Raw genomic sequence first — 56420 nt, forward strand, 5'->3', positions numbered from 1 at the left:
AAAGTGTGTTCCAGGCAAGAAATTGCGTTTGAGACATAGAGCTCGCAGAGGAAATTCTTATTTATGATTGCCCGCTAAGTGTGGGTAGGTAATTCTTATTGCATATTATTTATAGAGGAAATATACACAAATTCCTTTTTTGTGCAATTATCACATTACCAGCGAAGATTAGGCAACACGCGATGGCGTTTTTTCGTGATGGGCAATTCGCAGGCAGAAAATGTGTGAGCAAAACAACTAGTCTGACTTTTTTAAACTCTTTCGTTTTAAGGCAGTATTTTCGGCCTTTGCTCTATTGTGGGGATTTCGGCAATAGTAGACAGAGGATTCCGTTCCAAACTGTACACCCGTAGATTAGCCCGACTTTGAGCAGGACATCTTGAGAAGAGTCCCAAATATATCCATTCCTATCAGAACCACCGCAAAAGAAATTTTGTCAATGCTCTGCCTCCCATCCGCACAAAACTTCACTCCACGGCATCCCGGATATGATTATCCAGTCAATAAAGCTGTTCTGGGGAAAGATTACATCCAAAATCCGACAGACAAAAAACTTCAGCAACACTCTTTCTAAAAAAACCATTTTTAAGCACTTTAGCGCTCCGCTGAAGCTGCCTTGAGCACAAAAACAATCATTGAATCAAGTTGGCTTTAAATAAGCATTAAAACCGCTTAAAATGAGCCGAGTGGCCACTTTTAAGCGAAAACAGTGGTCATTTTGAACCGAAAAAAGTGGCCACTTTGCAGAAAAACAAGTGGCCACTTTTGGAATAATCCCCACCTTTATACTTATCTCCATTAATTCTTTTGCCCAAACAAAAAACGATAGTATTCCTCTTACAATTAACGAACAAAACACGATTTTTGTAAAGGCAGTTTTCAATGATTATGATACATTAAATCTTAATTTTGATACTGGAACAACGGAAATGGTGCTATTAAATGATGTTTTAAAAAACAAACTAAAATCTTCGCCAAAGCTATATAACACTTTTTATAATTTAAAAATTGGAAGCACAATCTATAATACCAAAGTATACGATGCGGAATTATCGGGCCACGGAACAGACGGCCGTTTTGGTTGGGATCTTTTTAAGGGTAAAATTGTAGAGCTAAATTACGACAAAGGTTTAATGATAATCCATAAAAAATTACCGGAAAATACAGTAAAAGATCAAAAGTTCACAAAGTTTAAAATGGAATTTTTTAAAGATCTTTTTTTAGTGGAAAGTAAGATCGCACAAGATGGTATCGTTAATTCAGACCTGTTTTTATTTGATACCGGTTATCAAAGAACGGCGATGCTGGGTAATGATTTATTAATGGATGGAAAATTTCCGGTTGAGAAAATGAAAGTCCTAAAAACAGCAATTATGAAAGGGGCGCAAGGAAATGAAATACCTGTTATTACTTCAAACTTACAATTATTGCAAATCGGAGAATACGAACTGAAGGATGTTCCAATACAACGATTAACTGCAAACAAACCCTTAGAAGGTAGGAATATCCATATTTTGGGTAACGAGATTTTAAAAAGATTTAATATGTTTTTAGATTTTCAGAACAATGCAATTTACCTAAAACCAAATCAATTATTTAACGATAAATATATCGACAAATAAACAGATACGCTAACCGATACATACCTGCTAACAAATAAAATTAAACTATTCTTAATGATCAAGGAATAGCAACAATAAATTTTGATAATGCCTATACCAAAAGTAATTATAGAATTGTGATTGAAGGCATGAATAAACTCGGTCAATTAATTAGGGAAACCGTTGATTATAATGTTGATAATAATCTATAAATATCTTGAACATTTGAATCTGAAAATTGCTATTCCATAAATTCCTTCATATTCCTATCTTCAACCACAAATCATTCTTACAATATGAAGCACATTAAATGGGGTATTATTGGTTGCGGCGATGTTACCGAAGTAAAAAGTGGACCAGCTTTTAATAAGGTTCCCAACTCATCGTTGGTTGCAGTAATGCGTAGAGATGCGGCAAAAGCTGCAGATTATGCTAAGCGGCATGGCGTTCCGAAATGGTACGATGATGCTACCGCTTTAATTAACGATCCGGAAGTGGATGCCATTTACATTGCCACTCCTCCCCTTCAGCATGAAGAATATGCCATTCAGGCACTCGCTACCGGTAAACCTGTTTATGTGGAAAAACCAATGGCATTGAATAGTGAAGCTGCAAAAAGAATGACTGCCGCCGCGAAACAACACAATGTAAAGTTATCCGTAGCGCATTACCGGAGAGAACAACCACTGTTTCTTAAAATCAAAGCTTTATTGGCGCAAAATGCCATTGGTGATATTCGTTTTGTCGATTTAAAAATGTTGCAGCCCAAACGTAATGATCTAATTGCTAAAGCAGAAAGCAATTGGCGCATGGATCCTGCCATAGCTGGTGGTGGTTTATTTCATGATTTAGCACCACATCAACTCGATTTAATGTTGTACTTTTTCGGACAGGTTAAAAATTTTCACGGAATCTCACTTAATCAAACTGGAGATGAACATGTAGATGATTTAGTTACTGGCCACATTTTGTTCGAAAACAAAGTGGTGTTTAATGGCATGTGGTGCTTCTCGGTTGCGCCTGGCGCACATGAAGATCGCTGTGAAATTTACGGCTCCAGGGGAAAAATAAGTTTCCCTATGTTTGGACATGAAATTGAACTTACTGTTGATGGTAAAGTGGAAAACATTGCATTTGAGCCGCTTCAACATGTAGAACAACCCATGATTGAAAAAGTGGTATCCTATTTTATTGGCGATGCTGAAAACCCATGCAGTGGCGAAGAAGCAATTAAAACGATGGAATTACTGGATGGCTTTACGCTAAAATCAATTTAACAAATCTATAACGTTATATAGCAGCGTATTTACATGAATATTTTGGATAATAACCTCACGAGTTTTAATTTAGTGGTGCTAAAATTCAGCTTTTAGCATTAAATAAATCTCCCATCTATATGAAAAAGTTATCTCTCGTTCTATTTATCTGTTTGGCTTCGTATGTGGCCAAAAGTCAGACTCTAATTTTGGCTAAAGATGCAGCACAATACGTGGGTAAAACAGTTAGCATTTGCGACTCTGTTTATAGCACAAAAGCTTTGGAAAAGTTAAGCTTAATTAATCTCGGAGGCGCTTATCCTAAAGAACTATTAACGGTTGTAGTCAATAAAGAAGATCAAGCTAAATTTACATCCGATCCTGCATCGATGTATATGGGCAACAATATTTGTGTTACCGGAGTGGTAACCGAGTTTAAAGGCAAGTATCAAATCGTGGTAATCGAACCAAAACAAATAGTAGTTAAATAATTAATCGTTTAGCGTGGGTATTACATCAATTTTGGCCGCTTCTATAAATAAAGTAACCTGATTTACGCAAAGCGTTGGTTTTTCTTTTACCTGATGCTCCCAAAATCGCATTACGGTATAGCCTTTTGAGGAAAGCAACTCATTAATTTCCTGGTCTCTTTGCATATTTCGCTCAATCTTCGGAATCCAAAACCCTGGATTGCTCTTGATGGCTAATTTCTTTTTTTCCCAATCGAAGCCATGCTAAAAATCGCCATCAACGAATATGGCCAAACGATATTTATTAATTATGAGATCTGGTTTACCAGGAAAATCTTTTGGATGAATGCGGAAGCGAATGTTTTTTGCCCAAAGCGCTTTCCGCAACTTTAATTCGGGGAAACTATTCTTCCCTGCAATTTTTGCCATGTTTTTGCTTCGCGTTGGGGTAGTATAAAAGCGTGCACTTTCCTCGAAACGGGGTACCTTCATGATTTCCTTATTGCGATATGGCTTGCTTTCCATAACTTATAAACCCTGTTTATCGCTCTATTGTTTAGTACGGCACAGGCAAACAATCTGTTAGTGGACCTGTTTATGAATAAAATCATTCCTTATGAAAAAATTCTTTTATCTATCCTTACTTTTTCTTGGAGGATTAATCACTAACGTTTTTGCACAAACAAATGCACCGGATACCGCAAAAAGATATATTAAAACAGCAACCGGATTTTTAATGGTACTGCGCCAAGGTGATGATGTATTGGCACATCTGGAAAATTTTGCAGTTAAAGAAAGTATCCCGAGCGCAAGTTATTCAGGAATGGGTTTTGTAAATGCAAAGTTTGGTTTCTTTAATTTTAAAACTAAAGAATACGAACCGGAAGAATTTAAGGATGTAGAATTGGCCAGCATGAGTGGATCTATCGCCTGGCAAAATGGCAAAGCTTCACTTCATACTCATGGCACTGTAACCGGTAAAGATTTTAAAGCCTACGGAGGGCATTTATTAGCGGCTACTGTCGGCACCGGATCGGTAGAAATCACCATTATAGTTCATCAGCAGAAACTAGAGAGAATAAAGGAAGAACCCTTAGGCGCCAATGTATTAAACTTAAGTAATTAATTTTTTGCATATAATCTCTTCTGCAATCAGCGGAAAATGATAGTTTTGAAATATTCAATTTAACCTAATGCAGTTAAAACTTAACACCGCCTTAATCATTTTATTTTTACTGATTTTGGCTTTCACCACTTTAAGTATTTTTATTGATAAACATCCAATATTGCCATTTGATATTCGGGCGTCGTTATTTGTACAACAATATCAGGCCAATTGGTTGGATCAGGTGATGTTGGCCATTAGTTTTTTTGGTGAGTTGCCTTGGTCGCTTCTTTCGGTTTTGGTGGTGGCCGCTATTTTCTATTGGCAAAAATACAAGCGTGAAGGATTGTACATTGCTTCTATTTTAGTATCCGGATTGGTCATCCTTGGAATTAAAAATATGATCAACCGTCCTCGCCCTACCGCATTTTATGTACGCTTGGTAGAGGTTAATAGATTTCAGAGTTATCCGAGCGGCCATGTACTTTCATATGTGTTATTTTTTGGTTTTCTTATTTTTTTAATGAGTAGATTAACCACCATTCCGAAAAATACCCGTAATATCGTCACCTATCTTTCTGCTTTCTTAATGATTTTTATTGCGCCATCAAGAATTTATTTAGGTGCACACTGGCTTACAGATACTTTGGGTGGTTTTCTTTTAGGGTTAATATGCCTTTTTCCATTGTGCTATTTTTATCTCCAAAAAGAAAATCAGACTATAATTCAGTCTTAAGCTGCCGATTCTAATTTTTCTTTTTTCCTGATTCTGCTTAGTGTTTCCAACCGCATACCCAAATAGGTAGCCAAAAACTTAATGGGAACACGGTTTTTTAAAGTTGGATTTCCAATTCTAAATTTATTGTATCTCACCTCTGCTGAAGGAATTCTGCATAAAATAGACCGCTCTTGCAACAAATTAAAATGCAGGGCAAGTAACTTTCTAGCCAAAATATTCATATTAGGGTATTTACGATATAGGGTATCAATAAAAGAATATCGAAGCACCAATAATTCTGAATTTTCGATGGCTTGAAATTTCTCCTCATAAATGGGTTTAGCCGTACTAGGATTACGAATTTGCCCTACAATACTATTTTCGTTTGTAATTACCGTGGTGATGTCTTTTCCATCATCGATGATAAAACCTCGAACCACACCTTTTAATATAATAAAAACGCAATCTTCGTTATTGCTATTTTTACATGAAATAAATTCGTTTTTTTTTGCAATGATCTTATAGGTTTCTTTTCTAGCCAAAGCGATAACCTTTTTACTTAAGGGATGAAGGCTGTTTAAAAATTTGATCAAGCGCTCGCCCTCATCTGTTACATGGCTCATAAAAACAAAAATTATATTTGGGATAATTATACTGCAATGTATTATTTGTAAGTAAATTTTCCAAATAAAAAATGATGAGTTAGTAATTATTTTTACACCGTATTTGTAGTATAAAATCTTATTATGAAACCGATTGCTGAATTAATTTTAATCATTAAAGTAATTTAACATAAACCTAAAATAATTCTGATATTTTTGCGGCCATGATGGATAAAAAACCAAAAGCTTTTCTTTTCGATTTAAACGGAACAATGATAAATGATATGGAATTCCATAATCATGCCTGGCACTCTATTCTGACAAAAGATTTAGGTGCAAGTATTAGTTTCGAAGCCGTTAAAAAAGAAATGTATGGTAAAAACCAAGATCTTTTAGAAAGGGTTTTTGGCGTTGGGCATTTTTCTCAAGAGCAAATTGATCAGATATCAATCGAGAAAGAACACCGTTATCAAGCCGCCTATAAAAAGCATTTAACTTTAATTGATGGACTTGATAAATTTTTAGAAAAGGCAAAAGAAGCAGGTATTTTAATGGCAATAGGCTCAGCGGCTATACCCTTCAATATCAACTTCGTGTTGGATAATTTGGATGTTCGTTCTTATTTTTCGGCCATCGTTAGTGCAGAAGATGTAAAAAATAGTAAACCAGATCCGGAAACGTTTAGCAAAGGCGCTAAATTGTTAGGCCTATCTGCTGAAGATTGTGTCGTTTTTGAAGATGCACCAAAAGGTATAGAAGCTGCACAAAACGCAGGAATGAAATGTGTTGCTTTGACCACTATGCACACCACTGATGAATTTTCTGCCTACAATAATATAATTGCCTTTATTGAAGATTATAATGATCCGGCTTTAAACAATTTATTTCAATAAAAAGAAATATGTTTACTTCTTAGCCTCACCCTATCTATGGTAGCGGTTATTGTTTAAACATTGAATCCATCTCTCTGAAGAGAAATCACACAACATCAGCCTAAACCAAAAACTTATAGGGTGAGGTAAAATTTAAACTTCAAAAATATCCACAACTCCTAATTCGAAAACTTGTAAATAGAACTGGTTTTATAAACCTGACCTGGCTTTAAAACCGTTGATGGAAAACTTGGTTGATTTGGAGAATCAGGAAAGTGCTGTGTTTCCATACAAAATGCAGTTCTGAAATCATCTTTTGATCCATTTTTAAAGGTATTTTTGCTCTGCATAAAGTTGCCGCTGTAAAATTGTAATCCAGGTTCTTGCGTGTAAACATCCATTACAATTCCCGATTTATCTCCTCTAACACTTGCTGCCTGAAACATGTTCATACCTTTAGTTTTGTTAAGCACATAGTTATGATCGTAACCCTTACCAAATGTTAACTGCTCGTTGCTTTCTTTTATTCGAGCGCCAATTTTAGTTGCCGATGTAAAATCAAATGGTGTATTTTTTACTTTTTCAATTTTTCCTGTTGGAATTAAGGTTGAATCAACTGGCGTATATTCATCGGCATATATTTTAACTTCATGATTCAACACATCGCCACTACCCTCGCCATTCAAATTGAAAAAAGCATGATTGGTTAAATTTAAAACGGTGGTTTTATCTGTTACGGCCTGATAATCCATTTTCAATTCATTATCATCAGTCAACGTATAGGTTACGGTTACTTTCAGGTTTCCAGGGAAATTTTCTTCTCCATCTTTCGATAGGTAATCGAATTGAATAGTTTGATCATTAATTTGTTTTGCATCCCATACTACATATTGATAGCCCTTTTTACCACCATGCAAGGTGTTTTGACCATTATTTGTAAATAACTGATATTGTTTCCCGTCTAAGGAAAATTTGCCTTTAGCTATTCGGTTACCAAAACGCCCAATCGTTGCGCCAAAATAAGGTTCTGTAGATTTTTCATAATCAGTTACACTTTTAAATCCAACTACCACATCGACCATTTTTTTATCTTTATCGGGAATTAATAAAGAAACCAAACGACCACCATAATTGGTAAAAACTGCTTCTGCGTTGTTTTTATTCTTTAACGTGAAGAGGTTTGTTTTCTTACCATCAATATCTCTTTGAAATGAATCGGTTACTAATTTCACCGAAGTAGCTGCATCTGCACTTTGTTCAGTTACGTTATTCGATTTTTTACTTTCAGATTGGCAGGCAACCAAACCAAGGGCAGCTAATGCGCAAAAGGTTGTGAGTGATTTAAAATTCATATATGATATTAGTTAGATTATTTTATTTATTGATTAACACAAATAAAACGATTTACAATTATAAAAAACTCAATTAGATGTATTTATTCTGATATACTAAAATGTTAAAATTAATCAAGGCTTTAAAGTGTTATTATAGCAATTAATGAATTTAAATGTAAATCAGAATCCGTTAATTTGTTCTAAACATGCATAGAAATGGAAAATAAAATATTAAATAATCGTTACGATAAAATGTTATACAACCGTTGTGGTAAAAGCGGATTGAAATTGCCAGCAATATCATTGGGCTTATGGCATAACTTCGGACATGTAAATGTATTCGAGAACAGTAAAAAACTTATTTACACTGCCTTCAATAATGGAATTACACATTTTGATTTGGCCAATAATTATGGTCCGCCTCCGGGATCGGCTGAGGAAGTTTTCGGGAAAATTCTTCATGAAGATTTTAAAGGCTTTCGTGATGAAATGGTTATTTCAACTAAGGCAGGTTATCACATGTGGAATGGACCTTATGGCGAATGGGGATCGAAAAAATATCTGGTTTCAAGTCTTGATCAAAGTTTAAAAAGAATGAATTTGGATTATGTTGATATTTTCTATCATCACCGTCCAGATCCTGAAACGCCACTACAGGAAACAATGGATACCTTAAGTTTGATGGTGCAACAAGGAAAAGCGCTTTACGTGGGTATTTCAAATTACAGTGCCGAAGAAGCTGCTGCCGCCATTAAAATTTTAAAGGAGAACGGAACACCTTGCCTTATTCATCAACCGAAATATTCGATGTTCGAACGTTGGGTAGAAAATGGACTTTTAGATGTGTTGGAAGAAAATGGTGTAGGTTGTATTCCATTTTCGCCTCTTGCGCAGGGTTTACTCACCGATAAATATCTGCATGGTATTCCTGCTGATTCCAGAGTGGCCACGAGTGGTGTATTTTTAAAGGAAAGTAACATCACGCCGGAAAAAATTGAAGTGGTTAATAAATTAAATGAAGTAGCCAAAACCCGCGGGCAAAAACTTTCGCATATGGCCCTTTCATGGATATTAAAAGACAAAAGAGTTACCGCAGTATTAATTGGCGCAAGCAAACCCGAACAAATTACCGACTCGATTAAAGCCCTGGATAATACTATTTTTAGTGAAGAAGAAATTAAATTGATTGATGAAATTTTAAAATAAGTAACAGGCAAAAAACATCAATCGGTTAATCGCAATTGAGCCGTTTGATTTTTTTAAATCTTAAAACAGACTTTTAATTTTCTCTTTTAAAACTGCAGCGGCTTTTGTATACCCACCTTCTGCCCCATCTACAAAATGGATATGGTCATCTTCTAAATCGCGAACATAGCAAGACATTACAGATTCGCCACTAACATAGATACCGTATAAAATCTCATTATTTTTTTCAAGTTGATTCAAAGCCTTTTCCAGCTTAGTTCTTTGTAATCGTGTTCCCGTAATCACCGTATTCAATCTGCCATCAATCACCAAGGTATCCGACATTTCTACCATTTGATTTAAGTATTTTTTGCCGCTTTCTGTTCGAAAGTAAATGTAGCCATAAGCGTTAATGAACCAGGTTTTAACAAGCTCAAAAAATTTGATTTTACCTATTCGATGTCGCATTTCACGACCTAAATTATTAAAGCTCGTACGGAAAATCAACTTCGGAATGGAGATGGGTTGACGCTTTTCTGGCGCACCATAAATGATATCCAATTGCGTAATGATTTTGCTTAATATTTCAGCCTGCTTTTTACAATCTTGCGCAATGGCAATTAATGTAACTACTTCTTCACTATTTTCTGGTGGTTGAATTTTATCCCATCGGCACTGCATGCCGCTTAAATCCAATTCCTCTTCCGAAGATTCATCTTTGGAAAACAAATAGTTTTCGCCCTTGATAATTTTTTCCGCATAATCCAATCCATCACCCAAAACAATTGGTATAGAGAACATTTTCGAAATACTAAATCGGCTGATATTGAGGTGATGGCCTGACTCATAAATTTCTTTTACAGAAACTATGCCCGCACGAAGATCTAAATTGAAATTTGCTAACGTATTACGTCTGTAAATTTGCAATGCGCTCATTGATTTATCAACAATCGAGGCTGGAACAACAAAAGTTGCTCCATCTCCTCCAAAAAAAAATGGGATGGAAATATTTGCTTTGAAAGCGATATTAAGTACAGTAACAATACTTCCGGTTGCTATAAGATTTACGTTTTCGTGCAAACCAGCTTGTACAGCTTGTGTAGAACTTTTAATATCAGTGATGATGATGTGCCAATCATTCGGAACTTCCTTAAATAAATCCTTTCTTAATAAAAGTTGTTGTAAAGGGATTTTGTTTACTGGAAGATTGGAGAAAAAATGATCTTGATTAGCCGACATCATAAACACCTATATAGTTAGATAATATACGCAAATGATGTGAAAGGGTTTTGAAATTTAGCAACAAAATTTGTGGCAACCTCGTCTACTTCTCTTCAGATAAAATAGCATGAGTGAGGTTGGCACAAACTTTAGCGATATAGAAAGTCAAAATGTGCTCGTAAGCGCATTTGAAGTGAAACTTTACCTGTTTCTAGTGTGCATCATAAATGATTACCTTATCAAAGAAAATCTTAAATTCATCTAAAAATGCTTTGTGTAATGGATGAACCTGGTAAACATCGTGTGCAGCTAAATCTTCAAAAAATAAAACTAAACTAAAAGTGTAAGTGGTATCAACAACTGCTCTTTGAATCGGCGCAGGCGTACCTACATGAAAAGTTTTAACAACTTCAATATTTTCTAATGTTTGTAAGCTTTTTAGAAAAGCAGCTTTTTGTTCTTCGGTGGTGTCGGTTTTTAACCAGAATAAAACGTGGTGGGATATCATCTTTTATGTAATTTTTGCCCAAATATAACAAATGATAAATAATCAATGTGGCTTAACCAAAAACGCTTTTAGCTTTGCTGATCGCTTTTTTCAAATCAATTCCTTTGCCCAATACACCTTTAAAAAGATCGCCTTCCACTTTTAAACGATCAATGGCATTGAAAATATTGAAATCTTGCATTTTGAGTCCTGGTTTAACTTCATCCCAATGCAAAGGCATGGAAACTGTTGCCCCAATTTTTGGCCGCAGAGAATATGGACCAGCAATTGTTGCTCCAGGTCTGTTTTGCAGAAAATCCAAGTACATCTTTCCTTTTCTTGCCGAAATCATACGCTCTAGTGATGTATATTCGGGTATTTGATCATGAACCAAATTGACCACAATTTTGGCAAACATTTGGCTTTGATCATAGTCATATTTTGCATTCAAGGGAATATAGATGTGCATGCCTGTTGAGCCTGATGTTTTGCAAAAACTAGGTACATCGATTGCATCCAACACTTTTTTGGTTTCCAACGCTGCCTCAACCACCTGGTCAAAAGAATGTTTATCAGGGTCTAAATCAATTACACAATAATCTGGGTGGTCTGGACTTTGAATTCTACTGAACCAGGGATTCATTTCAATACAACCTAAACTTGCCATCCAAAGTAAGGATACCTCATCTGTGCCAACTAAATATTCTTTTTTCTCACCTTCACTATTTTCGTAAGGGAAAGTTTTTGCCCAATCCGGAGCTTTTCCTTTAACATCTTTCTGGTAAAAGCTTTTGCCATGAATGCCACCAGGAAAACGGTTTAAAGACTGTGGGCGATCTTTAAGATATGGCAAAATATACTCGGCAGCCTGATAATAATAATTAAACATATCCCTTTTAGTTACCTTATCTTCAGGCCAATAAACTTTGCTTAAGTTGGTAAACTTTAGCTCATGATTTTTTACTTTCCGTACCTGGGTTTCATCTTTAGGATTTAATAATGTCTTCCTATCTTTCGTTTTGGGTGGATTTATGGCTTCGGCATGTTTTTCCTTTTCATCCGGCAATTCATCCACAATTTTCTTTGTGGGTAATTCTGTTTCCCTAACTACATCCTTTGCCTTTTTATCTTCACGCATTCCTTGAAAAGATGGATGACGAAAAACACCATCATCAGTAATTTCGGTAAATGCAACTTCACATACCAACTCTGGCTTTAACCATGTGGCTTTCGCTTTTGGAGGATTTGGACGGAATCTTGATGGCTTGTTAACATCTGGCAATTCATCAAATGGGCTTTTATCTACAACCAATTCTTCAAATTGCTTCATCATATCTTTTTGCAATTTATCAGAAAAACCAGTACCTACTTTCCCTACATATTTAAGTTTTTTATCTTCATAAACACCTAACAATAAAGAACTGAAAGATTTAGAAGTATCTTCATTTTTAGTGTATCCAGCAATTACAACTTCTTGACGTTTGTGCACTTTAATTTTCAACCATTCTTTCGATCGGCGATCTGTAGCGTAAGTGCTGTTAATTTTTTTTGCAATGATGCCCTCCAACCCCATCTTCTCTGCTGCAGCAAAAAAATCTATTCCACTTGCTTTAAAAACCTTACCCAATCTGATGCGATCGTCGTCAGTTGGCAGAATATCATTTAATATTGCCTGTCGCTTATATAGTGGAAGCTCCATTAGATTTTTACCTTCATACCAAAGTAAATCGAATACGTAAAATACAAGTTCACCGTCTGCTTCACTACGCCAATTTTGTAATGATCCGAAATTAGAAATGCCTTTTTCGTTCAACACCAATATTTCACCATCCAAAACAGCGTTGATCTTCCATTTTTGAAGTAAATCAAAAATGGGATAAAATTTTTCGTTAAATGATTTATTGTTGCGGGATAGTAGATCGACTTTATTTTTATTGATGAATGCCAAAGCTCTATAACCATCCCATTTCACCTCATATTGCCAATCTTCATCATCAAATGGTTCATCAACCAAGGTAGCCAGCATGGGCTTTATGTTTTTAGGGATGGCACTTTTAGGTGCATTTTTTAAGATATTTTTGGGTTCAATATCTATTTCTTCGCCCACTTCTGTGGTACCGGTTTGGTTAGCTTTCTTTGAACTTTTTTTTTCTGGTTTTAGCTTCTGCTCTTCACCATCTTTCCAAACTTTTTCAGAAGATTTTTCCATTCCGGCAATGGTTTTACCTGATAATACGGATTTATCTTGCTTGGTGATATCTTTTGCCGAAGCAAAATCATCCTTATGTTTGATCAGTAGCCAACCATTTTCGCCCATTCCGTTGGTTTTAACTAAGGCAAATTCACCGTTTAGCTTCTCACCGTGTAATTTTATTTTAACTGAACCATCTTTAAGTTGCTTTAACAAGTGTTTTTCTTGCGCTTTTTTCCCTTTAATGTTTTCAATGGGTTCATACGTACCTTCATCCCAAACAATTACAGTACCGCCACCATATTCTCCTTCAGGAATAATGCCTTCAAAATTTCTATAATCAAAAGGATGATCTTCAACCATCATAGCCAAACGTTTATTTTTTGGATCTGTAGATGGACCTTTGGGAACTGCCCAACTTTTTAAAACACCATCCATTTCGAGTCTAAAATCGTAATGCAAACGCGATGCATCATGCTTTTGGATTACAAACATCAATTTTGTTTTGCTTAAACTTCTACCAGCTTTCGGTTCAGAAGTTTTAGAAAAATCCCGTTTGGAATTGTATTTTTCTAAACTCATTAGTCGCTACTTATTTCTTTAAAAATTCTTCTACAGCATCTCCTGAATCGCCAACAATTTGAACTGCTGCTTTCAACTTATCTTTACTTACGCCAAATTTATTGGACCAATAATCTACTTCATAGCTTTCGTTGATGTTGATACGACTGCGATCAGCACCAGTAGTTTTTGTTTCATTATCCATGTTATCATCTGATTCAGAATAAATTAAACATCCATTAAACACAAAAGGTTTTACTTGATTGTTAGCATCAAAGCGTATTCCATGCAAGTCAAAAGTCGACTAGTTGAGAGGCAGAAAATATCTAGTATTTTTTTCAAAAAAAAGTTAAAAGTCCAAAACCAAATTAATGTTAATGATGTTAATTTATTTTAACCAATTTATAAACTTTATAACCGATGAATTACATTAACATTTCAACAACGGAAAGAAAAGAGCTAATTGACATTGCAGACGAGCAAGACCGCAATTATTGGGCAACCCGATTGGGAGTAAGCAGCGAAAGATTAAAATCTGCTGTTAAAGCTGTACAAAGTATGGAATTTTCAATTCTGAAGGATTATTTGAGTATGGAAAAAATCAAATCATCTAGCACATATCAACGTTTTGCCAGCTAAGATCATTTAAATCAATAGGATATATTTCGAAAATCGAATTTCTTAAATATCTATTTAATAAAGTTTTGATACAATAAATTTATAGCAGCCCGACTAAAATCAGGAAAGTCATCTGTATATGTCGGGTTTATTCCGTTTGTGATAATCACAAAACCAAATTTCTCTTTTGGATTAAAAAACATGGTACTATAAAGTCCATAAGCCGATCCGGTATGACCTTTTAATTTAACATTGGGAATAAAATTATCAGCGCTTCTTATGGCTAAACCGTAACCCTCATCACTTGTTATCGCGGTTTGCATTAACCTGGAACTTTTTTCAGAGATAATTTTTACCCCATTCGATTTGCCGTAGTTCATGTGCATCATCATGTATTTAGCCAAATCATTTGCCGAAATCTTCATTCCACCTGTTGGAGAAAAAATTGGCGTCGAATAACCCATTACATATTTTTTAATTTCATTTCTACGCGGTGCATAGGCGGCAGTTGCGTTGGTATATTCCTTTGAGTTTGAATTGTATTCGTAAAGCTTAACAAACCGTGTACTATCAAGAGAATCTACACAATATCCACCGTAAAGTCCCAATGGTTTTAATACATGATTTCTAACATAATTATCAAAACGTTCACCAGACTTCTTTTCAATAATTGCTCCGATAATATTAAAATTTAAATTACAATAATTGAATTTGCTTCCTGGCGCATAATCGTTGTAACATTTAGCCCAATCAGGGTTTTTTTCAGGATTAATTAAATCTAAATTTAAATATCCTTGCGAATCGTTAAGGCTTGAAGTGTGGGAAAGGGCCATTTTCAGCGTAATTTTCTGATCGGGATATTTTGGATTTCTAATCTTAAATCCAACCAGATCTCCAAAATCATCATCTAGAGAAAGTTTTCCAGCCTCTACCAATTGCATAATGGAAGTGGCCGAGAACGATTTTGAAATAGAAGCAATGCGAAATATATCCTGATCAGTTAATTCAATCTTTTTTTCTAAATCCTTTAATCCAAATGAATGGGTATAAATTATTTTTCCCTTTTTTACCACTGCAACCGATGCTCCTACTGCATTAAACTTTTGCATAACATCCTTAAAATCAGTTTCTATTTTCTCATTTTGAGCATAAACAGTTGTGCTGATTAATAAGAGTGTGAGCAGTAATTTTATAGAAGTTTTAATCATTGTAGTTACAAATTAATAGGGATAGATAAGTACTTATTTGGCATCATTTACTTCCAACCAATGCCCATCAGGATCTTTAAAATAAATTTGTTTCACGCCATCTGGTCTTAAATTTATGGCTCCAACTTTACCTGCCCAATCTTCAAAAGGAATCTTCTTTTGATTTAAAGATTGAATAAATTCCTCAATTGATGCAACGCTGAAACATAAGTGATCATTTCTATCGAAAGTTTGATTGCTTTTTTGCCCTTCAATTAAATGCAAAGCACCAGCATTTCCTAAGGAAAACCAAGTGTGTTTGCCATCTTTAAATGGCTCGGGAATCATTTTAAGATTAAATATACTTTGATAAAAAGTTGTAGATGTAGTTAAATTATTAACGTAAACCGCAATGTGATTGATTACAGCTGGTGTTTGGGCCATGGTTCTTGGTAAAATGCTAACAATAAATAAGAATGTAATTAATGCTATTCTCTTCATATCTAAATATCAATATATTAGTTTAAGAACAGCAAAATTTTCGATATTTATTTTGCAACAATATCATTGAAGAATTGATATTTACAATCTATATTTATCGACAAATGCTTTTTTAGGAATTAACTGTAAATAATTGTAGTTGGCAGAAATTTGATGACGTTTTCTCAACCGGTATAAAAAATGACCGCCTAAATCGATAAAAATCGGACAGGAAGCACCTAACCATGCTTTGTGTGCATGCTTCCAACTAAAGGAATAAAATTCAGAACCAGCTGGAATATTCTTTAATTCTTTGTGGTAAAAAGTAAGCACTTCTGGCTGGGGATTTTCGGCTAGAGCATCAAACTTGCGTATCATAGATAAATGTTCTGAGACACAGAATTCATAATCGCTCAATAAAGGATTTAGCGGATTTGGGATGGATTTCAAAATTTTGAAGCCTTTAAACTTTAAGCCATTTACTATCCAGATTAATTTTGGATAAAAACATTCTCTGGATTGAAGTTCTTCGTAATTGATGGGCGAATTTTGGAGTTCGATAGTGAGGCCTGTATTAGTATGTATATCAGCCCGATGAAACTCCTGTAATGCATCATCATAAAAACTTACTTCTCTAAATTCAGGCGCAAAAACTTCCTTCCATTGCCGATGCCACAATGTTTCGCTTTCCCACCACGATTCGCAATGGCATAGGGAAACATGTGCCCAATGGTGAATTTTTACAGAACCACATTTTGCAATTACTTTCTCTCCACAACCCAAGCACACCGCACTTACGCCTTTTGAGGCTTCAGTTCGATTCCCGTTTACTAATGCAAATGCATGTAAGAAGAAGCTATGTGTTACCTTTAAAAATATTCATTACTGCAGTTTTCCACTGAATGTAGCCCAAATCTCCGCAGGTTTTGGCAACAAAGCCCTCCACTTCATCAGGGACATCATTCACAATCCGCCAGCGAATTTTGTATTTTGGATTATAACTGATATAAACTACTACATCATCAGTGCGTTGTCCAACAGATTCTAGCGCCTGCAAATGAATATCTCTTAAATCGTCTGCCGCAACTTTCAATCTTTCATTCATTATTTTCCCTAAAGAAAGGTCTGGTTTAAAATCTGTTTCTAATATTGCCAAAACTGTAACAGTCATATCACTCCTCTTCGTTTGAAAGCCTTATAAACAGCTTTCTTCCTTAATTGTTTATTAAATCGCTAACCGCGAACAAAACAAATTTATACTAAAATATTTAGCAAACAAAAATATGAATGGTTATTTTTGATACTCAATGTGCTATCACTATAAACCGATTGATTTACAGATAAATAAAATTGATTATTTGTGTCAAAATTATATAACAAAATAAAGGGAGATTAATTTTTACATTATTCACTTCAATCTACATCGTTCCGTTGCTTGATTCTAGCATCACAATCAACATAGATTTCAGGATAAAAAATACCTACACTTGGATGTTTTTTTACTGCATTCATAAGTATAAAAGGAAGACCTGATGTATTACTAATAGACTATTAAAAAAAAGGATATTTCTATTTAGAAATAACAATGTGAATAAATCGAGATCACATAAGGCACAGGTTTTATCACATTCTACGCATCTTTGCACAACTCATTTGATAAATTTTAAGAAGGATACCCGGATAAGATGAATGCTAATAATATTACTGATCAATCAGCTCATGAAAATCAACTTATTCTCGATTTTATCCAGTTCACTAATCAACCTATTTTTTTAACCGGAAAAGCAGGTACCGGAAAAACCACTTTACTAAGGAAAATTAAAGAATCTACAAAGAAAAATTTTGCAGTGGTTGCCCCTACTGCCGTTGCAGCAATAAATGCTGGAGGCGTTACCATTCATTCTTTTTTTCAAATGCCATTTGGACCAATAATTCCGGTTGCAAACGATCAATTTAAAGAGGTAAAATATAACGAAGAAAAAATAAAGCTTTTAAAATGTTTGGAGCTTCTGATTATTGATGAAATTAGTATGGTCCGGGCCGATATGGTCGATTTTATTGATCAATCATTAAAGAAAGTTAAAGGTTCAAACATGCCTTTTGGTGGTGTGCAGATTTTAATGATTGGCGATTTATATCAGCTTTCGCCAATTGCACATGATGCCTGGCATATTTTAAAAGAATATTATTTAAGTCCTTACTTTTTTGATAGCCAGATTCTTAAATCCATTTCCTTAACCAGCTTCGAACTTAAAAAAGTTTACCGCCAATCTGATCCGCTATTTATCGAAATTTTGAACAGAATCAGGGAAAATGATTTAACACCAGCATTATTAGATCAGCTAAATTCCCATTTCGACCCAAGCTTAAACGATGTTTGGAAAGATGAATACATTACCTTAACAACCCACAATAACCTGGTAACTCAAATTAATAAAGATTGCCTTGAAAAACTTGATGGTGATTTACACAGTTTTAGTGCAAAAATAACGGGCGATTTCCCTAAAGATGCCTACCCTGTTGATGAAGTTTTGCAGCTTAAAGTCGGTGCACAGGTCATGTTTATTAAAAATGATTCTTCAGGAAAAAAACAATATTATAATGGAAAGGCGGCAAAAATTGTATCCATTGCGAAGGATAGAATTAGTGTTCAGTTTTTAGATGATTCGGCTCATTTTGAAGTGGAGCGTGAAGAATGGCAAAATTTAAAATACAATCTCGATCAGGAGGAAAATAAAATTGAAGAAGTTAATACCGGGGTTTTTTCTCAATATCCATTTAAATTGGCATGGGCAATTACCATCCACAAAAGCCAAGGATTAACTTTTGAAAAAGCCATTGTAGATATTAGCGCTTCTTTTACCCACGGACAGGCATATGTAGCATTAAGTAGGTGTAAAAGTTTGGCTGGTTTAATTTTAAAATCTCCCGTTAAGATGGAAAATATCATTACCGATAAACGGATAATAGGTTTTACTAAAAACGCTGTAAGCCAAATACCAACAGATCAAAGCCTGGCACTTTATATTAAAAAATATACATGGGATTTGGTTGATGATTTATTTGATTTTTCTTCACTAAAAGAAAATTGGGAAAGCATTAAAGATGTTAAGTTTAGTGCCTTTGATGAAAATGCTGCATTTAAAGCTATGACAACCAATATTTCGGATGTTTTGAATGCTGGACTTATCAGCGTTGGGGCGAAATTCAGAAGTCAGGAAATTGCAAAAATTTCAAAAGAAACTAATCTTGCTGATGAGGAGTTATTTCTTAATCGATTAGAGAAAGCGGCCAATTACTTTGTGCCAAAGATCAATCAGGTGATTTCAGAAATAACAAAATTTACATCCTTGAAATTATTGGCTGATGAGAAATCGGAGAAAACTTTAAGTGTACTTATTTCCTCATTAAATACATTAAATGTTAAACTGTCTTTGTTCAGTTATACCTGGAACGATTTTAACAGAGAAAACTACACTAAAATATTTCTGGCAGCAAGTAATAAGTATGACTTGACTCCAAAGAAAACTTTCGTAAGTAAAATAGAAATCCCTAAAGAAATTACCAATCAAAAACTTTATAAAAGCTTAATAGATTGGCGCAATGAGTTAAGTAAAAAAAGAAATGTTCCTGAGCACACCATCCTTTCAGATGTAGCATTGATTAATATTGCTTCAAAACCACCAAAAACAACTGATCAATTGGCATCAATCAGAGGAGTTGGTATTGGAAACGCTGTAGATTTGGGTGGAGATATTATGAAAATTGTAAATAGTTTTATGGGCGCCAGTACTTTATTTTAATAATTGCTTATTGCTCAAATAGCACAAAATAGCAAACTGTAAGTAAAATCCCCAGAACCATAAAACCGATGCGGGCGAGCCACTTATTTAAAATGCTTTGCCCTTGTTGCGTAATGTTTCTTTCGAGGTTTTTTAGAAGAATTTCTTGCTTATCTACCTTTTCTTTTAGATCAAGATTTTCATTTTTAAGGTCAAAAATGCTTTTTCCGGTGTCTTCTTCTAATTTATTTAAAGCATAACGTCTTTTAAAACCACCTTCGCTAAGAAACATATCTACACCAGCTTGCTTGCCAACCATGGCTGGAAGTGGAACGCCATCTACGCGACCAACTAAAATTACAAGATTCATTTGAACCAGAAGATCCAGATAATCAGAGGCTAACGTTCCGTTTCCCCGAAATATTTTAAGTACTCTGTCGGATTTGATGTAAACTTCTTCCTCGAATTCGTTAAGGATATTATCCAAAAGCTCACATTTAGCTGGAGTTAAACTTATGGCAAGATTTTTCATTTAGGTGAACGTGGATTATTCAGCAAGAAAGCAAAAAAAAATTTAAACAGAAAGTTTTATTACAAAATAAGCCAGAATAGCACATTTGGGAGAGCGAAAAATGTATTTTTTTAATTTGATTTTAATTTTTAAGCAAAACTTAGTGATTGAAAGCGATGTTTATAATTTAAAAAACATGCTATGGAAAATCAAGATCAACAACCAATAAAAAATGATGAGAATTCGCATCATGAGCAGCATCCGGTAAACCAATCAAAAGACAATGTTACGGATCCTTCAGGAAAAGAAAATGAAGATGAAAAGTATACAGAAGATGAAATACCATTTGCAGATGGAGAAGGAACTCAATTAAACGAAGCTATAGATAAGCAAGAAGATAGTGATGAGGATAACGATTAAATAAAAATAGAGCGTTCGATTAATTGAACGCTCTTTTTTTATTAATCTAAATCGCCTCGTTGATTTAATTCTAACCGATCAAACTTGTATTTTTTTTGTTATACAATTTATAAATAATGAAGTATAAATTAACTGTATCATAATCTACTTCTCTATAATTGACAATAACCTGTAAATCAATAAATTAAATAACTCCAATTGTATTTATTTTATTCTAATTTAACACTATTAAAGCTTTTTAATTTGTCTTATTAATTCCCTAAAAAACGATTAAATCCCCCACTACAGCATAAATTATTTTTCATTTTTTTCTTACAGCAATTGCAATTACAAAAATTAAATGCAACTTTGTGGCGTAAATGAATATAAGGGAATTAAATGGCAAACATGGATTAGTTAAAGCGATAAGTGCTTTACTGATCTTTACTTTTTCCTTTATTTCTTTTGTCCAGATTACACATGCCCATAGCAATAATGATATTGAGCATGTTGGCGATCAAAAAGAAAACGTTTCTTTTACCGAGAAATGTTCTATTTGCGATTATTTAGTCCATAAACATGGAAAAGATATATTGCTGCCTCCTCCCTTTTCAATTTCTTATGTGCTGCCTGATATCAATACTCAATTTACTGGGGTATTTGTTGGCAATTATAAATTTACACTTCAAGGCTTTACCAATAAAGGTCCGCCCATATTAGCCTAAAATATGCCATTGGGCATTCTCATTTACAATATTTCTTAATTTTTAATATGATTAAATAGCTATTCATACGCTTTTTTAATCATTTATCTATTGGCTCCGGCCTTTTGCAATGCATAAATTTTTTATTACAGTTATTTTCCTACTAGGAATCGGAAGGGCGCATGCTCAACAATTTGAGTTAAAAGGAAAAGTTTCGAGTAACCTTAATCCTGTACCTCAAGCTACAGTTTATCTACTTCACTCTTCATTTTCAACCATTACCAATGATCGAGGTGAATTTGCATTTGCTGCGTTACCAAAAGGGAAATATAACTTGGTGGCTGCTGCTGAAGGTTTTGCCAAGAAAGTAATTGTTGTCGAAATCGATGATCAACCGGTATTTAAAAATATAATTCTTCAAAAAGAAATAAAGCAGTTAAACGATGTAACCATAAAAGATAAACATGTTGAAGATCGCCAAAGTTCCGAGTCAATGAATATTGAAGTGGTTAATCAGGATTTCATTCAACGTAATTTGGGAGGAAGCCTGATGAAAAGCCTTGAACGGCTTCCCGGAATTAAAACTATTGGTATTGGTTCAGGACAATCAAAACCACTAATTAGAGGTTTGGGCTTTAACAGGGTTGTTGTTGTAGATAAAGGAATTAAACACGAAGGCCAACAGTGGGGAGCCGATCACGGACTAGAAATTGATCAATTTGCCATAGGAGAAATTGAATTAATTAAGGGATCGGCATCTTTTATTTATGGCTCTGATGCCATTGGTGGGGTAATTGATATTCTCCCTGTGGATATTCCAGCGCCTAATACCATTGGTGGTTCAATCGATCTTATTGCAAAAAGCAATAACAATCTGTACGGAACATCTGCAAATTTTTACGGCAGAAACCAAAAGTGGTTTTTCGATTCACGTTTTACCTATCAAAATTACGGCGATTATCGTGTACCAACAGATCAGGTTTATGTGTACGATTATGCAGTAAATTTATACAAAAACCACTTAAGAAATACTGCCGGAAGGGAAACGGGTGTCCATTTCAATGCAGGTTATGTTGGAAATAAGTTCAGATCAATTTTTTATTTAAGCAACACCTACACCAAAAGCGGCTTTTTTGCGAACGCACATGGACTTGAACCTAGGCGTGTAAATGAACAGCTTCATGATGGCTCAAACCGGGATATTTTACATCCATACCAATCAGTTAACCATTTTAAAATTATAAATAGGTCGAGCTATCAATTTTTAAATCACAAAATCGAAGTAGAGCTAGGTTACCAGAAAAACTTCAGACAAGAATTCAGTCAGTATGTAAATCATGGTTTCATGCCTTCAATCTATCCTACATCATTATTAATTCCAAACGACTTGGAAAGGGAGTTTAACAAAACGGTTTATTCCGCCAACCTGAAAGATAAAATTACAATTGATGCACATGAGTTAACTGTTGGAATAAATGCAGAGGCGCAAAACAATAATATAAATGGATGGAGCTTTTTAGTCCCTGCATTTAACCAAAAAACCCTTGGTGCTTTTGCATATGATAAATATAAAATTTCTGAAAATGTATTGCTACATGGAGCCTTAAGGTTCGATAGAGGGCAAATCGACATGTCTCAATATTACGACTGGTTTCCTTCCGATATCAATATTGATGGTATAGCAACATCACAAAACCTACAACGTGCTGCCAATTTAAACCGAATCTTTAACAGTTTTGTATGGTCTGCCGGATTAAACTACAATCTGGAAAAATTTAGTTTGAAGGCAAATTTTGGCAAAAGTTTTAGAATGCCAATTGCCAAAGAACTTGGTGCCAATGGCGTTAATTATCACTATTTCAGTTATGAGAAAGGTAATCCAGATCTTGGTGCTGAAAAATCATATCAGGCAGATTTAACTCTGGCTTGGAACGCCGATAGATGGTCAATTCAATTGAGTCCGTTTTACAATTATTTTCCAAACTACATTTATCTAAACCCCACTTCTCGGCATGATTACGCCTATGGTGCAGGTAATCAAATATTCGAATATCAACAAAGTAGAGTACAACGCTATGGTGGAGAACTTCAATTCAAATATGAAATTTCTAAAAGTTTAAGTGCTCAATTTTTAGGAGAAATATTACAGGCTAGGCAATTATCAGGTGATAAAAAAGGGTTTACATTGCCATTTTCACCTCCAGCTTCAACATTGATAAACCTCACCTATTCTCCTTATTTAGGCAATATATGGCGTAATACTTATTTCTCATTCGATTATCGTTTAACCAGTAAACAGAATAACATTGTCCCTCCGGAAAAGAAAACGCCGGGTTATCAGGTAATCAATATCCAGGCTGGAACTAAGTTATCATTATATGGTAATCCATTACAATTAAGCTTCCAGGTTCAAAATTTATTGGATACGAAATATCTCAACCATACCAGTTTTTATCGTCTTACCGAACTTCCTGAAGCGGGTAGAAACCTTGTGCTTTCTGTAAAAATTCCTTTCTGAAATAAAATCAATCAATTATACACATCCAAAAAAAACATCCATTATGAACAAGATTACAAAACCATTTTTAGGTTTATTAATTATTACATCGATTTTTACCGCATGTAAAAAAGATGAAGTTACAACGGATCCGCCGACCCTTACGAATTTGGAAGTCGGCACGAATAACAACAAAACGGCTTATCCAGGAACAGATATTCATTTTGAAGCCGATCTTTTTTCCGTAAGTAATTTAGCCAGTGTTCAACTCACTATCAAACCTAAATCAGGTTCGGGTTGGAACTTTACTCAAACCTACACTGAAGGTTTTGCCAACTTAAAAAATGCAAGTTTTCATAAACATATTGATGTACCCGCTACTGCAGTGTTAGGCAATTACACTGTAACGATAAAGGTGATCGATCAGTTAGGGAAGTCAACAGAAGTAAGCAGTGATTTAGAAATTAAATATGATCCAACGCTCCCTAACGCTTCAGCTTTCAAGGTTGGATTAAATACTGCAGGAAACGATTTGCATGTAGAAGCTGCGATTGCAGCCATAAATAAGGTTGCTCGGGTTGAAGTAGAAGTTCATGGTTCGGCCTGGGAAAAGGATTTTTTATTTACCGATGCAGCTATGGTTGGAGTAACCAATTACAATTTCCACAAACACCTCGATGTTACCGCTGCACCTAAAGGCCATTATCACGTTCATTTAAAAATTGTAGATCAGCTAGGAAAAGAAAATGAATTTGAGGAACATTTTGATAAATAAAAATTTATAACGATGAAAAATAAATTCAATTTAAAAGCCAAAGCTTATCTGATTCTATCTGTTTTAACAATTTTCTTATTGAGCAATTGCAAGAAGGAAACTGAAGAAATTGATACCACCTACCCCGAAATTATTGCCAGTTCAACGGCTTTTCCGCAACAGTGCAGCACAATTAAACGTGGCGAATCTTTCACCTTTAAAACACGGGTAAGTGATAATGTAGAACTGGGTTCTATGAGTATTGATATACACCACAATTTCGATCACCACTCTCACAGTACAGAGGTAAACAGCTGCAATATGGAGGCAGTTAAATCTCCTGTAAAGCCATATTTATTAATTAGGGAAATTAGTATTCCAGCAGGACAAAAAAATTATGAGGCCACTGCTTCAATCAATGTTCCAGCTGATATAGACCCCGGCGATTACCACTTTTTAATCAGGATTACTGATAAAGCTGGCTGGCAAACCATTAAAGGAATTAGTATAAAAATAAATTAATCAATAAATCAAACCTTATGTTATCTAAAAACAATTTTAAAAAGGCAGCAATGTTAGTTGCTGTAGCAGCAGCATTTGCAGCATGTAAAAAAGACAATGAGCAGCCTATTGAAGAGCCCTCGGCAACAGCCAAAGAATTTAAATATGTTAGATTTTTAACAGCTGATGAAACTTCGAACAAACTGACTTTGGTTGACCCATCTACAGCAACTATTACATCTTTCGATGCAAAATTCCCATTGGCTAACCTTTATGCAACATCTTCAGGTAGATACGCCTCAGTACTTTATGGAGCACAAAACCTGGTAGAAGTGTTTGACAGTGGGTTAAGTTCTCATGTAGATCATATAGATGTATTAAATAATCCAAAATGGGCCAGCATAACCGCTACAGGCATTAAGCCAACGCATTTTAAATCAAAATCCAATGAAAGTTTGATTTTTAATGATGGTGACGGAACTTTAAGCAGTGCTATGGAAAGCGATTTTAATACCGCTGGCGCAAAATTTTCTATCGTAAATGCAGGTCTGTTACCGCACCATGGCGCAATGGCTCAATTTACCAACGGAACGTATGCAGTTACTTCTACAGCTACCGCGGGAACTTCTCCAAACCGTGTTTTAGTAATTGATAAAGATGGTAAAACTATATATGCTTCAACATTGGAAATTGGCGCCATTCATGGTAATGCCAGCGATGGAACAAATGCTGTTTTTGGTGGCTTTACTGATTCTACAGCCAATGCAGGTGGCATTTTAGTTGTAAAATCAACAGGTGAACAAAAATTAATTCCAAATCCTGATGGATTTGGGGCATTTAGATTAGCCAGTATTTATTATGCAGAATCAGCTAAAAAATTTATTGGCTATGTGGCTACAAAAGGTGCTTACTCAATAGATATCGCTAACAATAAAATTGCACCAATTTATAGCGGAGCCGATGCATTTCAATGCAAAGTAGATTTTGCAGGCAAAAATTTATTGGTTTTAACTTTAGATGGTAAATTAAGAATATATGATTTAGCTACTGGTGCACTGAAAAAGGAAGGCTCCGTAATATCGGCAACTTCAAGTACCGATACCTATAAACCAGTGCTCGAAGCCACAACGAAATATGCATACATTGCAGTACCAACTTTAGGTGAGGTTCATCAAATTGATTTGTCGACTTTTAATTTAACGGCAAAACATAAAGTATCTTCCAAACCAGTACGTTTAGCTATTTTCGGTTTTGAAAGTAATGCTTCTCACAATTAGAATTAAAATGAAAAGACTATTTCGAAAGTAGAAATTGGAATAAGCAACTAAATTTATTTCCTTTTCCCGTCATTCCCGCCAAGGTAGGATCTTAAAACGCTAAAAAAGCCATTTTAAAATCTCTAACTAAATTGGGAATGACGGTCCTTTGAAATATAATTTACATAATTGAGTAGAACCTATATTTTTAACCTTTAACCATTGCAGTAACCTGCGATAGGTGCGCTTTAAATTTCGTAAGGTATTTTTTTGAGAATGCTTTCACCTCTTTGTCAGCTGATTTTGATCCCGCCTCAAAAAGTGCTACAATATTTTGGTAATCCTGAATGCTCGATGCAAGGTAAGCGTTATCAAAATTTTCTCCCTTAACTGCTTTTAATTTGCTAATTGATTCCTGAATGTCAGCATCGCGGAGCATTTTAAAACCCTGAATCATTACATCCTTAGCTTGACCAGTATTTCCAGCTTCTCCCTGATTTTGATTTCGGGAAGTATCTTGCAATGTAGTTGGGGCAGAATCGACTCTCCCATCTGGCCTTTGACCATCATCAGGTTTGCTGGCTGTTAAGGTAATATTCTTAATTTTAGCCAATGCGATAAGTTCTTTATTCGCGGCAGTATGAAGATCCAATGCCGATTTAGCAACTCTTTTAATTTTCTCATTGCCTGCATTTTGTGCCGCAATGCCGCTTTTTTGTACTTCTTTTAAACCGTAAAGCAAAGCCTGATTCATGAATGCTTCAGTAGGAAAAACATCCTGAATAAAAGATTTTTCTATCTGACCTGTTAACTTTCGACTTGGAGCTTCAGTTGCATACAAACTATTTCCAAGGGAGAACGACAATAGAAGTGCGAAAGCTGTTTTTATGTTTTTCATGGCTGATGTAAATGGTATATAGAAACAACCTAAAAACACTTAAAATAGTTTGTAATAATGATAGTTTGTTAAAGGGTATAATTACAATAGTTAATAACTTATACTTTGTGAACAACTAACTTAAACAACTGGTAATGATAGTCGTTAAGCATATATACTTAACATAAAGCTTATGAGAAAGTGCATATATGTTGTAGAAGATAATCCGAATATTAGAGAGATTATCGAATTCTTACTTACCGAAGAGCTATATGATGTTAAAGCTTGCCGTAACACAACAGATTTCTGGATACAGATGCAAGAGAGCATTCCGGATATGGTTATTTTAGATATTATGTTGCCGGATGGAAATGGAATAGACATTTGCAGCCAACTCAAAACCAACATTAAAACGCACAAGATTCCTGTAATGATGATGTCGGCAAATAATCATTTAAATGCCGTTAAAGCAAAATGTACAGCCGAAGATTTCATTAATAAACCCTTCGATTTAAATGATTTTGCCAGTCGCGTAGAACGGTATTTACCGAATTAATTACTTAAATAATGATGAGCCGCAATGCTTGCAGAAAAGCGCATCAGTATCATGACCTTCCAAACTACAACTTGGACAAGATTCGGGCATTTCTTTTTTTGATTTAGCGGCAATGGCTATATCGTGTGTAATAATTCCTGTTGGAACGGCAATAATGGCATAACCAATAAGCATAACTACAGATGCAACAAATTTTCCCATCGGTGTAATTGGTGATATATCTCCATAACCTACCGTTGTTATGGTTACAATTGCCCAATAAATACTTTCCGGAATGTTGGAAAAGCCGTTTTCTCTTTTTTCAACCAAGTACATAATAGAGCCCAAAATCACAGTAATGGTTAATACCGTTAATAAGAAAATACTAATTTTTCGAAAACTGTTTCTTAAAGCCTGTGTAAGAAAGTTAATCTCACTTAAAAATTCTCCGAGTTTAAAAATTCTAAAAACCCTTAACAACCTCAACGCCCTGAAAGCCAATAGCGACTGTGCCCCAAGAAAAAATATGCTTAAATAGGATGGCAATAATGAAATAAGGTCGATTATTCCTAACAAACTGAAAACATACCTTATCGGTTTTTTTATGCTGATTAATCTTAAAATATATTCTATTGTGAATAAGGCAGTAAAAACCCACTCTACGTAATAAAATAAATTACCATATTTATTGTGGATACTTATAACACTATCGAGCATTACCACAATAATGCTGGTAAAAATAGCGATGAGTAAACCTACATCAAAAGCTTTGCCTGCAGGTGAGTTCGATTCGTAAATAACCTCGTGCAAACGAAAGCGCCAATGCCCAGATGTTTTTGGTTTCATTTTATAAAATTAATCATTTGCTAAATATGTGTTGCGATTATTATTATACTTTCATTTCTTGAATTGTTTTTTCATTCTATTGTTTTAAACATAGTAGATCATAATCTGTTAAATTGAATATGAAGAAATTTTTACTCCTAATATTTTTTACATCCATATTTATTCATGCATCAGCCCAATATAGCGATAGTACCAACTATCATATTATGCTATCTTCTACCGGCTCAATTAATAGAACCAATGATCAACGTGCATATTTATTAAACAACGGTTTAAATTTTGGGATGAAAAAAGAAACTTTCGTGCTAAATTCTACTACCAGCTGGCTTTATGGGAAACAAAACAAGAGCTTAAGCAACAATGATTTTTCGAGTACACTTAACTTTAATTTATTCAAAGGTCCGGCACATTTTTATTATTGGGGTTTATTAAATTACAATACCAGCTATTCGTTAAAGCTAAAAAACCAATTACTTGCTGGTGGTGGTATTGCATATAGTTTTCTTGATGAACCAAATTCATATATCAATTTGAGCAATGGTATTTTATTCGATCAGAGTAGTTTGGTTATTGGCAAGAGCTATAACACATTACGAAATTCGTTAAGGTTACAATTTCATTTTCAGGTTAAAGAAATTCTTACCATCGATGGAAGCCATTTTCTACAAAATTCCTTTTCGCGTGGCGGCGATTATATCATTCGCTCATCCACAACAATTGGCTTAAGGCTTCGAAAATGGATTAGTTTAACAACCTCACTAAATTATAACAGGTTAAATATAACCAGTAGAGAGAACTTAAATTTCACATATGGTTTAAGTTTGGATAAATATTTCTAACCGTAATTGCTTATCCATGTATTTGTATCTGGCAAAAAATATCTATCACCAAATGTTAATAATTTTTTAAGCATTGTATATCACTGATAAACAGATTAAAAGTTGCAATATTTCAATTTATAAGATTTCGCTTACATCAATTTCATATTCAAATCATAATTTTGTGTATGGCAAATACAAACGTTAGAAAATCAATTCAAAGCAAGATAGAATCATTAGGTAGGGAAATAGAAAGCCTTCAGCAAGAACTTTTAAAATGGGAAAAAATAGCCGCTGATTACGAAACGAACTCGGAAAGTATTGATCTCATCTTGTCTATTCAAGTTCCAGAAAAAACGGAAGGCAAACCTAAAAGAGTAAAAGCTTAGGCTTTTTTCGAAAATATCATCGCCTAAACTTAATAGTCTACTCATTTATTTATTGATCAATCAATTGCATCTTCAAAACAGAACAATAATGATCAAATTGTGTTACTTAAACATTAACCAATTTAAAAGTTATGAGTTTAACATTAGAAATAGTAGAAAAGTTATCTGCGGCGGCAAAAGCTAAAGCAAGCGAAATAGGTGTTCCAATGAATATTGCTGTTGTTGACGAAGGTGCAAACCTAAAAGCATTTCATAGAATGGATAATGCCTGGCTAGGATCGATTGATATCTCCATTAAAAAAGCTAAAACAGCACGTTTTTTTGATATGGATTCGGGAGAAATCGGGAAATTATCACAACCAGGTCAACCACTTTATAATATCGAACATTCCAATGGCGGCTTAATCAGCTTCCCTGGCGGCGTAGTGTTAAAAGATGAATCTGGAAAAGTAATCGGTGCCATTGGGGTATCTGGTGGAAGTGTAGAGCAAGATCATGAAGTTGCAAGCGCTGGTGCAGCAGCATTAAAATCATAAAAATCCAAAATGTTAGATGCATTTAAGCATCTAACATTTTTTATCGAAAGATAAATACCTAAATCTTTAAAATTCCAAATCGTTTTCAATTAAAAGTTGTTATTGAGCTACAACTTATCAATATGATCTTAAACATCGACTGGAAAAGTTTCTTTATAGGTGAAGAAAACTGGGAATTTCTCTTTGAAATAGCACTCCGAACTTTCATTATGTACTTTATTATCCTGATTGGCTTAAGGCTTTTAGGAAAACGGGGCGTTAGGCAACTTTCAGTTTTTGAGTTGGTAGTAATTATCAGTTTAGGATCTGCTGCCGGAGACCCCATGTTTTATAAAGAGATTGGTTTGCTAATACCAGTAATCATTTTTTTTATCATTGTTGGAGCATACAGGCTAACTACCTATTTAACCGCAAAGAGTGAGAAATTAGATGATCTAATCGAAGGAAAATGTGTTTATCTGATTAAGCAAAGTAAATTTAATATTGAAGAATTTAAAAAAGAAGTGCTTGCCCAAGACGAATTTTTTGCTGAATTACGGCAACAAAGCATATCTCATTTAGGACAAGTAGAAAACGTAATACTCGAAACTTCAGGAACACTAAGCGTATATTTTTATCCTGATGAAAAAGTTCAATTTGGTCTACCCATCTTACCAGAATTATTTGCGAAGAAAACAAAAATACTGAATACGAACATGCATTACGCTTGTTCTTTTTGTGGCAATGTCGATCAAGTAACTACAAGAACAGAACATATTTGTCCAAATTGTAACCACAACGAATGGGTAATTGCTATTAACAATTGCAGGATAAAGTAGTTATAATCCTTACTCAAAAATACCGGCAAACAGTTTATTGGAATATAGCTTCGCTTGATGATCATAAATATGAGAGGTACTCATAACTTCATTAACCCCAAATTTTGATACAAAAGCAGCTAAATTTAGTTTTATAGTATCTTTGCTCCCGATAAAAGAATAGTATAACATTTGTTCAACAGCTTCTTTTTCCAGCTGATCCCAATGTGCGTTGATATTCTCTACAGGCGGTTTAAGGCGTTCTCTTTTTCCTGTTATTACCCCTAAAAACATTTTTTTAACGGAGCTCGATAAAAATTCTGCTTCATCGTCAGTATCAGCAGCTACAACATTAACACAGGCAATCACATATGGTTCAGCAAGATATGCTGATGGTTTGAAATTGTTTTTATAGATGGCAACAGCCTGTTCGAACAGAGCCGGAGCAAAATGACTTGCAAAAGCGTAAGGTAAGCCTTTTTCGGCGGCCAATCTTGCACTATCCGTACTCGAACCCAATACCCAAATCGGAATATCAAGACCTTCGCCAGGGATGGCACGAACTTTTGAATTGAAGTTATCGGCAGAAAACAGTTGCTGCAAGCGTTCGATATCTTTAGGAAAATTATGTGCAGCATGCATATTTTCTCCCCTTATGGCCATAGCAGTAATCTGGTCAGTTCCTGGCGCTCTGCCCAAGCCCAAATCTATCCGGTTTGGGTAAAGAGAAGCCAAAGTTCCAAACTGCTCTGCAACAATTAGCGGCGAATGATTTGGCAACATGATGCCGCCAGAACCCACGCGAATTGTTTTTGTGCCACCGGCAATAAAACCTATCAACACCGCAGTGGCCGAACTTGCTACGCCAGCCATATTATGATGTTCGGCAAACCAATAACGGGTATAACCTAATGCTTCTGACTGTTATGCAATTTCTAAACTTGTTTTAAAAGTATCTGCAGCGGTATAACCGTCTAAAACGGTTGCTAAATCAAGAACGGAATAAGGAATATGTTTTAAGGAAGTAATATTCATGTTGCGGTGATGTGTAATTTTAAAGCGTAAAAATATCAGTAAAATAGATGGCTTGTATCGCAACAATGTTTATATGACCTTCAATATACAAAGGTATACCATAATATACCGTCGCAATTTTTATTGCAGATATCATTTAAATCATTCTACAAATAGGTCAATATTCCACAAACTGTTTTCATTTAGGTCAAAATATTATTAAAATAAACCAGCTGTCAATTGTAACATATTAACCGTGTTTTCCTCCATCTAAAACGTTATACTACCCTAAAACAGTCTCTCAAGTATTGTTATGGAAGCTGACAGAAAATTCACGAGGAATAACTCAACAGTAATTATACGCGAATAAATAACGTTGAATATTATCGGTATGAATTTTGCCAAATTATAAACGAATCACCTTAAACATTATCCCATGAACAAAACAGAATTTAGCAGCATTGTTAACAGCAATGCAAGCTCCCTGCGCTCTCACGCTCTGCAGTTTACTAAGGACCTTGATGATGCCAATGATCTTGTACAGGATACTTTGATGAAGGCGATCCGGTTTTTTCATAAATTTGAAGAAGGATCAAATTTAAAAGGATGGCTTTTTGTAATTATGCGCAATACTTTTATAAACGATTATCGTAAAACTGCAAAGAAAAATGCGCTTATTACTACTGAAGAAGAAATCACCTATGCAAATTTAAGTCATAGCGCAACTAGAAATGTAGCAGAGAATAAGTTTATGATGAACGATATTCAAGGTGCATTGGATAGATTACCAAAAGCATATCGCGATCCATTTGTACGCTATTTTGAAGGTTACAAATACCATGAAATTGCTGAAGAATTGGGTTTACCAATAGGAACTGTTAAAACACATATACACCAGGCTAGAATTGAGTTAAAAAAGAATCTCAAGAACTACAAAACTGATGCTTATTACAGACCATAATAAAAGCCCCGATTAGAATCGGGGCTTTTATTTTATTTTGATTTTTTATCTTCATCAGCATCTGCACCATTCTGATCAACGTGGTTTTCTCCGAGTTGTTTAAACTCACCATTTTCATCGTATGCTTTATCAGCATCACTTCCGTCTAAGTCATTGTTAGGAATAACTCCGGTCTTTACCTGATCTTTGTTCTCTTGTACTGTTCCTTCGTCTTCTTCAGAATTATTGATATTTTCCATAGTCTTTATTAATTACAACCGCTTAAATTGCCTTAGAGTTTTATTTATCTCTTCATTTACTTTTTTCTATAGATATATTTTAAAATCAGCATCAAGATATCCATAGAAAAAGAGAATGCATTGGTGATAATAATTGGCCAATCCATAATTAAAAAACCATAATACAACCACAACCCATTTCCTGAAAGCAATACCAAAAACATGAAAGGTGATATATTTTCAGATTTTTTGGTTCGCAATGTTTTTATAATTTGGGGTATTACTGCCGTTGCAGTTAAAATCCCAGCACAAATACCAATTATGAGTTTTAATTCCATCCTAGCTTCATCAATCACAGAACTGAGCAATTGTTTTTCATTAACTACAAATACCTAAAATACAGGTATAAGAACCATCAGCCATAAGTATTTAGCGCAAAATTTTAAGAAGAATATCTGTATTTCTACGGGACATTTCTATTGCCAAAACCAATTCCATTTTAATAGAGTTGTACAAATAATAAACCTTAAAATAATATTATGGCAACCACAGTAAAATCAAAAAAAACTCCAAAAAAACCTACGGGTAATACTGGAAAGATGGAAGATTCGGAATTTCATAAATTTTTTGTCGATGAATTAAAAGACATTTATTGGGCAGAGAAACATTTGGCAAAGGCACTTCCCAAAATGAAAAAAGCAGCAACTAGTCCAGAACTTGTTCAGGCATTTGAAAAACACACTCAAGAAACCGAGCAACACATTGTTACTTTAGAAGAAGTTTTTTCTCTTTTAGATGAGAAAGCAGCCGCAAAAAAATGCGAGGCTATGGCTGGCTTACTTGAAGAAGCTAATGGCATTATCGAGGAAACTGAAAAAGGGACTATGATTCGCGATGCCGGACTAATTTTGGCGGCACAAAAAGTGGAGCATTATGAAATCGCAACGTATGGCACGCTTAAAGTATTTGCCGAAAACATGGGGCACGATGATGTTGCCGCATTACTTTCACAAACGCTAGAAAACGAAAAAGCTACTGATGTTGCACTTACAGAGATTGCCGAAAGCACAATAAATGCACAGGCAGCAACAGAATAATTACATAAATTAATCCATTGGAAAGCCCATTCACAGAAATGGGCTTTTTTATGTCAATGATATTTTCAAGCATGATTTTAAATTTTTCAAAACTTTAAAATACTAATGGTGTTGGTTTTTTAAAGACTTGATATGAAACATACTTATTTTACATTAACAGCGCTATCCTTTACGTTTTTATTTAGCTGTACCAATTCAGATAATAATAGTGAGAAATTTAATAATACCAGTCAAACAATTTCAGATACCTTATCCAAAACTACATCTACCAGTTTAAACAATGAAGCAGCTAATTTTTTAGTAAATGCTGAAATAAGTAAGCTCACTTTAGTAGAGCTTAGTGATAAACTGATGCAAGCTGGCACGAGCCAAGAACTTACAGCTTTTGTAAAAAAATTAATTGAAGATCAAAAAGCGAATCATAAACTTTTAGAAAATTTAGCCGTAAAAAAAGATGTGAAATTGCCTCAAAATTTGCCCTTATCTAAAACACAACTTGTTAAACAATTAGAAAATACAAAGAAAGAAGGTAAGAATGAATTTTATTTAAAGGCTATAATTAACGATTACCAGAAGACAATAGATTTATTTACTCAAGCTACAAAATTAAAGGATGCAGATGTAGCAGCTTTCGCCGAGATTACAAAGCCAACTTTAGAAAACCATTATCAGGAAATTATAAAAATGGAAAAGAAGATTATGGAGGCAAAAGCAGGACAAGGAAATGATCCCTTATAAAATTTTATAAGTGAATTATTTCGAGGTAATGCTTTTAAAAATCATTGCCATCTGCCCTAACTCCTGATTAAAGAATGGCTGTACAAATGAAAAAATTACAGCTAATATAAAAGCTGCTATTATACAATAAAAACTAGCTTTAGCGCTATATTCCATTTGATCAGGTCGTCTGCCTTGTTCCATTCCAGAATTAATTATTAGGGATATTGAATGAAAGACAAAAGATATCACAATTTGTTTGCTCAACTGAAAAATATTCTAACACTATTTTAATATTATTAAAAATTATGGCAAAAAACACTACAAATAAACCGTATAACCTCTTAATTGAAGGACTTAGCGCAGCAGGAATGGGTTTAGGAATTTATTTAACAAAACCTACCATAGAAAAAAGATTAGCCAAAAGTGTAAATCTTGCCGATTCCAGCTTAAGTAAAACTTTATCTCATAAACCAGAAAACAGGTTTTTAAAACCCCTGACATTTGAATTAGCAGGTTTGGGCGGAATTGCAGCCTATCGTTTTTACAAAGGATTAAGAAAAAATAAGAAAGCTAATATTGTAGAAGGAATATTTTTAACATCAGTTTTGGCAGCGGCAATAATTTATAGAGCCAGCATACCTAAAAATCGCATAGTAAGATAAAAAACTACAGGGGACATTTAAACGTTAAATGTCCCTAAATTTAAGCTTTTTCGATAGTGGAATACCAGTTGAGTGGATGAGACCTTAAACTCATTCCATCGCGTTCTACATGATATAAAATAATTGGGATGGTAAAATCAATCATCCGTTCTACCTTTTTTGATAACCTACCTAAAAAATCAATACTGGAAATACCTTCTTTAAGGTGAACGTAAATCACCGTTGGTGTTTTAAATTCGAAACGATCAATCATTCCTGGCCATTCGTTCCTAATTCGATTGAGGAAATTAGGAATTTTAACGTACTCTAAATTTCTTTCCATAATTAAGAATTTGATTGTCTTAAAATAACAAATCCATTTTATTATAACTAGGAAAATCAATAACTCAACAACTTTTTTACAATGGCAAATATGATATTAAATTAGCATTAGAGCGTAGTTAACGTAATTTATAACGTATTTATACACTCGCTTAAACAGGGCAAATGGATTAACTTTATCCCCTAAACCAACCAAGCACTAATGCCTAAACGAATCTTAATATTGGATGATGACCGTTCTAACGGAGAGGCGCTGGGCATGATTTTGGAACAAGAAGATTTTCTTATTCGTTGCATCTTTTCTTCTATTGATCTATATGAATCATTAAATAATTTCGATCCACATATTTTATTTTTAGATATCTTATTGGGTGAAGAGGATGGGAGAATACTATGTAATGAAATTAAAGATAGGTTAGAAACAAATAATTTACCAATTATCCTGATATCAGCAATGTTGCCCAATCAAATAGAAATGGTTCCATCAAAAGCCGACGGTATTATTTGTAAGCCTTTTGATATTAATGAAGTAATTGCTATGACTAAAAAGTTTCTATTGAAATAAAAATTGTCGATAGATAAACTCATTTATCATTACAAATTTTGAATAATCAGTAATATTCTATTGAAGCAAATGAGCTATACATTACCGTTAAAAGTATTAATACGCAATAAAATACTGAATTTAAAAAAGTCCAATTTTCTGACTCGAAAATTGGACTTTAACTAGATGGCGTAGCCGTTTAATATAGAAAAACGAACCAATGCCGCTGTATTTTTGCAACCTGTTCTATCAATAAGTGCTTGCCTTAAACCTTCAACAGTTCTTCTGCTTAAAAAGAGTTTATCGGCCATTTCCTGATTGGTCATCCCCTCACCTATTAACTTTAAAACACTTAACTCTCTCTCAGAAAACTGTAGGCGATGATTTTGCTCTGGCGAAAGCATAACAAGCTGTTTATTAAATCTTTCCAAGATGGAAATACATAAACTTGATGAGATATATTTATGTCCTTTCATTACATGCTGAAGGCAAAACATTAATTCATCGGCATCTACACTCTTTAATAAATATCCATTTGCACCCGCCAAAAAAGCGTTAGATGGATATTTTTCATCCTCCAATACACTAAGCAATACAACTTTGAGGCTTTTAGATTTCTTTTTGATCAATGGAATCATTTCAATACCATCTATCTCGGGCATCATTATATCCGATAAAATGATATCAGCCTGAATACCAGCATCTATTAAATTGAGTAATTCTCTTCCATTAGCAACATCGGCCACAACTTCAACCGACTCGTATTTATTCATAAGTGCGGTAAGCGACTCACGCATTAAGTGATGGTCATCTACCAGGATTATTTTGATCATAAACCAAATATAATTGAAGGAAATTGATTCAGAAAATAGTGTGTTTTCGGAATGCCTTAATCTGCCATGGAATGCCTCAATTAAAGTATTTATTTGGGTAATTCTACATAAAATGTAGTTCCCTTTCCAGTTTCTGTTTCAAACCAGATTCGGCCATCGTGAGACTTAACTATGTTATGTATAATGCCCAAACCTAAGCCACCAGAATCGCGTCCAACTAAGCCCGCTCTAAAACCCTGCTCTGCCCTTTCAAATAACGTCGATCTCATTTCTTCTGGTATTCCTCTACCATTATCATGAACAGAAATAATTACCGAATCACCTAAATCATTCGCTGTAATGCCAATGGTGCCATTTTCATCAGTAAACTTTATTGAATTAGAAATCAGATTATTGATTACCTGCAAGAATTTCATCCCATCGAGGGGTAAATAAATTTTATCTTTATTGCTACTGAATTTAAAATTACGAACCTGGCTTAATCTTGATCTCCGGTAGTAACGAAGGGCATCTTTCAATTCCCAAACAAGCTCCAGTCGATCTTTCTTGAGCTCCACCACATTACTTTTAATAAATTCATGATTAATTACACTTCTAATCAATCGCGTATTCCTATCGCACATATCTGCGATGAAATTTAAAGAACGTTGCAAACTTTTATCACCAGTTTTTGCGATTTCTTTCTCCATTGATGAAGCCGTTAACTTCATCATTCCCAAAGGCTCCTTTAAATCGTGTGATAAAACTTCGAGTGTAATATTCTTACGGTAATTAATTTGCTCGATATGCAGTTTATTATGACGCTCGACAGTAATATCTTCAGCTATTCCACAAATTATTGTACTCTCGTTATTAAATGGATACAAACTAACTTTAACATATTTCTCTCTGGAATTTTCAAAGCCTAATCGAAATTCATACTTTTTAGGCTCCATATCTTCTAAACATTCTTCGTAGCACGATACAACATGTTCTACATCATCCTTATAAATTTTATCTAAAAACAAATGCGGTTTGTGGAAAAGGGCTTCCTTTTCTATTTCCCAAATATTGGCCAAACCAAAATTTATGTAGGTAAAATTTTCAGTTTGCAAATTGTAGATGAAGTAACCATCATTAGCACTTTCCCCAATTTTACAGAATAAATCATTACTTATCTCTTTCATTTGGCTGTGTATTAATTTGGCATTAGAGCAAAACTTGAACATGAATTATCCAAAATGGTTTTATTAATTTTAAAAAAAATAAATGATTTTTATCATTCCCATTTAAAATTTATTCAAAAATAAACTACGTGATGAGTTTTAGCTAAACAATTAAATTTATACTTATTGTAAAACCATTTAGTTTTCATTTGTAGCTTTGCAACATGACGATGCAAGAACTCCAGGAGCTAGAAGATTTTTTTACCAAAGCAGGAAAACAACCTGTACCTATTTTTTTAAACCAAGCTACTGAAATTACAGATTATGATCATTTTTTGCAAAGTCATTTCCAACCTTTAAAAGCCAATCTTACTTCAAAAGTAAATCAGCCACTTATCTATCGATTGAAAACACTTAAGTTAATCATTGAATCGAATGCCTAAGTTATTTGCGATCGGTATGCCCTAAATCCATACCAGGACTTATATGATCGCGAACCAGTTTTTTTAATTCTTTAATTTCTGGAAAACGCTCCATCGCTTTGCGATCAAAAACCAATTGATCATCAATAGAGATAAAAAATGCGCCACTAACTTCACTTGGAATTAATAAAACACCTTTAATTTCACCAGTAAAGGTATTTAAAAGTTCTTGCGCCATATATGCCGAACGCAACATCCATCCACATTTGGGGCAATATTCTATCGAGATTGTAGGTTTCATAGCACCAATATAGAAATATCTTTTTGATGGGCATTTTTAGCATAAAATTATATCCATAAACACACCAGCTAATTTTTTAATATAGATTTAAAAAATTTCCAACTATATTGGCAACAGTTGGTTATTGTAATCAGTATTATCCATTTTTTATGACGAAAAATATCTTTATAGCATCTGCAGAGCCCTATACCGGAAAATCAGTAATCGCATTTGGCATGATTAATATGCTCTTGGCTAAAACCCAAAAGGTAGGATATTTCAAGCCCATAATTGCACAAGAGGATCCAAATCAAAAGGATGAACATGTAGAAGCAATGCTTGATTATTTCTCATTACCCATTCGTTATGAAGATGCTTTTGCTTTTACCCGGCAGGATATGCTTCACCAGGCAGAAGATAGTGGAACAATTATTAACACCATCATCAGTAAATATAAAAAGCTAGAAGACAACTACGATTTCACGGTAATTGAAGGCAGCGATTTCTTAGGCGAGGGCAGTGCTTTTGAATTCGAATCGAACGCCTTAATGGCGAAAAACCTGGGTGCGCCTGTATTAATCGTGGTTTCTGGAAAAGGTAAAACTGCTAGTCAGTTGTTTAAAAGTGCCATTAACATTTATCGCAATTTCTTGTTAAGAGATGTTCAGGTTTTGGGTGTTGTGGCTAACATGGTTAATCCAGAGGAAGCTGAACGGATTAAACAAGCATTAACCAATCAATTGCCACCAGAATTATTGATCGCAGTGATTCCTATAGAAAGTGGTTTGCAAAGTCCAACCATGAAAGAAATTGCGGCAGCTCTGGATGCTGATATTTTATTTGGTGCAGATTTGCTCGATAACCAGGTTGATAATTTTGTAACAGGAGCAATGATGCTGCCTAATTTTTTAAGGCACATTAAAGATAACTTGTTAATTGTTACACCTGGCGATAGAGGCGATATTATAATTGGTTCATTGCAGGCTAATCTTTCTGCTAATTATCCAAAAATTGCTGGGATTGTACTTACAGCAGGCAGTTTACCCGATGAACCAATGATTAAGCTAATTGAAGGTTTACAAACCATTATCCCAATTATTGCGGTGCAAAAAGGGACTTTTGAAACTACAACAACTATTGGTTCTATCCATTCTAAAATTACTATTGATAATAAAAAGAAGATTGAATTAGCCATAGATATTTTTGAAAAACATGTTGATTTGAAGGCGCTTGATGATAAAATCATCACATTTAGCTATCAGGGAATAACGCCTCACATGTTCCAATATCAATTGGTAAAGTGGGCCAAGCGGGAGAAAAAACATATTGTACTTCCTGAAGGAAATGATGAACGGATACTAAAAGCTGTAGAAAAGCTAATTGCACAAGATATTGTAGACATTACTTTATTGGGCGATCCACTGGAAATTGGAAATTCTATAAAGAGATTAGGCTTAAATTTAGATGTAAATGCCATTCATATTTACAACCCTGTACTTTCCGATCAGTATAATTCTTATGTAGACACCTTACACGAGTTACGCAAAGCCAAAAATGTGAATATGGAAATGGCTCGTGATATGATGACCGATGTATCTTATTTCGGCACCATGATGGTGTACAAAGGCGATGCCGATGGAATGGTTTCTGGCGCAGTACATACCACACAGCATACCATCCGCCCTGCGTTGCAATTTGTAAAAACCCGACCAGGTGTATCAGTGGTTTCTTCGATATTTTTTATGTGTCTGCCAGAACGTGTAGCCATTTTCGGCGATTGTGCGGTAAACCCAAATCCAACCGCACAACAACTTGCAGAAATAGCCATTTCATCAGCAGAAAGCAGCGCCAAATTTGGTATTGAACCAAGAATCGCGATGTTATCTTATTCTTCGGGCACTTCTGGTGAGGGGGAAGATGTAGAACGGGTAAGGGAAGCAACCGCAATTGTAAGGAAAAGATATCCGGAATTAAAAATTGAAGGTCCTATTCAATATGATGCAGCGGTTGATCCAATTGTTGGACGCCAAAAAATGCCAAATTCGGAAGTTGCCGGAAGAGCGAGTGTATTGATTTTCCCTGATTTAAATACAGGAAATAACACTTACAAGGCAGTGCAGCGTGAGACCGGTGCTTTGGCTATTGGCCCTATGTTGCAAGGTTTAAATAAGCCCATCAACGATTTAAGTCGCGGCTGTACGGTCGACGATATTTTTAACACGGTAGTAATTACGGCAATCCAATGCCAGGATTTATAAATAAACCATGAACATTTTAGTCATCAATTCAGGAAGTAGCTCTTTAAAATATCAACTTTTTAAAATGCCAATAAAAGCCCCGATCTGTAGCGGATTGGTTGAACGCATTGGTATTGAAGGATCATATATTAAACATACTTTATTTAGCGGAGCAGAAAAATTTGTAACAGAAAAAACCGATTTTATTGCTGATCATGGCGAGGGTTTGAATCAGGTATTGGCTTTGCTAACCGAAGGAGAACAAGCGGTGATTGCAAGTCCGGATGATATTGCAGCCGTAGGCCATCGGGTAGTTCATGGAGGAGAGCATTTTTCAGGTCCAACGTTGATTACCGGGGAAGTGAAACATCAAATTAAAAAACTTTTTTCACTTGCTCCGCTTCATAATCCGGTTAATTTAAAGTGCATCGAGGTGGCTGAACAAACTTTTCCAAATGCAAAGCAAGTGGCTGTTTTTGATACCGCTTTTCATCAAACTATCCCGCAACAGGCATTTCGATATGCAATTCCCGATCAGTACTACATAGATCATGGCATTAGAGTTTATGGCTTTCATGGCACCAGTCATAAATATGTAAGCGAGCAGGCCATTAAATGGCTGGATAAAGGAGATTCGAAAATCATTACCATCCATTTGGGTAATGGTTGCAGTATGGCAGCCGTTCGTGATGGAAAATCAATCGATACAAGCATGGGATTTGGACCTTTGAGTGGCCTCGTTATGGGTACACGCTCTGGCGATATCGATCCGTCGGTTATTTTTCATTTGATTGAACATGCGGGTTACAGCTTAGATCAGTTAAGTACTTTGTTCAATAAACAATCTGGTCTATTGGGTGTAGGTGGCTCGAGTGATATGCGTGATATCGGCAAACTTGCTGTTGAAGGTAAAGATGGGGCAATCCTATCGCTAGAATTATATGCCTATCGCATCAAGAAATTTATTGGTGCTTATGCTGCCATTCTAAATGGTTTGGATGCCATTGTTTTTACGGCGGGTGTTGGAGAAAATGATAAATCTATGCGGGCAGCAGTTTGTAATGAACTAGATTACCTAGGCATTAATATGGATCAAGAAAGTAATTTGAAATATACAGGCGGCATTGTTGATGTTAGCTCTAATGAATCGAAAGTGAAAATCTTGGTTATTCCAACCAATGAAGAGTATGAAATTGCACATCAATGCTTTGGATTATTAGCATAAAATAAAAAATCCCTCATCAGAAATTTTTACTGAAGAGGGATTTATAAATTAAATTTCTAACACGGATAAAATATTGCCAGACGGATCTTTGAACCATGCAATTTTTGGACCCTGTGCCCCTTTCGAAATTCCTTTCTCATTGGTTTTGATATATTCCGAATCGTATTGTTCGAATTTTATGCCCTTTGAAATCAGTTCATCGACGGTTTCATCAATATTCCCGACAGGAAAATTCAAAACCGTAAAGGTTGCTGGTTCATGATTATCTTTTGGATACAGCATAATATTTTCGGCACCATCGATTACCAATTCTAGTATACCCATTTCTCCAACTTTGGTTTTTAATCCAATAGATTCATAAAATGCTTTTGCTTCTTCTATATTTTTTACAGAAAAAGAACTAAATGCTTTGCTTGTTTGCAACATGATTTAAAAAATTAGTTAAACAATATGTAGAGTGTAGTATTCAGTTAGCTTTTCCAGGCACCGATTAACCTTCTTATCACAACAATTTCTGCAATGTGATAAGCATTATGATCGGCTATTTGCAATGCTTCACGTAGAAGAGTTTGCCCCTGCCCATGTGGGATTTCGTTGTAAAGATTTTCAGTTTCGATCAATTCAATAAATTCCAATAGATCTTTTTCAATGCTGGAAATAGTTTTATTCCAGGCTTCCTCATTTTCGGGTGCAGTTTCTATAGGCCAATATTCATCCGGCCATTTCGGCGATTGATGATTTCCATCTTTACTAAATTCCAACATATCCCATTGTGCAATCCGAATGTGTTCCGCCAGCTGCCAAATACTATAAGGTAAATTTTGAGGTTTTTGTGAAACTTGCTCCAAATTTAAATTGGCGATTGCTTCTGTTAAACCGACATGCGCTCCGCCTCCACTTAACAATTTTTTGAGTTCGTTGATGAGGATTGAGGTATGATTTTCCATGAGCTTTATTAATGTGCTATTAAATAACAAAGTTGAAAGCGGATGGTTTGGAGTTGCAATTTTCTATTACTTTTGAGTATGAATTTTCAAGACCTCTTCCCTGTCCTAAATGAATATACTTATTTTAATACCGCTTATTCGGGAATTTTATATCAACCGTTGATAGAATGGCGACAGCAGCATGACCAGGAATACCTGGCTGGAGGAAGTAATTTCAGATTGGAGAGCGGAACAATCATTGAAAATTTAAGGCTTCGGCTTGCCGAAATATTCCAGGCTAAAAATGTCTTGCTTACACCAAATTTTTCGTTTGGCTTTAACACCTTGTTAAATGGTTTGGAAAAAAATCATCGCTTTTTATTGTTGCAAGAGGATTACCCTTCTGTAGCTTATCCAATAAAATCTAGCGGTTTTGAATTTAATGAAGTTAAGATCGATGAAAATCTTGAAGAAAACATTTTGATAGCAATTGATGCATTTAAACCTACAATATTTGCATTTAGCATGGTGCAATACATTAGTGGTTATAAATTTTCAGAAAACTTTATTAAAAAAATCAAACAAACATATCCAGAAATTTTGCTGATCGCCGATGGAACACAATTCTGTGGTACAAAGGCATTTAATTTCGATAATTCAGGATTGGATGCTTTGCTTTCAAGTGGGTATAAATGGCTTCTTTCTGGTTTTGGTAATGGATTTTGTTTATTGTCAGATCAATTGGTTGGAAAACTTTATCAGGATAAATCTGCCAATGGCTTGCCAACTGCACCTTTTCTACAAGGCAAAAGCCATTTGGCAATGAGTTTTGAACCTGGACATATAGATACATTAAATTTTGGTTCGCTTGATTACAGCCTTAACTTTTTACAATCAGTCGGATTTGAAAATATTGAAAAAAGCAATCAGTTACTTTGCGATAAAGCCAGAACAGAGTTTTACAACAGAGGTTTGCTTCCTGAATGGATGATAAACAGAGAAAGTCAATCCACCATCATTAGTTTGCCCTTAAAAACAGAAATGGTCGAAAAAGTGGAAAAAGCCAATATTTTATGTTCAGCACGAGGTGCGGGAACCAGATTCTCTTTCCATTTTTACAATACTGTAGATGATTTACAAAAATTACTCGATGTGGTTGACGGAAAGTATTAATCTACTTTCCAAACCGCATCAACAAAGTATTCCTTCCGATCAAAAAAGCGATGAATTGGCGTAAATCCAGTTTTACTGGCCAAAGCATCTATATCAGCTAAGGAATATTTCTGCGAAATTTCCATGTATATATGTTCACTTTTATTGAAGTGAATGGTTTCGTCGCCAATATTTACACGCTGTTCGTTCAGACTGATCAAATAACTTTTACAGGCGCCCGTTTCAGGATCATAAGAAGCATAATGATCAAAATTTGAGATATCAAAATCCCCATCCAATTCCCTGTTGATTCTATCCAAAAGATTCAGATTAAAAGATCGGGTAATTCCGGCAGGATCATTATAAGCAGCGAGAATTTGTTTTGGGTTTTTCTTCAAGTCAAAACCGATAATCAATAGATCATTTGGCGAAAGTTCGTTCTGCAAATCACAACAAAAGTTTTCCGCTTCTGCTAAATCCATATTGCCAATATTGGCGCCCATAAACAAAACAACTTTTCGCCGATTGGAAATGGTTTTGGCCTTTTGGAGCATTTTAAAATAATCACCATTCAAGCCTTGTATTTGCAATTCAGGCAGTTTTTTAGGTAAGTTTTCTTCCAGATCATCTATTACATGACTCGAAATATCAATGGGAAAATAAGTGAAATCCAATTGCGATTGCAATAATGCAGATAACAAATGGATGGATTTAGTAGCATCTCCAGCACCAAGCTCGATTAGATCAAATCCATCACCACCGGAAGAAATGAAATCCGCCAGTTTCGCTGATTGTTCTTCAAGGATTTCCATTTCAGAATTGGTGAGGTAATATTCCTTCATTTCCATAATTTGCTGAAAAATCTGATCTCCTTTTTCATCATAAAAATATTTGGAGCTTAAGAATTTTGGATCGGCCTGCAAACCATCTAAAACATCACTTAAAAATTGCGAACCAACCGGAACCATACGTTTAGTAATCATTGTATCCATAAAATTATTTTGCTAATCGAATGCCTGTAAATTGCCACCTTAAATGTGGATGAAAAAAATTTCTGTAAGTAACGCGTTCATGACCTTGCGGCGTAGCAACAGATGCACCACGCAACACTTTTTGATTAACCATAAACTTGCCATTATATTCACCTATTGCGCCAGGGGCTTTGCTAAACCCAGGATAGGGCAAGTAAGCACTTTCGGTCCACTCCCATCGTGTACCCCAATTAAATTGTTGAGCAGCTACTTCCCACTCAAACTCTGTTGGTAAACGTAAACCTTTCCAACTGGCATAAGCATAAGCTTCGTAATAACTCATGTGGGTAACTGGTGCGTTCAAATCAATTTTATGAAAGCCGTTTAGCGTATAGTTGAACCAGTCACCATCAACCAGATTCCAGTATAAAGGCGCATTAATCTGATTGTTTTTTACCCAATCCCAACCTTCGGCATGCCAATAGCTAAAATCCTGATATCCGCCTGTATTGATAAAATCGAGGTATTCTAGATTGGTGACCAAAGAAGTGCTGATGGAAAAATGATTTAGGTAGACTTTATGCCGTGATAGTTCATTGTCAAAACAAAAGCCATTGGCATTAAAACCAATTTCATAAATTCCTTCTGCAATATCAATCATTTCATCACCACACAATTCATCCGTTTTATCTTTCCAATCTGTTGAATAAGCTGGAAACAATGGATTATTTCCCAAAATGTATTTAATATCAGTAAGCAATAATTCCTGATGTTGTTGTTCGTGATTAAAACCTAGGAGCAATAATTCAGTTAGTTTTTCATTTATTGGGCAGGAAAGTAAATGTGTCATGGCTTCATCCACATAGGCACGATATTGGTAAACATCATTCACACTTGGTCTGCTTAAATTTCCGCGATCAGTACGGATTACCCTCGCACCTACAGATTCGTAATAGCTGTTGAAAACGTAATTAAAATCCGGATTAAATTCCTGGTAAGTAAGAGAAAAAGCTTTAAGGATAAAAGTTTCAAAAAACCATGTAGTGTGTCCCAGGTGCCACTTCGGCGGACTCACATCTGCAATTGGTTGAACAACATAATCCTCCGTTTGCAAAGGCTCACATATTTGTTCAGAATGCTTTCTTATACGCAAGTATTCTTCAATAAAATTCATTTGTTGTTATCCAGATATTGCTTAAGATCTGTGATGGTATAAACACCTAGATCTTTTGATTGTTTTCGCCGCATCATTAAAGCATAAGAATTATTGAAGCCAATTGGCGTTAACCATTTGATCTGATATTTCTTTTTAAATTCATCCTTTACGTATTGATAAGTCTGATTTTTATCATGAGCTATTTTCTTCGCAAATTCGGCATTGGGTTGAAGCAATACCAATAATCCTGTACCGGTATATTCCGGGTAGAAATCAATCTGATCATTCACTAAGGCATCAAAACATATTTTTGTACCGCCTAAACCTGTTTTAGTAGCCACCTGATAATTGGTATTTCCCTGGATAAGCATTTTATACATTTCGGCAAGGATGTACTGTTCACCAAAAATTTTGGAACCAATACGAACAATACCTCCTTTACTATTTTTCGATACTTTAAAAAGATTTTGACTCACCAGGAAATCTTTTGCTACCTTTTCGGGGCTTTGATGCAGCTGATCGGTTTTATAATTCAGATCAGTCATTACTGCATCAGTTATTTTCCCTGCAAGAAGATTTAACACGCTTTCGAGTTCAGGAAACTTTTTTAGTGAAGATTCCCGCACAATTGGCGCAGCGTAGTATGGTGGAAAAATAAGTTTGTCATCTTTCAAAATGGTTAGATCGAAAGCTTTCAGTCTTCCATCGGTAGAATAACCACTGATTACGTCTAACTCTTTTTCAAAAGCCGCTTTGTACATCACAGCATCGCTGATTACTATGGTATTAATTTTTAATCCATACACCGATTTCAGGCCCAAATCGCCATCTTGCCGACCCATAAATTCGGGTGTGAAACCTGCAGTAAGTGAATTACCGTAGGCTTTAGGAAGTAAATAAAGGCCACTCAAGATTAGGATGGCAACTGGTACCACAATCAGGATTTTTCTTAACTTTTTGAAATTTAGATTTTGAATCAATGCGAGCAAACCATCTAAAACAATTGCCAAAATTGCTGCAGGAATTGCTCCTGCCAAGATCATATTGGTATTGTTTAAAGAAATACCTCCGAAGATAAATTCGCCTAAACCTCCCGCAGCGATATATGATGCGAGTGTTGCAACACCAACATTGATTACCGTTGCCGTACGTATTCCAGCCAGAATAACAGGCATAGCTAAGGGCAGTTCGACTTTAAAAAGAATTTGCTTAGCACTCATTCCCATCGCTTTTGCAGCTTCGCGAACGCTCGGATCTACCCCAACAATTCCGGTATAAGTGTTTCGAATAATGGGTAATAGCGCATAAATTAGCAGCGCAACAATTGCAGGTTTGGCACCAATTCCAAGTAGCGGAATCATGAAACCCAGTAGAGCGATGCTCGGAATAGTTTGTAAAATACCTGCGAAAGCCAAAACTGAGCCGGATAATTTTTGTTTTCTGGCTATTAAAATTCCTAAAGGCAAACCTATTAGAACAGCGAAAAAAAGTGATATGAATGTTAACCCTAAATGCTGCAATGTTTGATTAAGCAACTTATCAGATTGCTCGATCATGAACTGCCATAGGCTTTGCTGGTTTTCACTCATGATACTGGATTTTTTTGATATTGACTAAAAGCAGCTGTTAATTGATCGAAATCGATGTTTTTCTGATCACCGGATTCGTTTTTTATCCCAAGTCTGCTTTGCGTTTGTAATTTCTCCATTGCATCCCAAACATTTTCTGTTGATGAAATGATGTTCGGCGTTTCATGATCCGATGCTGGCAAAAAATCCCAGATATCATTTAACGAAGCAACTTTAAAAGCCAGGGATAACTTTTCACTTGCTAGAAAATCTTCAGAAAATTTATTTACAGGCTGGTAAAGCAGTTCTTTGGGTGTTCCTATTTGAATAATCTCTCCCTTGTCCATCAAACAAATGCGGTCTGCAAGTTCAAAAGCTTCATGAATATCATGGGTAACCATTACCATGGTCTTTCTTTTCAGTTCTTCCAATGCCTTAAACTCTTTTCGAATGCTCGAACGGGTTACATTATCCAAAGCGCCAAAAGGTTCATCCATTAATAGAATAGATGGATCTGTAACCAATGCCCTGGCCAAACCCACACGTTGTTGCTGTCCGCCGCTTAATTCACTTGGAAACATAGCTAAATACGATTCAGGCAAATGAAGTTTTTCTATAATTTCGTTTATTCTGGATGTAATTTTTTTATTATCCCAATTTAATAGCTTGGGTACAATGGCTATATTTTCAGCAACAGTGTAATGAGGGAACAAACCATTATTCTGTAATACATAACCAATGTTACGCCTTAAAATTTCTGGTTTTTCTTCGTATATTTTTTTTCCATGGATAGTAATTTCACCAGAATCTGGAACAATTAGGCGGTTTATCATTTTAAGCGTTGTGGTTTTTCCGCAACCACTTGTACCGAGCAAAATCAGGCTTTCTCCTTCTAAAACCTCAAAAGAAACCTGATTAACAGCAAAGGTGCTACCGAAGCTTTTGCTTATTTGCTTAACGCTAATCATCCAATTTCATAAAAAGATTATTTAACGATTCGGTATATGTTGGATGTGCGAAAATTCCATATCGGATTTTATCATAAGTGATTCCGCCTTGCATTGCCATTTGTAAAACCGACATAATTTCGCCACCATCAGCAGCGATAACGGTAGCACCTAATATTTTTTTAGTTTTAGCATCAACAACTGCTTTCATCATACCAAATGTTTCGCCAGTTTCAATTCCCCGTGCAACATTTGCCATGGGCAATACAGCAACTTTGTAATTTAATCCTTGCTCCTTGGCTTCATTTTCCGAAATTCCCACTCTTGCCATTTGCGGGTCGGTAAACATACAATAAGGAATTGGGCGACCTTTTGTCGACACATTTTTCTTTTCTATTAAATTTTGGTAGATAACCACATGATCATTATATGCAATATGCGTAAAAGCAGGTCCGCCTTTTACATCACCCAATGCATAAATACCTTTTACATTGGTCTCCAACTTATTGTTCACCATGATATGACCTTTATCATCGGTTTTTACACCGCAATAATTTAAGCCAAGGCTTTCGGTTTGGGGTTTTCTACCTACAGCAATTAAAACATGACTGCAGTTTATTTTTCTGCTTTGCGATTTTTGCTTCACTTCAATAGCTATTCCTTTATCAGATTTTTTGATCTCAGTAACGTCTACTGAAGTTAAAAATTTAATATCTTCATTTGCTAAAACCTTGCAAATTTCATCAGAAACATCGTGATCCTCTTTTGCCAAGACATGAGTAGACTTTTCGAGAATAGTAACCTTACTACCAAAGCGGCTAAACATTTGACCAAATTCCAAACCGATGTAATTGCCTCCAATAACCACGAGATGATCAGGAATTTCCTGTATATCCAATATTGAGGTAGATGTGAGATAATCGATATTTTTTAAACCCTTAATTTCTGGAATAACTGTACTTGCACCTGTATTAATAAAAATTAAATCTGCCGATAAGTGTTCAATCTTACCATTTTCCATTTCTACTTTTATCTCTTTTTTTCCGGTAAAAGAGGCAGCGCCCATGAATAACTTTAAGCCTTTGGTAGATTCTATTCCCTTTTGAGCTGATCCTTGAAATAATTTTACAATTTCATCCTTCCTCTTTTTTATCTGCTTTAGATCGATCTTAACGTCACCTATAACTACACCAAGTTTTCCAGCATTTCTTGCTTGGTAAGCAGTTCTTGCAGATGCAATCATTGTTTTTGTAGGTGTACACCCATCAATAATGCAGGTTCCACCAACTATTCTTTTTTCAATTATGGCGGTTTTTTTTCCTGATTCAGCCAGTTTTTTAGCTAATGGTGTACCAGCCTGACCAGCACCTATTATTATTGCATCGAAATGTTTCATATAAAGTAATTACAGCAATAAAACGAGGAAAGCCGGCCATTGTTTGGCTGGCTTTCTTTTTAGCGCTTAAATAAAACTATTCAATGAAACTACAAAGCCTTTAACCTTTTTTGTTGCGTGCTCTTTATGGCCCAAAAAATAAGTACTGGCTGAAAAAACAATCGCATCAATCGTTTCTGATCGGTATCCAAACCAAAACCATCGCGTTTATTTACATATTGAGAAATGTTGCCCGGAAACACGGCGACAAATAACGATGCTGCTAAAATCCCTACTGCAGGCCTATACTTTTTAGGAGCAAAAACCAATGCCGTCCCCATTGCTATTTCTACTAGTCCTGAGTAAATTACCGTATCATCTTTTTTAAGAGGAATCCAATCAGGAACCTGCGCTTGAAATTCCTTCCGGGCAAAGGTTAAATGACCAATTCCGGCAATAATTAATCCAGTACCCAAAATGATTCTGGCGATACTTTTTCCAGTTGTAGTTTTCATCTTTTAATAACACATTCCAAAAAGAAATGTTTACGATAGCATCGCAACACTAAGTATTTGGATTGATGCATCTCAAAAGATTTTCATTAATCAACATTTGTAGAAAACTTTTTAGATCTGAATAATGTTATCATGCAGAAATTAGGCACTCAACACATACTAAAATGATCAAAATTCACAACGACCAGGACTATAAAAAAGTTATCAAAAGACTTAAGCAGCTTTCAGAAAATTCTGTTAATCATTCTTTCGTACCAGAAATTAACAACCTTACTGAAATGGCTATAAAGTATGAATATTGGAGATATGATTTAACAACAATGGATCAAAATAATCAGAAACTTTCAGCCACAGGATAATTAGGGAATAAAATAAATCCTATATTTTAGCTTAAATAAAAAAAATCTATTTAGTATTATTTGTGAGATATTGGTTTTTAAGTAATGATCAGTATAATGTATTAATTAGCTTGTCCAACAAAGTTTCCAACTCTTTTCAATAAGTCGAATATATCAAAAGGTTTTGCAATAAAATCTTCTGCGCCACATTGTTTTTTCATTTCACTTAAAGCAGCATGTGCGCTCATCATCATCACGGGGATACCCTTTGTTGATTCATTGCTTTTAAGCATTTCACAAACCTCTATCCCATTTCCATCTGGTAGTTTAACATCAAGCAAGTATAAATCTTGTGAGGCTTTATCATCAAATGCCATAAAATCTTTTACATTCGAAAATCCAAAAACCTCATAATCTTCTTCAGTTAAAATCAATTCAATAATTTCTTTAATACCCTGATCATCCTCGAGCAGGCATATTTTCTTACCCATAAAATTCTTAGTCAATTACTAGTTCGCAATGCTTATTCACTGTGTGAAACCAACAATATGCAAAATTGTTTTGGTTAAATCGAAGTATTTCACTGTTGTAAACAAAAAACCACAATAGTATAGAATTAATAACCCGTACTTTCAGATTTAATTATCACATGAAAAGTATCACCAATAATTTCTTACAAACACCCTTTAGCTAAATTAATAAATTGATAATAAGATTGTTGCTTATTTAGTAAATTGGCGAAGTTGAGTTTACTTATCTTTGTTACATTAATGAACATTTCAGCGAAGCACGATTATATACTTAAAGTAAGTATCATCATACTCATCTTATTTAACATTTTCTCTAATAAATCTTATGCACAACTGCAAAAGTCATCGGTAGTTTACGCCACAGTTAACGAAGGAAGACTGGAAGGAAAAATCCAAAACGATGTGTTTGTTTTTAAAGGTGTTCCTTATGCTGCACCACCAATCGGACCATTGCGCTGGAAAGCACCACAGCCCTTAACTAAATGGTCTGGGGTTCGCAAAGCGATAGAATTTAGTGCTCGCCCTGTTCAAAAATCTGGTATTCTTTATGAGTTCCGATCTGAAAGCATGAGTGAAGACTGCCTTTACCTTAACATTTGGTCTACCGCTAAGCCTAACGAGAAACCGCATCCGGTTTATATTTTTATTCATGGTGGCTCATTTATTCACGGAGATGGATCGCAGCCCGCTTATGATGGAGAAAGCATGGCAAAGAAGGGAATTGTATACATTTCTATTAATTATCGATTGGGCGTTTTTGGCTTTTTAGCGCACCCCGATTTAGCTAAAGAAAATCAGTTCGGTGCATCGGGCAACTATGGTTTATTAGATCAGGTAGCAGCATTAAAATGGATTCGTGAAAATATTGCTGCTTTTGGCGGCGATCCCAATCGGATTACCATTGGTGGCGAATCTGTTGGTTCGCAATCGGTAAGTGCACACATGGCCTCCCCTCTTTCAAAAGGTTTATTCTCTGCTGCTATTGCCCAAAGTAGTTCTTTACTTGATTCAAGAAGATTGATAAAATCAAAAGAATCATCAGAAAAAATGGGTATTGACTTTGTTGCTTTAACTAAAAGCGAATCAATTGCCGAAATGCGGGCCATTGACGAAAAGCGCTTATTAAAAATTGCATCCAAAGGAGATCCCAGAAGATTTAAACCCACTGTTGATGGTTACTTTCTTCCAAAATTCCCGACAGAGGTTTTCGAAGCTGGAGAGCAAATTAAAGTTCCACTGCTTGTAGGTTGGAATGCAGATGAGGTACCATCTCTGGCCTTTTACAGATTAAAACGGGCTACGCCAGAAAATTTCTATAAAAGAGTTCGGAAAATATATGGTGAAGATGCAGCCGAAGTATTGAAATATTATCCTGTAACAACAAAAGAACAGGCAAAAATAGCTGGTGCAAAATTAGGTAGCGATTGGCTAATTAATTTCGGAACATGGCGTTTGGCAGAATTACATGCTAAAAGTAATGCGCCTGTTTATCGGTATTTGTTCGATCAACCCCATCCTGGATTAACCGCAAGTACTATTAATGATGGTAATTTTTTTCAAGTTTTACTTAAAAAGATGATTAATAAAGCCATTACAGGTTCTGCGTTTCATGCTGCAGAAATAGAATATGCTTTGGGAAATCTTGATGTTCAACGAAATTACGCATGGAAGCAGGAAGATTATAAAGTTTCGCAACAAATGCAGGCTTACTTTTCCAATTTCATTCATAATAACAATCCAAATTTGGGCAGTAAGGAAATCAACCTTATTAATTGGCCTAAACAGAAAGCTGGAGTAAAACAAGAATATTTACGAATTGGCTTACCTAGTAAAGTTGAGGTTGAACTTGATACGACCAGAAACAGGTATTTATTATTACAGCGAATTAAGTTTGCAGAATAATTTTTTGATTTTCTAAACTTTCATAAAAATATAAGCAAAAAAAAGCCGCTGAATTATTCAACGGCTCTGTAAAGAATTAGATTTTTTTTACAATGATTTATGGGCATCTCTTAATGCCTTAATTGCATCGTGACTAATATTAATTCCATCTTGTTGTTTTAACAATACGGTTCTAACATTTTCACCTAGCTCATTTTCCTGAAGTGCATCTTTATATGCTTTTTTAATTGCATCCTCACCTCTTTCGCACTCAGCTAAAATGCTATGACGGTCATCACCACCAAAGCTTGCTTTGATATCAATCCATGCTCTGTGTAATGTTCCCAAAATGGTATTTCCAGTATCTGGATCTTCGTTATTTCTGCCTACAAGACCAGCAAGTTCAGTCACATTTGATCTGCTATCTGATGAAAGCTTATCGAAAGTTGCTTTTAAATCGATGTTTTCATCACTTAAATCTTTAGATGCTTTATCAAAGCCATCTGCTCTGTCGTTGTTAATTTGAATAAGGTCGTTTAATACCTCTACTGTTTTTTCTTGATTTTCCATAGTAATTATAATTCAATAATTGGTAGTTGGAATTACAACAACAGTCATCATTGAAAGTTTTGCTAATTGTAAAAAATACTTTTCTGTTTATACTTAAGTGTTGGACGTTGCTATGGTATGATTTTCAGATTGCAGAAAACACTTTTAGTTGACAAACATTAAAGCCACCTAACCGTTATTTCAATATCATATAACAAATAATATTATGTCAATTTTAAACAATAAGGTAGCTGTGGTTTCTGGTGCGGGTTCTGGAATCGGTAGGGCAATTGCAATTACTTATGCTAAGGAGGGCGCCAAAGTAGTTGTAGCAGATATCAATGAAGCGCATGCCAACGAAACTGTTAAATTAATTATTGATAATGGTGGTGATGCATTTGCTGTATTAGCAGATTCTTCAAAAGCCGAAAACAATAAAAAATTAGTAGATGAGGTAGTGAAAAAATATGGACGCATAGATATTGCCTGCAATAATGCTGGAATGGGTGGCCCTGCAAAACCGACAGGTGATTACGAGCCCGAAGAGTGGGATCGTGTAATTGCACTAAACCTGAATGGTGTTTTTTATGCTTGTAAATACCAGCTTGAACAAATGGTAAAAAATGGTGGTGGTTCAATTATTAATATTGCCTCTATTCATGGACAGGTTGCTGCACCAAATAGCCCTGCCTACACGGCCTCTAAACATGCCGTTGTAGGTTTAACGAAAAATATCGCGGTAGAATATGCTCAAAAAAATATCAGGTGTAATGCAGTTGGGCCAGGTTATATTGAGACACCGTTGCTTACTGCAAATTTAGATGAAGAAGGTTTGAAAGCAGTTGCAGGAAAAAGTGCCATTAATAGATTGGGAACCGTACAAGAAATTGCAGATTTAGTTGCGTTTTTAAGTTCCGATAAATCATCATTTACAACTGGTAGTTACATTATAGCTGATGGTGGCTACACCGCTGTATAATTTTAAACTTAATATTTTTTTGAGGATCAAGTTTGATAAAAATTTGATCCTTTTTTATAAAAAAAACAATTCAAACCTCCTGCCGCATTTTTAAACAATTAAAAACCAATTAGTTATTTATTCTGTTAATAATGTTACCGATAACTAAAACTTAATACCATGAAAGCGATAACCAATTCAATTTTGGTGGGATGTAGCCTACTCCTATTATCAAGTTGTTCAAAAACAGAACTTGTTGATGATAATGATACGGGTTTAACCGATGGACCAGGTGTTGAAACAAGCCAACCAAATACTAACTACGCTCCTGCGTTTGCAGGCCAAACAAGAGTAAAAGCAGTACGTACAACCGTAGCATTTCAAGGCACTGCAATCAGTACTGGTTTAACTGCTCCATGGGGTATTACCGCGCTACCTGATGGAAGGTTATTAATTACACAAAAAGCAGGAACAATGCGGATTGCGACGACATCAGGTACATTAAGTTCACCAATTAGTGGTATACCAGCAGTAAATTCATCTGGACAAGGTGGGTTGCTAGGGTTGTGTATTGATCCTCAATTTGCAAGCAATAGAATGATTTATTGGGTATTTTCTGAAAACGTTACTGGTGGAACACAAACCTCAGTAGCGAAAGGAAGATTGGCTCAAAATGAACAAAGTATTGAAAACGCAACGGTTATTTATAGAGCTGGCCCTGCTTATAATGGCACCCTTCATTATGGTGGCCGAATTTTATTCGACCGTACTGGAAATTTGATTGT

At 35.1% G+C, this 56420-nt stretch carries 64 protein-coding genes and 1 pseudogene (1 of these 65 running past the window's edge); 33 read left to right on the forward strand and 32 right to left on the reverse strand.

Annotation, left to right across the window (positions count from 1 at the left end; genetic code table 11):
• Positions 1–755: 755 nt before the first annotated feature.
• The 3 genes from LUA91_RS14640 to LUA91_RS14650 all read left to right on the forward strand — a co-directional run bounded on the left by LUA91_RS14640 (position 756) and on the right by LUA91_RS14650 (position 3348).
• The gene (locus LUA91_RS14640) at positions 756–1622 is read left to right on the forward strand and encodes a clan AA aspartic protease (RefSeq protein ID WP_231426807.1); all 867 of its coding nucleotides are present in this window, start codon (positions 756–758) and stop codon (positions 1620–1622) included.
• A gap of 275 nt (positions 1623–1897) precedes the next feature.
• The gene (locus tag LUA91_RS14645) at positions 1898–2878 is read left to right on the forward strand and encodes a Gfo/Idh/MocA family protein (RefSeq protein ID WP_231426809.1); all 981 of its coding nucleotides are present in this window, start codon (positions 1898–1900) and stop codon (positions 2876–2878) included.
• A 119-nt stretch (positions 2879–2997) separates the two neighbouring features.
• A complete protein-coding gene (locus LUA91_RS14650) occupies positions 2998–3348 on the forward strand; it encodes a hypothetical protein (RefSeq protein WP_231426810.1) in 351 nt (116 codons plus the stop codon).
• Here the strand turns inward: LUA91_RS14650 and LUA91_RS14655 are convergent, their stop codons facing one another.
• A complete protein-coding gene (locus tag LUA91_RS14655) occupies positions 3349–3513 on the reverse strand; it encodes a DUF559 domain-containing protein (RefSeq protein WP_231426811.1) in 165 nt (54 codons plus the stop codon).
• A gap of 78 nt (positions 3514–3591) precedes the next feature.
• On the reverse strand, positions 3592–3852 hold the full coding sequence (locus LUA91_RS14660; RefSeq protein ID WP_231426812.1) for a very short patch repair endonuclease: 261 nt from the start codon (positions 3850–3852) through the stop codon (positions 3592–3594).
• Between the two features lie 91 nt (positions 3853–3943).
• Here LUA91_RS14660 and LUA91_RS14665 point away from each other — a divergent pair, with 91 nt between their 5' ends.
• Together LUA91_RS14665 and LUA91_RS14670 are read left to right on the forward strand one after the other, a co-directional pair.
• Positions 3944–4453, forward strand: coding sequence for a PPC domain-containing DNA-binding protein (locus tag LUA91_RS14665; RefSeq protein WP_231426815.1), 510 nt, complete (start codon positions 3944–3946; stop codon positions 4451–4453).
• Positions 4454–4520: 67 nt separating this feature from the next.
• A complete protein-coding gene (locus LUA91_RS14670; RefSeq protein ID WP_231426816.1) occupies positions 4521–5168 on the forward strand; it encodes a phosphatase PAP2 family protein in 648 nt (215 codons plus the stop codon).
• Here the strand turns inward: LUA91_RS14670 and LUA91_RS14675 are convergent.
• Complete coding sequence (locus LUA91_RS14675) at positions 5165–5773, reverse strand: Crp/Fnr family transcriptional regulator (RefSeq protein ID WP_231426817.1); 609 nt, start codon at positions 5771–5773, stop codon at positions 5165–5167. The two genes, LUA91_RS14670 and LUA91_RS14675, sit on opposite strands and share 4 nt — an antisense overlap.
• 206 nt (positions 5774–5979) lie before the next feature.
• Here LUA91_RS14675 and LUA91_RS14680 point away from each other — a divergent pair, with 206 nt between their 5' ends.
• Positions 5980–6645: an HAD family phosphatase gene (locus tag LUA91_RS14680; RefSeq protein ID WP_231426955.1), complete on the forward strand. Its 666-nt coding sequence runs from the start codon at positions 5980–5982 to the stop codon at positions 6643–6645.
• Positions 6646–6803: 158 nt separating this feature from the next.
• On the opposite strand, the gene LUA91_RS14685 is transcribed toward LUA91_RS14680, so the two are convergent.
• A complete protein-coding gene (locus LUA91_RS14685; protein WP_231426818.1) occupies positions 6804–7976 on the reverse strand; it encodes an aldose epimerase family protein in 1173 nt (390 codons plus the stop codon).
• Between the two features lie 198 nt (positions 7977–8174).
• Between LUA91_RS14685 and mgrA the strand changes: the two genes are divergently transcribed.
• Complete coding sequence (gene mgrA, locus LUA91_RS14690; RefSeq protein WP_231426820.1) at positions 8175–9164, forward strand: L-glyceraldehyde 3-phosphate reductase; 990 nt, start codon at positions 8175–8177, stop codon at positions 9162–9164.
• 60 nt (positions 9165–9224) lie between these two features.
• On the opposite strand, the gene LUA91_RS14695 is transcribed toward mgrA, so the two are convergent.
• The 4 genes from LUA91_RS14695 to LUA91_RS14710 form a co-directional block, all read right to left on the reverse strand.
• Complete coding sequence (locus LUA91_RS14695; protein WP_231426822.1) at positions 9225–10385, reverse strand: DUF3095 domain-containing protein; 1161 nt, start codon at positions 10383–10385, stop codon at positions 9225–9227.
• Positions 10386–10575: 190 nt separating this feature from the next.
• Positions 10576–10872, reverse strand: a complete 297-nt coding sequence (locus LUA91_RS14700) for a Dabb family protein (protein WP_231426823.1) — start codon at positions 10870–10872, stop codon at positions 10576–10578.
• 52 nt (positions 10873–10924) lie between these two features.
• Positions 10925–13624 carry a DNA ligase D gene (gene ligD / locus LUA91_RS14705; protein WP_231426824.1) on the reverse strand — a complete coding sequence of 900 codons (2700 nt, stop codon included), beginning with the start codon at positions 13622–13624 and terminating at the stop codon, positions 10925–10927.
• Between the two features lie 10 nt (positions 13625–13634).
• Positions 13635–13808, reverse strand: a complete 174-nt coding sequence (locus LUA91_RS14710) for a DUF3606 domain-containing protein (protein WP_231426825.1) — start codon at positions 13806–13808, stop codon at positions 13635–13637.
• Between the two features lie 215 nt (positions 13809–14023).
• Between LUA91_RS14710 and LUA91_RS14715 the strand changes: the two genes are divergently transcribed.
• Positions 14024–14242, forward strand: coding sequence for a DUF3606 domain-containing protein (locus LUA91_RS14715; RefSeq protein ID WP_231426826.1), 219 nt, complete (start codon positions 14024–14026; stop codon positions 14240–14242).
• 50 nt (positions 14243–14292) lie between these two features.
• Here LUA91_RS14715 and LUA91_RS14720 read toward each other — a convergent pair whose 3' ends face one another.
• The 4 genes from LUA91_RS14720 to LUA91_RS14735 all read right to left on the reverse strand — a co-directional run bounded on the left by LUA91_RS14720 (position 14293) and on the right by LUA91_RS14735 (position 17059).
• A complete protein-coding gene (locus LUA91_RS14720) occupies positions 14293–15429 on the reverse strand; it encodes a serine hydrolase (protein WP_231426827.1) in 1137 nt (378 codons plus the stop codon).
• A 33-nt stretch (positions 15430–15462) separates the two neighbouring features.
• Positions 15463–15909, reverse strand: a complete 447-nt coding sequence (locus LUA91_RS14725) for a VOC family protein (RefSeq protein ID WP_231426828.1) — start codon at positions 15907–15909, stop codon at positions 15463–15465.
• An 81-nt stretch (positions 15910–15990) separates the two neighbouring features.
• A complete protein-coding gene (locus LUA91_RS14730; RefSeq protein ID WP_231426829.1) occupies positions 15991–16677 on the reverse strand; it encodes a competence protein in 687 nt (228 codons plus the stop codon).
• A 67-nt stretch (positions 16678–16744) separates the two neighbouring features.
• A complete protein-coding gene (locus LUA91_RS14735) occupies positions 16745–17059 on the reverse strand; it encodes a hypothetical protein (protein WP_231426830.1) in 315 nt (104 codons plus the stop codon).
• Between the two features lie 514 nt (positions 17060–17573).
• On the opposite strand from LUA91_RS14735, the gene LUA91_RS14740 reads away from it, so the two are divergent.
• Positions 17574–19691, forward strand: coding sequence for an HRDC domain-containing protein (locus tag LUA91_RS14740; RefSeq protein ID WP_231426831.1), 2118 nt, complete (start codon positions 17574–17576; stop codon positions 19689–19691).
• A gap of 7 nt (positions 19692–19698) precedes the next feature.
• Here LUA91_RS14740 and LUA91_RS14745 read toward each other — a convergent pair whose 3' ends face one another.
• The gene (locus tag LUA91_RS14745; RefSeq protein ID WP_231426833.1) at positions 19699–20202 is read right to left on the reverse strand and encodes a hypothetical protein; all 504 of its coding nucleotides are present in this window, start codon (positions 20200–20202) and stop codon (positions 19699–19701) included.
• Positions 20203–20382: 180 nt separating this feature from the next.
• Here LUA91_RS14745 and LUA91_RS14750 point away from each other — a divergent pair, with 180 nt between their 5' ends.
• The 6 genes from LUA91_RS14750 to LUA91_RS14775 all read left to right on the forward strand — a co-directional run bounded on the left by LUA91_RS14750 (position 20383) and on the right by LUA91_RS14775 (position 26313).
• Complete coding sequence (locus LUA91_RS14750; RefSeq protein ID WP_231426835.1) at positions 20383–20601, forward strand: hypothetical protein; 219 nt, start codon at positions 20383–20385, stop codon at positions 20599–20601.
• A 359-nt stretch (positions 20602–20960) separates the two neighbouring features.
• Positions 20961–21305, forward strand: coding sequence for a hypothetical protein (locus LUA91_RS14755; protein WP_231426836.1), 345 nt, complete (start codon positions 20961–20963; stop codon positions 21303–21305).
• Positions 21306–21414: 109 nt separating this feature from the next.
• Positions 21415–23802: a TonB-dependent receptor gene (locus LUA91_RS14760; RefSeq protein WP_231426837.1), complete on the forward strand. Its 2388-nt coding sequence runs from the start codon at positions 21415–21417 to the stop codon at positions 23800–23802.
• 43 nt (positions 23803–23845) lie between these two features.
• Positions 23846–24556, forward strand: coding sequence for a DUF4625 domain-containing protein (locus tag LUA91_RS14765; protein WP_231426838.1), 711 nt, complete (start codon positions 23846–23848; stop codon positions 24554–24556).
• Between the two features lie 12 nt (positions 24557–24568).
• On the forward strand, positions 24569–25057 hold the full coding sequence (locus LUA91_RS14770; protein WP_231426840.1) for a DUF4625 domain-containing protein: 489 nt from the start codon (positions 24569–24571) through the stop codon (positions 25055–25057).
• 17 nt (positions 25058–25074) lie between these two features.
• Positions 25075–26313 carry a hypothetical protein gene (locus LUA91_RS14775; protein WP_231426841.1) on the forward strand — a complete coding sequence of 413 codons (1239 nt, stop codon included), beginning with the start codon at positions 25075–25077 and terminating at the stop codon, positions 26311–26313.
• A 187-nt stretch (positions 26314–26500) separates the two neighbouring features.
• On the opposite strand, the gene LUA91_RS14780 is transcribed toward LUA91_RS14775, so the two are convergent.
• The gene (locus LUA91_RS14780) at positions 26501–27190 is read right to left on the reverse strand and encodes a DUF4142 domain-containing protein (RefSeq protein ID WP_231426842.1); all 690 of its coding nucleotides are present in this window, start codon (positions 27188–27190) and stop codon (positions 26501–26503) included.
• Positions 27191–27362: 172 nt separating this feature from the next.
• On the opposite strand from LUA91_RS14780, the gene LUA91_RS14785 reads away from it, so the two are divergent.
• Positions 27363–27725 carry a response regulator transcription factor gene (locus LUA91_RS14785; protein ID WP_231426843.1) on the forward strand — a complete coding sequence of 121 codons (363 nt, stop codon included), beginning with the start codon at positions 27363–27365 and terminating at the stop codon, positions 27723–27725.
• On the opposite strand, the gene LUA91_RS14790 is transcribed toward LUA91_RS14785, so the two are convergent.
• Positions 27726–28550 carry an ion transporter gene (locus tag LUA91_RS14790; RefSeq protein ID WP_231426844.1) on the reverse strand — a complete coding sequence of 275 codons (825 nt, stop codon included), beginning with the start codon at positions 28548–28550 and terminating at the stop codon, positions 27726–27728. It abuts the gene before it with no gap.
• A gap of 119 nt (positions 28551–28669) precedes the next feature.
• Here LUA91_RS14790 and LUA91_RS14795 point away from each other — a divergent pair, with 119 nt between their 5' ends.
• The 4 genes from LUA91_RS14795 (at position 28670) to LUA91_RS14810 (ending at position 31111) form a co-directional block, all read left to right on the forward strand.
• On the forward strand, positions 28670–29389 hold the full coding sequence (locus LUA91_RS14795; protein ID WP_231426845.1) for a DUF481 domain-containing protein: 720 nt from the start codon (positions 28670–28672) through the stop codon (positions 29387–29389).
• Positions 29390–29556: 167 nt separating this feature from the next.
• Positions 29557–29757 (forward strand): hypothetical protein, encoded by a 201-nt coding sequence (locus LUA91_RS14800; RefSeq protein ID WP_231426846.1) that lies wholly within the window; start codon positions 29557–29559, stop codon positions 29755–29757.
• 131 nt (positions 29758–29888) lie between these two features.
• On the forward strand, positions 29889–30293 hold the full coding sequence (locus tag LUA91_RS14805) for a heme-binding protein (RefSeq protein ID WP_231426847.1): 405 nt from the start codon (positions 29889–29891) through the stop codon (positions 30291–30293).
• Between the two features lie 122 nt (positions 30294–30415).
• A complete protein-coding gene (locus LUA91_RS14810; RefSeq protein WP_231426848.1) occupies positions 30416–31111 on the forward strand; it encodes a DUF421 domain-containing protein in 696 nt (231 codons plus the stop codon).
• A gap of 9 nt (positions 31112–31120) precedes the next feature.
• Here the strand turns inward: LUA91_RS14810 and LUA91_RS14815 are convergent.
• Positions 31121–31999: pseudogene (locus LUA91_RS14815) on the reverse strand (LLM class flavin-dependent oxidoreductase); the annotation flags it as partial.
• Between the two features lie 541 nt (positions 32000–32540).
• On the opposite strand from LUA91_RS14815, the gene LUA91_RS14820 reads away from it, so the two are divergent.
• On the forward strand, positions 32541–33065 hold the full coding sequence (locus tag LUA91_RS14820) for an RNA polymerase sigma factor (protein WP_056850159.1): 525 nt from the start codon (positions 32541–32543) through the stop codon (positions 33063–33065).
• 32 nt (positions 33066–33097) lie between these two features.
• Here LUA91_RS14820 and LUA91_RS14825 read toward each other — a convergent pair whose 3' ends face one another.
• Both LUA91_RS14825 and LUA91_RS14830 read right to left on the reverse strand, forming a co-directional pair.
• On the reverse strand, positions 33098–33304 hold the full coding sequence (locus tag LUA91_RS14825) for a hypothetical protein (protein ID WP_231426850.1): 207 nt from the start codon (positions 33302–33304) through the stop codon (positions 33098–33100).
• 56 nt (positions 33305–33360) lie between these two features.
• On the reverse strand, positions 33361–33621 hold the full coding sequence (locus LUA91_RS14830) for a SemiSWEET family sugar transporter (protein WP_231426851.1): 261 nt from the start codon (positions 33619–33621) through the stop codon (positions 33361–33363).
• Between the two features lie 201 nt (positions 33622–33822).
• On the opposite strand from LUA91_RS14830, the gene LUA91_RS14835 reads away from it, so the two are divergent.
• The 3 genes from LUA91_RS14835 to LUA91_RS14845 all read left to right on the forward strand — a co-directional run bounded on the left by LUA91_RS14835 (position 33823) and on the right by LUA91_RS14845 (position 35762).
• On the forward strand, positions 33823–34380 hold the full coding sequence (locus tag LUA91_RS14835) for a ferritin-like domain-containing protein (protein WP_231426852.1): 558 nt from the start codon (positions 33823–33825) through the stop codon (positions 34378–34380).
• Between the two features lie 132 nt (positions 34381–34512).
• Positions 34513–35118 carry a DUF4142 domain-containing protein gene (locus tag LUA91_RS14840; RefSeq protein ID WP_231426854.1) on the forward strand — a complete coding sequence of 202 codons (606 nt, stop codon included), beginning with the start codon at positions 34513–34515 and terminating at the stop codon, positions 35116–35118.
• 206 nt (positions 35119–35324) lie between these two features.
• On the forward strand, positions 35325–35762 hold the full coding sequence (locus LUA91_RS14845) for a hypothetical protein (protein ID WP_231426855.1): 438 nt from the start codon (positions 35325–35327) through the stop codon (positions 35760–35762).
• A 40-nt stretch (positions 35763–35802) separates the two neighbouring features.
• Here the strand turns inward: LUA91_RS14845 and LUA91_RS14850 are convergent, their stop codons facing one another.
• A complete protein-coding gene (locus LUA91_RS14850) occupies positions 35803–36084 on the reverse strand; it encodes a hypothetical protein (protein WP_231426857.1) in 282 nt (93 codons plus the stop codon).
• Between the two features lie 201 nt (positions 36085–36285).
• Between LUA91_RS14850 and LUA91_RS14855 the strand changes: the two genes are divergently transcribed.
• A complete protein-coding gene (locus LUA91_RS14855; protein WP_231426859.1) occupies positions 36286–36648 on the forward strand; it encodes a PleD family two-component system response regulator in 363 nt (120 codons plus the stop codon).
• 161 nt (positions 36649–36809) lie between these two features.
• Here LUA91_RS14855 and LUA91_RS14860 read toward each other — a convergent pair whose 3' ends face one another.
• A complete protein-coding gene (locus LUA91_RS14860; RefSeq protein WP_231426861.1) occupies positions 36810–37460 on the reverse strand; it encodes a response regulator transcription factor in 651 nt (216 codons plus the stop codon).
• A gap of 89 nt (positions 37461–37549) precedes the next feature.
• Positions 37550–38626 (reverse strand): sensor histidine kinase KdpD, encoded by a 1077-nt coding sequence (locus tag LUA91_RS14865; protein WP_231426862.1) that lies wholly within the window; start codon positions 38624–38626, stop codon positions 37550–37552.
• A gap of 209 nt (positions 38627–38835) precedes the next feature.
• On the opposite strand from LUA91_RS14865, the gene LUA91_RS14870 reads away from it, so the two are divergent.
• Entirely contained in the window at positions 38836–39048 is a 213-nt protein-coding gene (locus LUA91_RS14870; protein ID WP_231426863.1) for a hypothetical protein, read from the forward strand.
• A 1-nt stretch (position 39049) separates the two neighbouring features.
• On the opposite strand, the gene LUA91_RS14875 is transcribed toward LUA91_RS14870, so the two are convergent.
• A complete protein-coding gene (locus LUA91_RS14875; protein ID WP_231426864.1) occupies positions 39050–39328 on the reverse strand; it encodes a SelT/SelW/SelH family protein in 279 nt (92 codons plus the stop codon).
• Positions 39329–39477: 149 nt separating this feature from the next.
• On the opposite strand from LUA91_RS14875, the gene pta reads away from it, so the two are divergent.
• Both pta and LUA91_RS14885 read left to right on the forward strand, forming a co-directional pair.
• The gene (gene pta, locus LUA91_RS14880; RefSeq protein WP_231426865.1) at positions 39478–41565 is read left to right on the forward strand and encodes a phosphate acetyltransferase; all 2088 of its coding nucleotides are present in this window, start codon (positions 39478–39480) and stop codon (positions 41563–41565) included.
• Positions 41566–41572: 7 nt separating this feature from the next.
• Positions 41573–42769, forward strand: a complete 1197-nt coding sequence (locus LUA91_RS14885; RefSeq protein ID WP_231426866.1) for an acetate/propionate family kinase — start codon at positions 41573–41575, stop codon at positions 42767–42769.
• Positions 42770–42817: 48 nt separating this feature from the next.
• On the opposite strand, the gene LUA91_RS14890 is transcribed toward LUA91_RS14885, so the two are convergent.
• Positions 42818–43195, reverse strand: coding sequence for a VOC family protein (locus LUA91_RS14890; protein WP_231426867.1), 378 nt, complete (start codon positions 43193–43195; stop codon positions 42818–42820).
• A gap of 44 nt (positions 43196–43239) precedes the next feature.
• Complete coding sequence (locus LUA91_RS14895; protein ID WP_231426868.1) at positions 43240–43716, reverse strand: DinB family protein; 477 nt, start codon at positions 43714–43716, stop codon at positions 43240–43242.
• A gap of 78 nt (positions 43717–43794) precedes the next feature.
• Here LUA91_RS14895 and LUA91_RS14900 point away from each other — a divergent pair, with 78 nt between their 5' ends.
• On the forward strand, positions 43795–44868 hold the full coding sequence (locus LUA91_RS14900) for an aminotransferase class V-fold PLP-dependent enzyme (RefSeq protein ID WP_231426869.1): 1074 nt from the start codon (positions 43795–43797) through the stop codon (positions 44866–44868).
• Here the strand turns inward: LUA91_RS14900 and egtD are convergent.
• From egtD to LUA91_RS14930, 6 genes are all read right to left on the reverse strand, one after another.
• Positions 44865–45839 (reverse strand): L-histidine N(alpha)-methyltransferase, encoded by a 975-nt coding sequence (gene egtD / locus LUA91_RS14905; RefSeq protein ID WP_231426870.1) that lies wholly within the window; start codon positions 45837–45839, stop codon positions 44865–44867. The genes LUA91_RS14900 and egtD overlap by 4 nt on opposite strands.
• A gap of 4 nt (positions 45840–45843) precedes the next feature.
• Positions 45844–46992: an ergothioneine biosynthesis protein EgtB gene (gene egtB, locus LUA91_RS14910; protein WP_231426871.1), complete on the reverse strand. Its 1149-nt coding sequence runs from the start codon at positions 46990–46992 to the stop codon at positions 45844–45846.
• Positions 46989–48563 carry an ABC transporter permease/substrate-binding protein gene (locus LUA91_RS14915; RefSeq protein WP_231426872.1) on the reverse strand — a complete coding sequence of 525 codons (1575 nt, stop codon included), beginning with the start codon at positions 48561–48563 and terminating at the stop codon, positions 46989–46991. Before LUA91_RS14915 ends, egtB begins: the two co-directional genes overlap by 4 nt.
• On the reverse strand, positions 48560–49510 hold the full coding sequence (locus LUA91_RS14920) for an ABC transporter ATP-binding protein (protein WP_231426873.1): 951 nt from the start codon (positions 49508–49510) through the stop codon (positions 48560–48562). The genes LUA91_RS14915 and LUA91_RS14920 overlap by 4 nt, the downstream gene beginning before the upstream one ends.
• Positions 49503–50885, reverse strand: a complete 1383-nt coding sequence (locus tag LUA91_RS14925) for a mercuric reductase (protein ID WP_231426874.1) — start codon at positions 50883–50885, stop codon at positions 49503–49505. Before LUA91_RS14925 ends, LUA91_RS14920 begins: the two co-directional genes overlap by 8 nt.
• Positions 50886–50974: 89 nt before the next feature.
• A complete protein-coding gene (locus LUA91_RS14930; RefSeq protein ID WP_231426875.1) occupies positions 50975–51379 on the reverse strand; it encodes a hypothetical protein in 405 nt (134 codons plus the stop codon).
• Between the two features lie 164 nt (positions 51380–51543).
• On the opposite strand from LUA91_RS14930, the gene LUA91_RS14935 reads away from it, so the two are divergent.
• On the forward strand, positions 51544–51738 hold the full coding sequence (locus LUA91_RS14935; RefSeq protein ID WP_231426876.1) for a hypothetical protein: 195 nt from the start codon (positions 51544–51546) through the stop codon (positions 51736–51738).
• A gap of 101 nt (positions 51739–51839) precedes the next feature.
• Here the strand turns inward: LUA91_RS14935 and LUA91_RS14940 are convergent, their stop codons facing one another.
• A complete protein-coding gene (locus LUA91_RS14940; RefSeq protein WP_231426878.1) occupies positions 51840–52208 on the reverse strand; it encodes a response regulator transcription factor in 369 nt (122 codons plus the stop codon).
• Positions 52209–52460: 252 nt separating this feature from the next.
• On the opposite strand from LUA91_RS14940, the gene LUA91_RS14945 reads away from it, so the two are divergent.
• Positions 52461–54149: a carboxylesterase/lipase family protein gene (locus LUA91_RS14945; RefSeq protein WP_231426880.1), complete on the forward strand. Its 1689-nt coding sequence runs from the start codon at positions 52461–52463 to the stop codon at positions 54147–54149.
• Positions 54150–54236: 87 nt separating this feature from the next.
• On the opposite strand, the gene LUA91_RS14950 is transcribed toward LUA91_RS14945, so the two are convergent.
• Positions 54237–54698: a PA2169 family four-helix-bundle protein gene (locus LUA91_RS14950; protein ID WP_231426882.1), complete on the reverse strand. Its 462-nt coding sequence runs from the start codon at positions 54696–54698 to the stop codon at positions 54237–54239.
• A 205-nt stretch (positions 54699–54903) separates the two neighbouring features.
• Between LUA91_RS14950 and LUA91_RS14955 the strand changes: the two genes are divergently transcribed.
• Together LUA91_RS14955 and LUA91_RS14960 are read left to right on the forward strand one after the other, a co-directional pair.
• Positions 54904–55656, forward strand: coding sequence for an SDR family NAD(P)-dependent oxidoreductase (locus tag LUA91_RS14955; RefSeq protein ID WP_231426883.1), 753 nt, complete (start codon positions 54904–54906; stop codon positions 55654–55656).
• A 159-nt stretch (positions 55657–55815) separates the two neighbouring features.
• Positions 55816–56420, forward strand: partial view of a PQQ-dependent sugar dehydrogenase gene (locus tag LUA91_RS14960; RefSeq protein WP_231426884.1) — the 5' end (the start) only. The gene runs 628 nt beyond the window's last position; 605 of the gene's 1233 nt are visible here — the first part of the coding sequence; the start codon lies at positions 55816–55818; the stop codon falls past the right edge of the window.

It is taken from the genome of Pedobacter sp. Leaf250 (assembly GCF_920984735.1).
Lineage (GTDB): Bacteria > Bacteroidota > Bacteroidia > Sphingobacteriales > Sphingobacteriaceae > Pedobacter.

What these genes read in the sequence shown, in the direction of transcription:
- LUA91_RS14745 (WP_231426833.1), bottom strand. Translation starts at nt 20,202, where the DNA reads ATGAAAAATCTTGCCATAAGTTTAACTCCAGCTAAATGTGAGCTTTTG.
- LUA91_RS14660 (WP_231426812.1), bottom strand. Translation starts at nt 3,852, where the DNA reads ATGGAAAGCAAGCCATATCGCAATAAGGAAATCATGAAGGTACCCCGT.
- LUA91_RS14695 (WP_231426822.1), bottom strand. Translation starts at nt 10,385, where the DNA reads ATGATGTCGGCTAATCAAGATCATTTTTTCTCCAATCTTCCAGTAAAC.
- LUA91_RS14740 (WP_231426831.1), top strand. Translation starts at nt 17,574, where the DNA reads ATGAATGCTAATAATATTACTGATCAATCAGCTCATGAAAATCAACTT.
- LUA91_RS14715 (WP_231426826.1), top strand. Translation starts at nt 14,024, where the DNA reads ATGAATTACATTAACATTTCAACAACGGAAAGAAAAGAGCTAATTGAC.
- LUA91_RS14810 (WP_231426848.1), top strand. Translation starts at nt 30,416, where the DNA reads ATGATCTTAAACATCGACTGGAAAAGTTTCTTTATAGGTGAAGAAAAC.
- LUA91_RS14950 (WP_231426882.1), bottom strand. Translation starts at nt 54,698, where the DNA reads ATGGAAAATCAAGAAAAAACAGTAGAGGTATTAAACGACCTTATTCAA.
- LUA91_RS14685 (WP_231426818.1), bottom strand. Translation starts at nt 7,976, where the DNA reads ATGAATTTTAAATCACTCACAACCTTTTGCGCATTAGCTGCCCTTGGT.
- LUA91_RS14770 (WP_231426840.1), top strand. Translation starts at nt 24,569, where the DNA reads ATGAAAAATAAATTCAATTTAAAAGCCAAAGCTTATCTGATTCTATCT.
- LUA91_RS14650 (WP_231426810.1), top strand. Translation starts at nt 2,998, where the DNA reads ATGAAAAAGTTATCTCTCGTTCTATTTATCTGTTTGGCTTCGTATGTG.
- LUA91_RS14700 (WP_231426823.1), bottom strand. Translation starts at nt 10,872, where the DNA reads ATGATATCCCACCACGTTTTATTCTGGTTAAAAACCGACACCACCGAA.
- LUA91_RS14870 (WP_231426863.1), top strand. Translation starts at nt 38,836, where the DNA reads ATGCAAGAACTCCAGGAGCTAGAAGATTTTTTTACCAAAGCAGGAAAA.
- LUA91_RS14930 (WP_231426875.1), bottom strand. Translation starts at nt 51,379, where the DNA reads ATGAAAACTACAACTGGAAAAAGTATCGCCAGAATCATTTTGGGTACT.
- egtD (WP_231426870.1), bottom strand. Translation starts at nt 45,839, where the DNA reads ATGGATACAATGATTACTAAACGTATGGTTCCGGTTGGTTCGCAATTT.
- LUA91_RS14955 (WP_231426883.1), top strand. Translation starts at nt 54,904, where the DNA reads ATGTCAATTTTAAACAATAAGGTAGCTGTGGTTTCTGGTGCGGGTTCT.
- LUA91_RS14895 (WP_231426868.1), bottom strand. Translation starts at nt 43,716, where the DNA reads ATGGAAAATCATACCTCAATCCTCATCAACGAACTCAAAAAATTGTTA.
- ligD (WP_231426824.1), bottom strand. Translation starts at nt 13,624, where the DNA reads ATGAGTTTAGAAAAATACAATTCCAAACGGGATTTTTCTAAAACTTCT.
- mgrA (WP_231426820.1), top strand. Translation starts at nt 8,175, where the DNA reads ATGGAAAATAAAATATTAAATAATCGTTACGATAAAATGTTATACAAC.
- LUA91_RS14670 (WP_231426816.1), top strand. Translation starts at nt 4,521, where the DNA reads ATGCAGTTAAAACTTAACACCGCCTTAATCATTTTATTTTTACTGATT.
- LUA91_RS14675 (WP_231426817.1), bottom strand. Translation starts at nt 5,773, where the DNA reads ATGAGCCATGTAACAGATGAGGGCGAGCGCTTGATCAAATTTTTAAAC.
- LUA91_RS14775 (WP_231426841.1), top strand. Translation starts at nt 25,075, where the DNA reads ATGTTATCTAAAAACAATTTTAAAAAGGCAGCAATGTTAGTTGCTGTA.
- LUA91_RS14850 (WP_231426857.1), bottom strand. Translation starts at nt 36,084, where the DNA reads ATGGAAAGAAATTTAGAGTACGTTAAAATTCCTAATTTCCTCAATCGA.
- LUA91_RS14885 (WP_231426866.1), top strand. Translation starts at nt 41,573, where the DNA reads ATGAACATTTTAGTCATCAATTCAGGAAGTAGCTCTTTAAAATATCAA.
- LUA91_RS14755 (WP_231426836.1), top strand. Translation starts at nt 20,961, where the DNA reads ATGAATATAAGGGAATTAAATGGCAAACATGGATTAGTTAAAGCGATA.
- LUA91_RS14785 (WP_231426843.1), top strand. Translation starts at nt 27,363, where the DNA reads ATGAGAAAGTGCATATATGTTGTAGAAGATAATCCGAATATTAGAGAG.
- LUA91_RS14720 (WP_231426827.1), bottom strand. Translation starts at nt 15,429, where the DNA reads ATGATTAAAACTTCTATAAAATTACTGCTCACACTCTTATTAATCAGC.
- LUA91_RS14825 (WP_231426850.1), bottom strand. Translation starts at nt 33,304, where the DNA reads ATGGAAAATATCAATAATTCTGAAGAAGACGAAGGAACAGTACAAGAG.
- LUA91_RS14790 (WP_231426844.1), bottom strand. Translation starts at nt 28,550, where the DNA reads ATGAAACCAAAAACATCTGGGCATTGGCGCTTTCGTTTGCACGAGGTT.
- LUA91_RS14915 (WP_231426872.1), bottom strand. Translation starts at nt 48,563, where the DNA reads ATGAGTGAAAACCAGCAAAGCCTATGGCAGTTCATGATCGAGCAATCT.
- pta (WP_231426865.1), top strand. Translation starts at nt 39,478, where the DNA reads ATGACGAAAAATATCTTTATAGCATCTGCAGAGCCCTATACCGGAAAA.
- LUA91_RS14765 (WP_231426838.1), top strand. Translation starts at nt 23,846, where the DNA reads ATGAACAAGATTACAAAACCATTTTTAGGTTTATTAATTATTACATCG.
- LUA91_RS14855 (WP_231426859.1), top strand. Translation starts at nt 36,286, where the DNA reads ATGCCTAAACGAATCTTAATATTGGATGATGACCGTTCTAACGGAGAG.
- LUA91_RS14710 (WP_231426825.1), bottom strand. Translation starts at nt 13,808, where the DNA reads ATGGATAATGAAACAAAAACTACTGGTGCTGATCGCAGTCGTATCAAC.
- LUA91_RS14645 (WP_231426809.1), top strand. Translation starts at nt 1,898, where the DNA reads ATGAAGCACATTAAATGGGGTATTATTGGTTGCGGCGATGTTACCGAA.
- LUA91_RS14760 (WP_231426837.1), top strand. Translation starts at nt 21,415, where the DNA reads ATGCATAAATTTTTTATTACAGTTATTTTCCTACTAGGAATCGGAAGG.
- LUA91_RS14900 (WP_231426869.1), top strand. Translation starts at nt 43,795, where the DNA reads ATGAATTTTCAAGACCTCTTCCCTGTCCTAAATGAATATACTTATTTT.
- LUA91_RS14925 (WP_231426874.1), bottom strand. Translation starts at nt 50,885, where the DNA reads ATGAAACATTTCGATGCAATAATAATAGGTGCTGGTCAGGCTGGTACA.
- LUA91_RS14830 (WP_231426851.1), bottom strand. Translation starts at nt 33,621, where the DNA reads ATGGAATTAAAACTCATAATTGGTATTTGTGCTGGGATTTTAACTGCA.
- LUA91_RS14940 (WP_231426878.1), bottom strand. Translation starts at nt 52,208, where the DNA reads ATGGGTAAGAAAATATGCCTGCTCGAGGATGATCAGGGTATTAAAGAA.
- LUA91_RS14800 (WP_231426846.1), top strand. Translation starts at nt 29,557, where the DNA reads ATGGCAAATACAAACGTTAGAAAATCAATTCAAAGCAAGATAGAATCA.
- LUA91_RS14840 (WP_231426854.1), top strand. Translation starts at nt 34,513, where the DNA reads ATGAAACATACTTATTTTACATTAACAGCGCTATCCTTTACGTTTTTA.
- LUA91_RS14875 (WP_231426864.1), bottom strand. Translation starts at nt 39,328, where the DNA reads ATGAAACCTACAATCTCGATAGAATATTGCCCCAAATGTGGATGGATG.
- LUA91_RS14725 (WP_231426828.1), bottom strand. Translation starts at nt 15,909, where the DNA reads ATGAAGAGAATAGCATTAATTACATTCTTATTTATTGTTAGCATTTTA.
- LUA91_RS14860 (WP_231426861.1), bottom strand. Translation starts at nt 37,460, where the DNA reads ATGATCAAAATAATCCTGGTAGATGACCATCACTTAATGCGTGAGTCG.
- LUA91_RS14920 (WP_231426873.1), bottom strand. Translation starts at nt 49,510, where the DNA reads ATGATTAGCGTTAAGCAAATAAGCAAAAGCTTCGGTAGCACCTTTGCT.
- LUA91_RS14890 (WP_231426867.1), bottom strand. Translation starts at nt 43,195, where the DNA reads ATGTTGCAAACAAGCAAAGCATTTAGTTCTTTTTCTGTAAAAAATATA.
- LUA91_RS14835 (WP_231426852.1), top strand. Translation starts at nt 33,823, where the DNA reads ATGGCAACCACAGTAAAATCAAAAAAAACTCCAAAAAAACCTACGGGT.
- LUA91_RS14750 (WP_231426835.1), top strand. Translation starts at nt 20,383, where the DNA reads ATGGAAAATCAAGATCAACAACCAATAAAAAATGATGAGAATTCGCAT.
- LUA91_RS14655 (WP_231426811.1), bottom strand. Translation starts at nt 3,513, where the DNA reads ATGCAAAGAGACCAGGAAATTAATGAGTTGCTTTCCTCAAAAGGCTAT.
- LUA91_RS14680 (WP_231426955.1), top strand. Translation starts at nt 5,980, where the DNA reads ATGGATAAAAAACCAAAAGCTTTTCTTTTCGATTTAAACGGAACAATG.
- LUA91_RS14735 (WP_231426830.1), bottom strand. Translation starts at nt 17,059, where the DNA reads ATGACTGTTACAGTTTTGGCAATATTAGAAACAGATTTTAAACCAGAC.
- egtB (WP_231426871.1), bottom strand. Translation starts at nt 46,992, where the DNA reads ATGAATTTTATTGAAGAATACTTGCGTATAAGAAAGCATTCTGAACAA.
- LUA91_RS14820 (WP_056850159.1), top strand. Translation starts at nt 32,541, where the DNA reads ATGAACAAAACAGAATTTAGCAGCATTGTTAACAGCAATGCAAGCTCC.
- LUA91_RS14865 (WP_231426862.1), bottom strand. Translation starts at nt 38,626, where the DNA reads ATGAAAGAGATAAGTAATGATTTATTCTGTAAAATTGGGGAAAGTGCT.
- LUA91_RS14795 (WP_231426845.1), top strand. Translation starts at nt 28,670, where the DNA reads ATGAAGAAATTTTTACTCCTAATATTTTTTACATCCATATTTATTCAT.
- LUA91_RS14935 (WP_231426876.1), top strand. Translation starts at nt 51,544, where the DNA reads ATGATCAAAATTCACAACGACCAGGACTATAAAAAAGTTATCAAAAGA.
- LUA91_RS14780 (WP_231426842.1), bottom strand. Translation starts at nt 27,190, where the DNA reads ATGAAAAACATAAAAACAGCTTTCGCACTTCTATTGTCGTTCTCCCTT.
- LUA91_RS14665 (WP_231426815.1), top strand. Translation starts at nt 3,944, where the DNA reads ATGAAAAAATTCTTTTATCTATCCTTACTTTTTCTTGGAGGATTAATC.
- LUA91_RS14805 (WP_231426847.1), top strand. Translation starts at nt 29,889, where the DNA reads ATGAGTTTAACATTAGAAATAGTAGAAAAGTTATCTGCGGCGGCAAAA.